Source organism: Qipengyuania sp. (assembly GCF_964227205.1).
GTDB lineage: Bacteria > Pseudomonadota > Alphaproteobacteria > Sphingomonadales > Sphingomonadaceae > Qipengyuania.
In genome coordinates this window covers 724,294-770,190 of record NZ_CAXQVB010000003.1, presented here as the reverse complement: position 1 = coordinate 770,190, position 45,897 = coordinate 724,294, and the positions used below count along the sequence as shown (strand labels likewise).

Annotated in this window: 40 protein-coding genes (1 of these 40 only partly in view); 28 read left to right on the top strand and 12 right to left on the bottom strand. The window is 63.4% G+C overall.

All coding sequences use genetic code 11. From position 1 onward, the window contains the following. Positions 1–292 precede the first annotated feature (292 nt). Positions 293–757 (bottom strand): DUF411 domain-containing protein, encoded by a 465-nt coding sequence (locus tag ACEQZ0_RS11310; RefSeq protein ID WP_370190878.1) that lies wholly within the window; start codon positions 755–757, stop codon positions 293–295. Further along, complete coding sequence (locus ACEQZ0_RS11305) at positions 754–1,440, bottom strand: class I SAM-dependent methyltransferase (protein WP_370190877.1); 687 nt, start codon at positions 1,438–1,440, stop codon at positions 754–756. The genes ACEQZ0_RS11310 and ACEQZ0_RS11305 overlap by 4 nt, the downstream gene beginning before the upstream one ends. Before the next feature lie 151 nt (positions 1,441–1,591). Between ACEQZ0_RS11305 and ACEQZ0_RS11300 the strand changes: the two genes are divergently transcribed. The 9 genes from ACEQZ0_RS11300 to ACEQZ0_RS11260 all read left to right on the top strand — a co-directional run bounded on the left by ACEQZ0_RS11300 (position 1,592) and on the right by ACEQZ0_RS11260 (position 9,334). Beyond that, the gene (locus ACEQZ0_RS11300; protein WP_221543388.1) at positions 1,592–1,888 is read left to right on the top strand and encodes a hypothetical protein; all 297 of its coding nucleotides are present in this window, start codon (positions 1,592–1,594) and stop codon (positions 1,886–1,888) included. Between the two features lie 3 nt (positions 1,889–1,891). After that, positions 1,892–2,326: a Spy/CpxP family protein refolding chaperone gene (locus ACEQZ0_RS11295; protein ID WP_370190876.1), complete on the top strand. Its 435-nt coding sequence runs from the start codon at positions 1,892–1,894 to the stop codon at positions 2,324–2,326. A 6-nt stretch (positions 2,327–2,332) separates the two neighbouring features. Further along, positions 2,333–2,893, top strand: a complete 561-nt coding sequence (locus ACEQZ0_RS11290; protein WP_370190875.1) for an RNA polymerase sigma factor — start codon at positions 2,333–2,335, stop codon at positions 2,891–2,893. 55 nt (positions 2,894–2,948) lie between these two features. Beyond that, on the top strand, positions 2,949–4,757 hold the full coding sequence (locus ACEQZ0_RS11285) for a copper resistance system multicopper oxidase (RefSeq protein WP_370190874.1): 1,809 nt from the start codon (positions 2,949–2,951) through the stop codon (positions 4,755–4,757). Continuing rightward, positions 4,754–6,070, top strand: a complete 1,317-nt coding sequence (locus tag ACEQZ0_RS11280) for a copper resistance protein B (protein ID WP_370190873.1) — start codon at positions 4,754–4,756, stop codon at positions 6,068–6,070. The genes ACEQZ0_RS11285 and ACEQZ0_RS11280 overlap by 4 nt, the downstream gene beginning before the upstream one ends. A 24-nt stretch (positions 6,071–6,094) precedes the next feature. Continuing rightward, entirely contained in the window at positions 6,095–6,613 is a 519-nt protein-coding gene (locus tag ACEQZ0_RS11275; RefSeq protein WP_009823989.1) for a nuclear transport factor 2 family protein, read from the top strand. A gap of 27 nt (positions 6,614–6,640) precedes the next feature. Continuing rightward, on the top strand, positions 6,641–7,372 hold the full coding sequence (locus tag ACEQZ0_RS11270; RefSeq protein ID WP_009823988.1) for a PepSY domain-containing protein: 732 nt from the start codon (positions 6,641–6,643) through the stop codon (positions 7,370–7,372). A 230-nt stretch (positions 7,373–7,602) separates the two neighbouring features. Then, positions 7,603–8,274: a DUF2231 domain-containing protein gene (locus tag ACEQZ0_RS11265; RefSeq protein WP_370190872.1), complete on the top strand. Its 672-nt coding sequence runs from the start codon at positions 7,603–7,605 to the stop codon at positions 8,272–8,274. Between the two features lie 706 nt (positions 8,275–8,980). Then, entirely contained in the window at positions 8,981–9,334 is a 354-nt protein-coding gene (locus ACEQZ0_RS11260; protein WP_370190871.1) for a hypothetical protein, read from the top strand. A 584-nt stretch (positions 9,335–9,918) separates the two neighbouring features. Here ACEQZ0_RS11260 and ACEQZ0_RS11255 read toward each other — a convergent pair. After that, positions 9,919–10,659: a substrate-binding domain-containing protein gene (locus ACEQZ0_RS11255; protein ID WP_370190905.1), complete on the bottom strand. Its 741-nt coding sequence runs from the start codon at positions 10,657–10,659 to the stop codon at positions 9,919–9,921. A gap of 94 nt (positions 10,660–10,753) precedes the next feature. Then, the gene (locus ACEQZ0_RS11250) at positions 10,754–12,187 is read right to left on the bottom strand and encodes an alginate export family protein (RefSeq protein ID WP_370190870.1); all 1,434 of its coding nucleotides are present in this window, start codon (positions 12,185–12,187) and stop codon (positions 10,754–10,756) included. A 623-nt stretch (positions 12,188–12,810) separates the two neighbouring features. Here ACEQZ0_RS11250 and ACEQZ0_RS11245 point away from each other — a divergent pair. Genes ACEQZ0_RS11245 through ACEQZ0_RS11225 form a run of 5 tightly spaced genes read left to right on the top strand, consistent with a single transcriptional unit; the run spans position 12,811 to position 19,363 of the window. Further along, the gene (locus ACEQZ0_RS11245; protein ID WP_370190869.1) at positions 12,811–14,406 is read left to right on the top strand and encodes a cbb3-type cytochrome c oxidase subunit I; all 1,596 of its coding nucleotides are present in this window, start codon (positions 12,811–12,813) and stop codon (positions 14,404–14,406) included. After that, the gene (locus tag ACEQZ0_RS11240; RefSeq protein ID WP_370190868.1) at positions 14,403–15,023 is read left to right on the top strand and encodes a cbb3-type cytochrome c oxidase subunit II; all 621 of its coding nucleotides are present in this window, start codon (positions 14,403–14,405) and stop codon (positions 15,021–15,023) included. Before ACEQZ0_RS11245 ends, ACEQZ0_RS11240 begins: the two co-directional genes overlap by 4 nt. A 53-nt stretch (positions 15,024–15,076) precedes the next feature. Then, the gene (locus ACEQZ0_RS11235) at positions 15,077–16,246 is read left to right on the top strand and encodes a c-type cytochrome (RefSeq protein WP_370190867.1); all 1,170 of its coding nucleotides are present in this window, start codon (positions 15,077–15,079) and stop codon (positions 16,244–16,246) included. Then, the gene (locus ACEQZ0_RS11230) at positions 16,243–17,265 is read left to right on the top strand and encodes a c-type cytochrome (RefSeq protein ID WP_370190866.1); all 1,023 of its coding nucleotides are present in this window, start codon (positions 16,243–16,245) and stop codon (positions 17,263–17,265) included. Before ACEQZ0_RS11235 ends, ACEQZ0_RS11230 begins: the two co-directional genes overlap by 4 nt. A 4-nt stretch (positions 17,266–17,269) precedes the next feature. After that, the gene (locus tag ACEQZ0_RS11225; protein WP_370190904.1) at positions 17,270–19,363 is read left to right on the top strand and encodes a heavy metal translocating P-type ATPase; all 2,094 of its coding nucleotides are present in this window, start codon (positions 17,270–17,272) and stop codon (positions 19,361–19,363) included. Positions 19,364–19,465: 102 nt separating this feature from the next. On the opposite strand, the gene ACEQZ0_RS11220 is transcribed toward ACEQZ0_RS11225, so the two are convergent. Then, complete coding sequence (locus tag ACEQZ0_RS11220; protein WP_370190865.1) at positions 19,466–21,064, bottom strand: bifunctional UDP-sugar hydrolase/5'-nucleotidase; 1,599 nt, start codon at positions 21,062–21,064, stop codon at positions 19,466–19,468. 286 nt (positions 21,065–21,350) lie between these two features. Between ACEQZ0_RS11220 and ACEQZ0_RS11215 the strand changes: the two genes are divergently transcribed. Continuing rightward, on the top strand, positions 21,351–22,703 hold the full coding sequence (locus ACEQZ0_RS11215; RefSeq protein WP_370190864.1) for a rhodanese-like domain-containing protein: 1,353 nt from the start codon (positions 21,351–21,353) through the stop codon (positions 22,701–22,703). Continuing rightward, positions 22,696–23,319: a class I SAM-dependent methyltransferase gene (locus ACEQZ0_RS11210; protein ID WP_372520063.1), complete on the top strand. Its 624-nt coding sequence runs from the start codon at positions 22,696–22,698 to the stop codon at positions 23,317–23,319. Before ACEQZ0_RS11215 ends, ACEQZ0_RS11210 begins: the two co-directional genes overlap by 8 nt. A gap of 110 nt (positions 23,320–23,429) precedes the next feature. Here ACEQZ0_RS11210 and ACEQZ0_RS11205 read toward each other — a convergent pair whose 3' ends face one another. Together ACEQZ0_RS11205 and ACEQZ0_RS11200 are read right to left on the bottom strand one after the other, a co-directional pair. Further along, on the bottom strand, positions 23,430–23,768 hold the full coding sequence (locus tag ACEQZ0_RS11205) for an ArsR/SmtB family transcription factor (protein ID WP_370190862.1): 339 nt from the start codon (positions 23,766–23,768) through the stop codon (positions 23,430–23,432). Then, positions 23,765–24,436 carry a peroxiredoxin gene (locus tag ACEQZ0_RS11200; RefSeq protein ID WP_370190860.1) on the bottom strand — a complete coding sequence of 224 codons (672 nt, stop codon included), beginning with the start codon at positions 24,434–24,436 and terminating at the stop codon, positions 23,765–23,767. The genes ACEQZ0_RS11205 and ACEQZ0_RS11200 overlap by 4 nt, the downstream gene beginning before the upstream one ends. A gap of 74 nt (positions 24,437–24,510) precedes the next feature. Between ACEQZ0_RS11200 and ACEQZ0_RS11195 the strand changes: the two genes are divergently transcribed. The 7 genes from ACEQZ0_RS11195 to ACEQZ0_RS11165 all read left to right on the top strand — a co-directional run bounded on the left by ACEQZ0_RS11195 (position 24,511) and on the right by ACEQZ0_RS11165 (position 29,822). Beyond that, complete coding sequence (locus ACEQZ0_RS11195) at positions 24,511–25,440, top strand: MBL fold metallo-hydrolase (RefSeq protein ID WP_370190859.1); 930 nt, start codon at positions 24,511–24,513, stop codon at positions 25,438–25,440. Next, entirely contained in the window at positions 25,437–25,886 is a 450-nt protein-coding gene (locus ACEQZ0_RS11190; protein WP_370190858.1) for a YeeE/YedE family protein, read from the top strand. Before ACEQZ0_RS11195 ends, ACEQZ0_RS11190 begins: the two co-directional genes overlap by 4 nt. Then, positions 25,883–26,302, top strand: coding sequence for a DUF6691 family protein (locus ACEQZ0_RS11185; protein ID WP_370190857.1), 420 nt, complete (start codon positions 25,883–25,885; stop codon positions 26,300–26,302). Before ACEQZ0_RS11190 ends, ACEQZ0_RS11185 begins: the two co-directional genes overlap by 4 nt. Continuing rightward, positions 26,299–26,712, top strand: coding sequence for a TIGR01244 family sulfur transferase (locus ACEQZ0_RS11180; RefSeq protein WP_370190856.1), 414 nt, complete (start codon positions 26,299–26,301; stop codon positions 26,710–26,712). Before ACEQZ0_RS11185 ends, ACEQZ0_RS11180 begins: the two co-directional genes overlap by 4 nt. 28 nt (positions 26,713–26,740) lie before the next feature. Continuing rightward, the gene (locus ACEQZ0_RS11175; RefSeq protein ID WP_370190855.1) at positions 26,741–27,973 is read left to right on the top strand and encodes an FAD/NAD(P)-binding oxidoreductase; all 1,233 of its coding nucleotides are present in this window, start codon (positions 26,741–26,743) and stop codon (positions 27,971–27,973) included. A gap of 9 nt (positions 27,974–27,982) precedes the next feature. Next, positions 27,983–28,759, top strand: a complete 777-nt coding sequence (locus tag ACEQZ0_RS11170; protein WP_370190854.1) for a sulfite exporter TauE/SafE family protein — start codon at positions 27,983–27,985, stop codon at positions 28,757–28,759. Between the two features lie 229 nt (positions 28,760–28,988). After that, on the top strand, positions 28,989–29,822 hold the full coding sequence (locus ACEQZ0_RS11165; protein ID WP_370190853.1) for a response regulator transcription factor: 834 nt from the start codon (positions 28,989–28,991) through the stop codon (positions 29,820–29,822). Here ACEQZ0_RS11165 and ACEQZ0_RS11160 read toward each other — a convergent pair. Then, entirely contained in the window at positions 29,740–30,345 is a 606-nt protein-coding gene (locus ACEQZ0_RS11160) for a serine hydrolase domain-containing protein (protein ID WP_370190852.1), read from the bottom strand. The genes ACEQZ0_RS11165 and ACEQZ0_RS11160 overlap by 83 nt on opposite strands. Before the next feature lie 179 nt (positions 30,346–30,524). Here ACEQZ0_RS11160 and ACEQZ0_RS11155 point away from each other — a divergent pair, with 179 nt between their 5' ends. After that, positions 30,525–34,097: a hydantoinase B/oxoprolinase family protein gene (locus ACEQZ0_RS11155; protein ID WP_370190851.1), complete on the top strand. Its 3,573-nt coding sequence runs from the start codon at positions 30,525–30,527 to the stop codon at positions 34,095–34,097. A 3-nt stretch (positions 34,098–34,100) separates the two neighbouring features. Here ACEQZ0_RS11155 and ACEQZ0_RS11150 read toward each other — a convergent pair whose 3' ends face one another. Continuing rightward, a complete protein-coding gene (locus tag ACEQZ0_RS11150; RefSeq protein WP_370190850.1) occupies positions 34,101–35,522 on the bottom strand; it encodes an aldehyde dehydrogenase family protein in 1,422 nt (473 codons plus the stop codon). Between the two features lie 120 nt (positions 35,523–35,642). Between ACEQZ0_RS11150 and ACEQZ0_RS11145 the strand changes: the two genes are divergently transcribed. Both ACEQZ0_RS11145 and ACEQZ0_RS11140 read left to right on the top strand, forming a co-directional pair. After that, positions 35,643–36,779: an acyl-CoA dehydrogenase family protein gene (locus ACEQZ0_RS11145; protein ID WP_370190849.1), complete on the top strand. Its 1,137-nt coding sequence runs from the start codon at positions 35,643–35,645 to the stop codon at positions 36,777–36,779. Continuing rightward, the gene (locus ACEQZ0_RS11140; protein ID WP_370190848.1) at positions 36,776–37,498 is read left to right on the top strand and encodes an acyl-CoA dehydrogenase family protein; all 723 of its coding nucleotides are present in this window, start codon (positions 36,776–36,778) and stop codon (positions 37,496–37,498) included. Before ACEQZ0_RS11145 ends, ACEQZ0_RS11140 begins: the two co-directional genes overlap by 4 nt. Positions 37,499–37,613: 115 nt before the next feature. On the opposite strand, the gene ACEQZ0_RS11135 is transcribed toward ACEQZ0_RS11140, so the two are convergent. Further along, positions 37,614–38,612: a helix-turn-helix transcriptional regulator gene (locus ACEQZ0_RS11135; protein ID WP_370190847.1), complete on the bottom strand. Its 999-nt coding sequence runs from the start codon at positions 38,610–38,612 to the stop codon at positions 37,614–37,616. An 85-nt stretch (positions 38,613–38,697) separates the two neighbouring features. On the opposite strand from ACEQZ0_RS11135, the gene cysD reads away from it, so the two are divergent. Together cysD and cysN are read left to right on the top strand one after the other, a co-directional pair. Continuing rightward, positions 38,698–39,618, top strand: a complete 921-nt coding sequence (gene cysD / locus ACEQZ0_RS11130; RefSeq protein ID WP_370190845.1) for a sulfate adenylyltransferase subunit CysD — start codon at positions 38,698–38,700, stop codon at positions 39,616–39,618. A gap of 122 nt (positions 39,619–39,740) precedes the next feature. Next, the gene (gene cysN / locus ACEQZ0_RS11125; protein WP_370190843.1) at positions 39,741–41,681 is read left to right on the top strand and encodes a sulfate adenylyltransferase subunit CysN; all 1,941 of its coding nucleotides are present in this window, start codon (positions 39,741–39,743) and stop codon (positions 41,679–41,681) included. A 57-nt stretch (positions 41,682–41,738) separates the two neighbouring features. Here cysN and ACEQZ0_RS11120 read toward each other — a convergent pair whose 3' ends face one another. Continuing rightward, positions 41,739–44,762 (bottom strand): CHAT domain-containing protein, encoded by a 3,024-nt coding sequence (locus ACEQZ0_RS11120; RefSeq protein ID WP_370190842.1) that lies wholly within the window; start codon positions 44,760–44,762, stop codon positions 41,739–41,741. Further along, on the bottom strand, positions 44,762–45,897 hold the 3' end of the coding sequence (locus tag ACEQZ0_RS11115) for a beta strand repeat-containing protein (protein ID WP_370190841.1). Its footprint extends 3,991 nt past the window's final position; only the last 1,136 of its 5,127 coding nucleotides appear in the window; its start codon lies off the right edge, out of view; it ends in the stop codon at positions 44,762–44,764. Before ACEQZ0_RS11115 ends, ACEQZ0_RS11120 begins: the two co-directional genes overlap by 1 nt.

Here is a 45,897-nt window from a genome sequence, read left to right as displayed (position 1 = left end):
CTGCAAGTCTTTCCCCTGTCTATGTCATCCCGTCCGAGAAGCATCACGACAAGCAGTACGTTGGGCAGAGGTTCACCCCTTAAAAAGATCCAGCATTTCTGACCGAGCTTTTGACTATCGCATTTCTCCTATTTCGTGCGTGCTGCAATCATACAAATTGGAAGGGTCCGGGACTGTGGGGGCAGCCAGCCCGGACCCGGCGAGAAGTTCGACAGGCTTCTGTGTCGCTTCCCGCAATTAGTCCTCATCGCCTGCAACCTTTCATGCCGACGCATGGAGTGGCTTCACCCCCTTACGGAAAGGACGCGAAGACGCTCTGTCCGGTTGGGCCAAAGGCGATGACGTCGTAAGGCTGGATCCGGTTTCCGGCCTCCATGCCGGGCGATCCCAGAGGCATTCCCGGAACCGCGAGGCCGGCAACGCCGGCGGGCCGTTCGCGCAAAAGCTTGGCGACGGCTTCTGCAGGCACGTGACCTTCGATGATGTATCCATCGACCTCCATCGTATGGCATGACCATAACTCTTGGGGTACGCCCCGCGCGGTCTTGATCGCCGCCATGTCGTTGCTGTCGACCGATGCCACCTTCGTGTTCATCCCGTCTTCGACATGGCCTGCCCAGCTGAGACAGCACCCACATCCTGGATCCCGGAACATCGTGTAAGTCGCTGCCTGCGCCACGTTTGAACAGGCTGCCAGCACGAGCAGGGCCGCGCCGCTAATCGATCGCCGGAGCAGCGAAGGCTTTTTCAAATTCATTGTGCAATTCCTTTCTTGTATCCGCGCCATAGCGAGATCGTCCCGGTTACCGTCGGGAACCGGTGGAGCAGGCATGGCTCGGTGAAGATTTCGGCGAACAGTTTTTCGACTTCGCCGTCGGCGCTGGGCTGCGTGTCGCTTATGCCGTCAAGCGACTGGACGGTCGCCCGGAAGAGGCTCCGCATGAGTGGGCTATCCTGCTTCATATAATCGGAGATCAACACGGTTCCGCCTGGCACGAGCAAGCTTTCGATGGTTTCCAGGATTGCCTGCTTCTTGCGCAAGGGAACTTGGTGAAGGACGAGGCTGCTGACGATCTTGTTCGGCTGCCACCCTGCGGGCAGCTCGAGGCTTTCGAGAAAGCCTTTATGCCACCTGATCAAATTTGCGATCGCTCCCAGTTTGCGTCGAGAGATCCGCAGGGCTGAAGCATCGGGGTCGACGCCGACGAAATGAGCCTGTGGGCAGTCGCTGAACATGGCTTGCAATAGGCTGCCGGTTCCGCAGCCGACGTCTATGACCCGGTCGCCAGGCGCGAGATGCAAATGCTCGACAATTTGTCGACGCCAGCGCTTTTCGCGTGTTACAAGAGTGATGATCGGGTCGTAGATCGGCGTAAGAAAGCTTTTGCCGAGCAAAGGCGTGAACTCGCTGCTATCCTCTGGCTTAGTGGCGTTGTTCACGACAGATGCCCTTTTTCCTCGTCGTATGTCCCGTTTCTGATTTCCTCACTCTCGATTACGTTCGACTGCTGCCAATCCCTCAAAAAAGAAGTTTAAGGGATTGTGCAGGTGAGCGCGTATAGAACACGTGCAACCCACAGGAGTTTTTCGGATGCGTGACAATCACTCTCTTGATGCGGTGCTCGGAACCCTTTCCGCCACCACCACCAGCGAGGTCCCCGCCGACTTCATGGATGGCGTCTGGCAGCGCGCCGGACAGCTTGGCGAAATCGCCGACCGACGCCGCAGGACGGCTCTGTTCGTCGGTCTGTTCGTCGTCGGGCTTGGAGCTGGCGCCGGAACGAACGGTTGGCCCGGCGGCTATGGCACGTCTTCCGCGTCATTTGGCGAGAGTCTTATCCTCGGCGAACAGCTGTCCCCATCGGCGCTCCTCCATGTGGAGCAATAAGGTTTGAAGACGACGCATATCGTTCTCGCGGTGCTTCTCGCAGCACTTGCAGGATGCCTCGGCGCGATTGCCGCGGATCGCTGGGCCAATCACGAGGCTGGCTCCGGCCTCCACGATTTCGTGCACGACGAGCTCACCCTGACGGCCGACCAGGAGCAGCGTCTCGATGCGCTCGAGGCCCGTTTCGCGGTCGAAAGGGCACGGCTCGAAGGATCGGCGCGCGCAGCCAATGCCCGGCTCGCCCAGGCGATGGAAAGCGAGCACGAATACGGCCCCGAGGTCTCGGTCGCGATCGACGAGGTGCATGCACGCATGGGCGATCTGCAGAAGGCAACGGTGCGCCATGTCTTCGACATGCGCGAAATTCTCGAACCCGAGCAGCAACGCCAGTTCGACCGCAAGGTCTCCGACGCCCTGACCCGCGACCCGCGCGACTGAAGCGCCATGTCGGGGGCGGGCGACAATCCAGATGAGGCCCTTGTTTCGCAGGCGAGGGCTGGAAACAAGCGGGCTTTCAGCCAACTCGTCGAGCATGAAACGGGTCGGCTTCTCGCGCTCGCGACACGCATGCTTTCCTCTCCTTCTCAGGCAGAGGACGTTGTTCAGGACAGCCTCGCTTCGGTGTGGCTGACGCGCCATCGGCTCGATCCGAACAAGCCGATCGGACCCTATCTGACAACCGTCGTCCTCAACCGCTGCCGGGACCGTTTGCGCAGGCGCAAGGTCGCGGGCTTTTTCGGACTGTCGGGTGATGACGAACTCCATTCCATCGCCGACGGTTTGCCGGGTCCTGAAGCGTTGGCCGTTTCCAGGGAAGAGCTCAATCTCGTTCAGGCCGAGATCGCGCGAATGCCTGTAAGGCTGCGCGAAGCGCTTGTGCTCGTGACCATCGAGGGGCGTAGCCAGGCCGAGGCGGCCGATCTTCTCGGAACGACCGAAAAGGCGATCGAAACCCGCGTATACCGCGCGCGCAACAGACTAAAGGAGCGCTTCGAAAAACTTTGAGGGGTTGGATGGGCGCGCGCGTAAGTAACGGTGAACGCCAAGTCAGGAGCCCTTTATGATCGCCGTCAATCGACGCAAGTTTCTCGGAGCCGGAGCAGGAGGAATGGGTCTGCTCGGCCTTGCCGGGGCGATGCCTGCCTGGGCACGCGGCGCGGACATCCTCGCAGGTAACGCCCGCAAGGGGCTGGACGAGATATCCGGCCCCAATATCGACCTCACCGTTGCCCGATCGGCCTTCGCGACCGGCAACAGGCGCGGCGGCGCGATCGCCGTCAATGGCACTATTCCTGGTCCGCTGTTGCGATTGCAGGAAGGCACGACCGTCCGGCTCAATGTCCATAACCAGCTCGAGGAAGATACCTCGATCCACTGGCACGGTCTGCTCGTGCCGTTTCAGCTCGATGGAGTGCCCGGCGTGAGCTTTCCCGGCGTCAAACCGGGAGAGACCTTCACCGCCGAATTTCCGGTTCGCCAGTCGGGTACCTACTGGTGGCACTCGCATAGCGGCCTGCAGGAACAGGCCGGGCATTACGGCGCGATCGTGGTCGACCCCGCCGGACCCGATCCGGTCCAGGCCGACCGCGAATATATCGTGGTGCTGAGCGAATTCAGCGAAATGTCGCCCCACACGATTTTCGACAAGCTCAAGAAGGGCGAAGGCTACTTCAACTACAACCAGAACACCTGGACCGACGATTACCCGCTTTCGGGCGAGGATCGCCGGATGTGGGCGAAAATGCGCATGATGCCGACGGACATCCTCGACGTGTCGAGCGCGGCTTATACCTATCTTCTGAACGGCCATGGCCCGCTCGACAATCTGGAATACCTCTTCCGCCCGGGCGAGCGCGTGCGGCTGCGCTTCATCAATGCCGGCGCCATGACCTTCTTCAATATTCGCATTCCCGGCCTGCCGATGACCATCGTTCAAGCGGACGGGCAGAACGTCGAGCCAGTTGAAGTCGACGAGTTCCAGATCGGTGTGGCCGAGACCTATGACGTCGTCGTGACGCCGGGCGCGCAACAAGCCTACACGCTGGTCGCGGAGTCGATGGACCGCTCGGGCATGGGTATTGCCACACTCGCGAGCGCACCCGGCGCTCGCGCCGCCATTCCGCCGCTGCGCGATCCGCCGCTTCTGACCATGGCGGACATGGGCATGAGCGGCATGGACCACGGCGCGTCTGGCGATGCCGGCATGTCGGGCATGGATCACGGAAGTGGCGGCGACATGGCGGGGATGGATCATGGTTCGTCCGGCCAATCCGAGATGGCAGGCATGGCCGGCATGTCGGGCATGCAGATGCGCGACACCTCGCTTCTGCCGCCCGATGTGAAGGTCGGGCCCGGTCTCGACATGGTCTCGATGAACCCGGTCGACCGCATGGGCGATCCAGGCATCGGTCTCGCCGATGTGCCGCATCGTACGCTCGACTATCGCAAGCTGCGCGCTCTGACGCCGCACCGCGAGGGCCGCACGCCGTCCCGGCGAATGGAAATCCATCTGACCGGCAATATGGAGCGCTACATGTGGTCGTTCGACGGCAACAAGTTCTCCGCCGTCTCAGACGAGCCGATCCGTTTCGCCTATAACGAGCGCGTGCGCGTGAAGCTCGTCAACGACACGATGATGGCGCACCCCATTCACTTGCACGGTCATTTCTTCGAGCTGGTCAATGGCGCGCCGGCCGATCGTCAACCGCTCAAGCACACGGTCATCCTGCAGCCGGGTGGCAGCGCGCAGTTCGACCTGACGGCGGACGAGCCGGGCGACTGGGCCTTCCACTGTCACCTTCTCTACCACATGCATGCCGGGATGTTTCAGATCGTCACGGTCGCCAATCCCGACGGGAGCGAAGCATGAAAATTCGTATTGTCAGCCTGCTCGCATCGGTCGCAGCCGGCTCAGTTCTCGCCTCCTCCGCGGCGGCGCAGCATGCCGGTCATTCGCCGGCGGAGCCGCAGCAAAGCGTCGAGGCGCAGGCTGACGCGAAGACGAAGTGCGAGGAAGAAGCCGAGCGCCATCGCGCGATGGGGCATCCGGTTGCAGATGGAGCATGCGAACCGGCTGCTCAACCTGAAGCCGCCATGGACCGCTCGCAGATGGATCACTCAACCATGGATCATGGTGCGATGACCGCTCAGGATGGCCATTCTGGCATGACAATGCCTGTGGACGCTGCCCGTCCACAGGTATCGCCCGAAAGTCATGACGGAATGGATCACGGCTCTATGCCGCAGGGCAAGCCTGCCGAAGGCGGGATGGATCATTCGCAGATGAATCACGGCGAGATGGGACAGGCGGAAGCCGTCAGTTCCCCGTTGGACCATGGGCAGATGGATCACAGCCGGATGAACCATGGGCAGACGCCTTCGCAGGACATGGAGGGCATGGACCATTCGGCGATGCAGATGGGCTCCGACGCCGATATCCCGCTGTTGCCGCCTCCTCCCGAAGCCGGAAGCGGCCCAGCGCGCGCGGCGGTCGCCATCTGGGGCGAGGAAGCCATGAACGAAGCGCGGCGCGAGCTTGTCCGCGAGACCGACGGAGGAATGCGCTTCTGGTTTCAGGGCGACCGGCTCGAGTACCGCGCCCGCGAGGGGAAGGATGGATATCTGTGGGACATCCAGGGATATTATGGCGGCGACATCGACAAATTCTGGTTCAAGTCCGAGGGTGAGGGCAGCTTCGGCGAACCCATAGAAGGCGCCGAGGTCCAGGCGCTCTGGAGCCGCGCCATTGCGCCCTTCTTCGATTTCCAGGCGGGTGTTCGCCAGGACCTGACCGGTCCGGAACGCACGCACGCGGTTATCGGTATCCAAGGGATCGCGCCTTACCAGTTCGAGGTCGATGCCGCGGCCTTCGTCTCCACCAAGGGCGATGTGACGGCGCGTTTTGAGGGCGAACTTGATCAGCGCATCACGCAGCGGCTGATCCTTCAACCGCGTGCCGAAATCGCACTTTCCGCTCAGGATATTCCCGAACTCGGCATTGGCGCTGGCCTCGACCGGATCGAGGCAGGTCTGCGTCTTCGCTACGAGTTCGCACGCGAATTCGCGCCCTATGTCGGCGTTTCCCAGGAATGGCGCATCGGCGACAGCGCGGATTTTGCGCGGGCCGCCGGAGAGGATCCGAGCGTCACCAATTATGTCGTCGGTGTGCGATTCTGGTTCTGAAATCTCAAAAAGGATAGAACTTCCATGACCAAGACTTTGACACGCATCGCGGCGACTGCGCTTGTTGCCACGCTGATACCGCTGCCAGCCTTCGCGCAGCAGATGGACCACTCTTCCCATGCGAACCATCAGATGCACGCGATGGACGCTTCGGCGGACGATGTCGCGGGCGCTGAAGAAACCCTCAAGGCCTATCGCACCGCTCTTGAAGCGCGCGACGCGCAGGCAATGCGCGCGCTCTTCGCCGAGGACTCGGCGATCTTCGAGAATGGCAAGGCCGAAGGAAGCTTTGCCAATTACATGGAGCACCATTTGGGCCCCGAGCTCGACGCGATTGTGAGCTTCACCTTTACCGACCCCACGCTGACCGTCACCCGGATGGGGCACATGGCCCATGCCTATGAGACGTATGGCTATCGCATCGAACTTAGCGATGGCCGGGTGATCGAGCGCGACGGCGTGGCGACATCGGTGCTTGCTCACGATGCGGACGGGTGGAGAATCGTCCAGTACCATTCCTCGTCGCGCGCGCCGCGCAACTGATTACAGCTTTCGAAGAGGTAGCACCGGTTGGCAACGCCGTCGCTGAAGCTGCGCCTGCATGTGCTCGGCAGCAAGATCCACAAATGGCTGGCGATTTTCGTCGGTGTCCAGGTTCTCTTGTGGATGGGAACCGGCGCCCTCATGTCGTTTCTCGACCTGGAAGAAGTTCGCTCCGAACATGTCGTTTCGCGTGAACAAGAGGCGCTGCCCGCCGATGCCCCGCTCCCGGCCTGGGTCGCAAACGACGGTACTCTTGCAGCGGTAACGACACGTTCGCTCGACGGCGATGCCGTGACCGAGGTCCGCAAGGTTGACGGTAGCGTGAGCCTCCACGATCCGGTGACTGGGCGTAAACTCTCCCCCATCTCGGCGGCAACGGCAAAATCCATCGCCTTGCGCGCATGGACCGGGCCGCGCACGACCATCGAGGCCGCACGGATCGTCGATGACCCCATCGGAACCGAGTTTCGCGGCCCTTTTCCGGCCTGGCAGGTCACCTATGCTGACGAGGCTTCGACGCGCATCTACATCGATGCCGCCAGCGGCACGCTCGGGGCGGCGCGCAGCGATACATGGCGCCTGTTCGATTTCATCTGGGGCCTCCACATCATGGACTGGACCGAGCGCGACCGCATCAACAGTTGGTGGCTGCTGCTGTTCGGCATTGGCGGCACGATCATAGCCCTGTCGGGTTTCGTCCTGCTGGCGAACCGGATGCCGAGGCTGCGCCGCCGCGCAAAGAAGAGCAAGCTCGCCTGAGCCCATGGGGCTTATTCGCGTGGGCGAACGCCTTACCCTCGTTCGCCAGGCCGAACGCGGCCAGGAGCCGAATGCGTTCGACGATCGCGATGATGCCGCCAGCAAGCGTGACCACCCGGGCGCACTTCAGTCGCGCTGAACTATCAAATTAATGCGAGGGGCACGCGGCTGCCGTGCGTATCAGGCACATAGGTCGCACTTTAACTGCAGGGTCGGGAGACATACGAGACATGAAAGCCCCCTCATTTCTGGCGCTGCTCGCCGCAAGCCTGCTCTTCGTCGGACCCGTTCAGGCTCATGGCGACGAAAAGCACGGCGAAGAGGCGAGCGCCGCGCCTGCTGCCACCAATGGCGATGTGCACGACCAGGCGGCCATGGCGCAGATGGGCGAGACTGCGGATGCTGGCGAGTCCTCCGGCGCGCACGATGAAGCGGGCGCAGCCCATGACGAGGCCGGTGGCCATGCGGATGAGAGCGAAACCGGCGTCATGGCCGTACTGAAAAAGCTGCATCCGGCAACGATCCACTTCCCGATCGCCTTGTTTTTCATGGCTGCGGCCACCGAATTGTTCGTGATGCGCCGGAAAGGAGCGGGCCTGGAAAGTGCGGTGCGCGTACTCGTCTACGGCGGAGCAATCGGCGCAGTCGTCGCAGTTCTGTTCGGATGGATTCACACCGGTCTGTGGTTCGGCGGCGATACTGTCATGCAAGTCCATCGATGGACCGGTATGCTGATCGCGGTTCTCGGTATTGCGATGGCATACCTCGCGAGCAGGCCGAGCCAGAGCCGCGCATGGTTGCGCGCGTCGATCTTCTCCATGGCGGCACTCGTTCTCATCCAGGGTTTTCTTGGCGGCGAGCTCGCGCATGGACCAAGCCACCTCGGTATTTCCTGGCTCTGAAGGAGTTGAAGAGCATGCGTACTTCTAGATTGAGTGCAGCGTTCGGGTTTCTCGCGATCGCGCCCTTGATGTCCGTTCTTGCTGCCTGCGACGAGGCGCAAGAGAGCACATCGATAACCGAGGTTTCACCTATGGGCGAAGCTGCGGTGGTGGCTGGTACGGCACCCGAAGCGGGTCTTGCAAACCCGGCAACTTCCCCCTCCGTAGGTGAGGCCGCTACTGCGCGGCAGGACGCTACTTCGGCAGATGATGCCGCCACGCCCGCCTCACGGCGCGCCGCCTCTCCCTCATCACGCCCAACTGCCACACCCGCAGCGCCAGCAATGCGCACGCAAGCCGCGAGCGAAGCGACCCAGCCGGCCGATCCCCATTCGGGCCATGACATGTCCTCCATGGGCGATCACGACATGGAGGGCATGTGATCGGGCGCGTTTCCCGGTGACACGGCTGTTCAGGAAATATCCTCGACAAGAAACCGCAACGAACATCGCAAGCTCAGGAAAGGACGGCCCCGCCTCCCCCCGAAGCCCTGCGGGTCGCAGGTGCCCCCGAGGGACCGATCAGGAACCCCGCGTCAAGACCAACCCGACGCGGGGTTCCGTCTGCCCGGCTTCGCTGTCGCCGTGCCAGGCGCTTCCCGGCATGGCTTTGTGCTATGTGAGCAGCGCGCAGACGATCGCCTCAAGGGTTATGAAAGGAACCGCATATGTCGGACAAGGGAAAAGCCGGAGCGCTGTCGCGCTGGGAAGACGAAGGCGGGGCATTGCCCTGCGGACCGCAGGAAGCGCTCGCTGCCGATTGCGAAAAATGGGATATTTCGCCGCTCTCTGATGCCGAGATCATCCAGTTGCGCATCAGGGTGACCGCCCTTGAGAACATGGTGCTCGGCCTCTTGTCGAAGGCCAGCGCCGATCAGCTGGCAGCAATCGAAGAAATCGCGGAATTCATATCCCCGCGGGTCGATGCGAAGCCGCATCCGCTTACCTTGCATGCTGCCACCCAGATGGAGCACTTTGTCGAGCGCGCCCGGCGGTATCGCGAGCAACCCGCCGCCGATTGAGCGACGCATGACCGGCCCATGAATGCTGGCCTTCCTCCCTGAGGCTCGGTCGACGATATGAAGAGACCGCGACGGAGCTCGATACGCTTCTCATCCGCTATTTGCATGGTTATCTTTGTGACGCGCGCGTTCGGCTGCCAGCTACGCCGCATTGCTGCTGTATACGCCAATTGCGCTGGGCGTCTTGGCGATGCTGGGCCTAGGCATGGCGCTACCTTTCCTCGCCATCGCGTTCATCCCCGCGGTTCAGCGACGCCTGATTAGACCGGGCGAATGGATGGACACGCTCCGCAAAGTTGGGGGTATATAAGGGGGTATATGTTCGTAACACCGCGGGATACATTGTTATATAGTATATACTTTAGGGATTGGTTCGAATCCCTCCGTCTCCGCCACTTTCGCACTCAGGCGGCCGATCCGGGCCGATCCTGTCGCGACGAAAGCGTTGACGCAGCCTCCGCAACGACAGACGCTGGCCCGAGATTGGTTCAATCACGGCACCGCACGCCCCTCGCGTCATCACCTATCGCACAGCCAATTCGCTCGCCAAAGGTGATAGGGATCGGAAAGTGCGACTCGAATGGTTAGCGCTTCCACCCCTGCGCCTCGAAGATCCCGCGGGCCTCGTCGGACTTCAGAAACCGAACAAAGGAGACCGCTTCGGAGCGGCTCCGTCCCTGCTGGGTCAAAGCAACATCCATCGGTCGCCAGATCACAAGGTCGGGCTCGACAAATACCTGGTCAGCGATCTCAGGATTGGCCGCTTGCCAATGATTCCAGATCAGCCAGGCATCGATACTCGGATCACTCTTCCATCGCTCCAGAGCCAGGCCGCTGTTGCTTGCATATGCGGCGATGTTTGAGCGGAAACCGGCGAGAAGTTCCCGATCGCCGCTACGCGCAGCGACATCCTCCCACATGCCGACCTGACCGGCCCCCGCAACCACCATGATACGATGATTTCCGGCGGCAAGGCTCCGGATCCCTGCGATGTTCTTCGGATTGCCAGGCCGCACGAGAATGGTCGAGGGTCGAATGTAGAGGGGTTCGATTGTCGAGGGGTCGAGTTGCCCTGCGAACGAATGCGAGAATTCGGTCATCATGTTCTCGCTGCCCGAAAAGATGATGTCCGCGTTGACCCGGGCCGCGCCCATCCATCGTGGCGCAGGCCCGGCAGTGACGGCGACGCGTGTTCCGGTTTTCCGCTCGAAGGCCAATGCCGCAGCCTTCATGGCCGGGGCCGGTCCTCCAGGTCCGTAAACCTGAATTGAAGCAGGCGTCGTTGCTGCCGCAAGCGTGGTACATGCGCCGGTTAAAGCGAGCATGCCAAGGGCTGCGCCGCTGCCCAGAAGTTTACGTCTGTTCAATTTATTACCCCTTCCATGCTACCCGAGAGCGACGCCCGGTGTCCGCCTTTGCTCAAAAGGTGAGAGTAAGATCGGAATAGAGATAGCGCGTATCTTCGATACTGACGACGCCGGGCGATTTGGTGAGAAAATCGCCTTTGAACAAATATGCTCCACCGAGCTCGACCATGAGACCTGGGGCGAGCGGGCGCCGTGCACGTATGAAGAATTGATCGCCCACATCGCCATTGGGTCCGCCGCGAACCCTGCTCCGCCCGAAAACATCATCGGGCTCGGGCGCTCGAAGCCGCCTATAGGTGCCCCACACCTTCCAGCGTCCCGGTGTGAGGCTGACATCGGCACCGATCGAAAACACGTTTGAGAGGGTAGTGGGGCCGAAGAGACCCGGCGGCGCATAGTCGGGAAAGATCGCGCCGAACAATTGATCGAAACGCGTGATATCTTCGCTGCCATGTTGGCCGGAGCCATAGGTTGCAACCGCGGCGAACCGCGGATTGAGCGCGGAGGGCAAGGTGTAGCCCATTTCACCATGCAGGTAATGGGCCCTGACGGACCGGTCGACGGTGTCGGTCGGAGAGGCTGTCTTCCGCGCCGTCCCGCGCTGGAGGATGCCCTCGACCTCGAAATCAAGCCCCCCTCGCGACGGCGTCCGATACAAACGCATGCCCTGCGTCCAAAGGCGCCGATCACGCGTTTCCGAGCCGGGAGCATCCCGTTCCGCTAGCCTTAAGACATAGGCTTCCGCGACCACGCCGGGAAATTCCCGGTCATATATCGCGCCGAAGAACTGGCGGTCGAAACCGTTGCGATCGATTTCCACCTTGTTCTTGTAATAGCTCTCGACATCATCCGGCCGGATGCCGGTGGGCAGCACATAAAACGCGGTCAGCTTACCACCCTCACCGCGATCATGGTCCATCCGCAGCCCGAGATAGGCGTTCGTTGTGTTACGGTGGTTGGGGCTGTTGACGAGCCGGTTCGAGCCGAGCCGCATACGCTGTTGACCGAGCTTTACCTCGGTCGTCGTGCCTTGGCCGAGCAAGTCGAAAAACCGATATTGCATCCAATACTGCACCGGCTCGAGCGCATTTACCTCGCCTTGCCGCAGGGTACTGTTCTCAGCGGTACTGTAGGCCCGCGCATCCATGATCTCCGCTCCGACGGTCAAATCGGCGGATCGGAACTGTGCGCTCAAACGCGTCTGGAACAACAACAACCCTTCGCTACGCGGCCCAAACGAGCGGTACTGGCCGTCCATTACTTCGCCGCGAATGCGAACATGCCCATCAAGGGAAAGGATTTCCTCCTTTCGCTCGGTTTGTCCCATACTGGGTTGTTCGCCGCCCCCCTGCTCCACAGGTCGGGCATTGGCTGACGTTTGTGCGATGGAGGGACTTGCCAGGAGTGCCGTGGCGAGGAAAGCGAGCTTCAGCATGGTCGCGCCGATGCGGATCCGCGAAGGCGCAGCAGAGGGTGTCAAAAGCAAATCAATTCCAATCCCTAATCAGGCAGGCTGCTGGTTCCACAGCCAAAAGATGTCTAAAAAGGGCTCCCTGGCGAGACACCGCCTTGCCAGGGAGCCGAACCGACCGCCGCCCTATTGGAGAGGAGGAATGGAGCGGTCAGAATTGGAAGAACACCCGCAGGTTAGACGGCTGGTTCCAGTATAGATTTCTGTCTGCCGATGCCGCAGTCTGCGACGTCGGTTGACGAAGCGTCGCCTGCGTTTCTTAAGGCACGCTTAGCTTTGCGGATCTGTCGACGGACAAATCGATAGCCGCTTCTTCACGGCAGGCGCGGCAACCTTGGGCTTAAGACTGCCTTAAGCTTGCGCGAGAATGGCCAACACTTGTATTTGTCGTGTAACAGGGATCGGCATTAGGGACTCGTGGCGAACGTTTTTCGAGGGGTGGCGCCGGACGATATGCTTTCAAGCAGCCGTCTGAACTCGCAGAATATATCTGGCTGTTGGCCAAGAACGCTCCCGATTTGGGTGTCACACTTTGTTCGCCGGCTGACCGATCGCCCGATGTCCAATTCATATAGAAGTCTGATAGCTCAAATGGCGTTCGAGCTCCCCAGTTCGGCTCATCGCGCGGAGGGTTCCTCATGCCGCTGACGGTCGGTCTGCTCTTGGCTCTCAGCTTTGCCGTTTCGTTGCTGGCACTGGCGGGCTTGATTTGGGCCATCAACAATCGGCAACTGAAAATCGAACAGGCGCACGCCTATACCATCTTCGCCGAGGGCGAGGCGGGCGAGCCCGATGTCGACACCCCTGAAAGCCCATTGGAGATCGATCGGAATCAGTACGATGTCCGCAGGGCCGGGCTCGATGTCGTATCACGTGCGCCCGTGCTCTTGCTTGTCGGCAGCGGGGTTTTCTGGCTCGTCCTAGGCTCGTTCTTCGGGTTGCTGGCGTCCCTCAAGCTGCACTTGCCCGACCTGCTGACAGATCAGGCATTCTTTACCTTCGGGCGCGCCCGCACGGTGCATCTCAATCTTGTGGCCTATGGCTGGCTTTCGATGACGGGAATTGCGGTCGCCATGTGGGTCACGCCGCGGATTTTTCATACCCCGCTGCGCTTTGCGCGGCTTCCCGTGATCGGTGCTGTGCTGTGGAACATTGGCGTGGCGAGCGGCGCCCTCGCGATCGCCAACGGCTGGACCGACGGCGAGGAATGGTTGGAGATACCCTGGCAGATAGACATCCTGCTGGCTGTAGCAGGGGCCTTTTTCGTTCTGCCGCTGCTGGCGACTGCGGCCCGGCGCGAAGTAGATCACATCTATGTCACGGGTTGGTATTATCTGGCCGCGCTGTGCTGGTTTCCGATCCTGTTTACGATCGCTAATATACCCTACATCCATTCGGGCGCCCAAGAGGCAACCGTCAACTGGTGGTTCGCCCACAATGTTCTGGGCTTGTGGTTGACGCCTCTCGGGGTGGGCGCCGCCTACTACTTCATCCCCAAAATCATCGGCAAACCGATCTATTCCTACAGCCTGTCCCTGCTGGGCTTCTGGGGCCTTGCGCTATTTTATAGCCAGGTCGGGATTCACCATCTGATCGGCGGACCGGTTCCGACCTGGGTCGTCACGCTGTCGATCGTTCATTCGGTGATGATGTTTATTCCGGTAATCGCGGTTGCCATTAATCAGCACGTGTTGGTCGCCCGCAATATGTGGGCAGTCAGAGAGTCGGTGCCCCTGCGCTTTGTCGCCACCGGTGCCCTGATGTACACGCTGGCATCCTTTCAAGGCTCGATCGAGGCGCTGCGCAGTGTCAACTCGGTTACACATTTCACGCACTACACCGTGGGGCACGCACATCTCGGAGCCTACGGATTCGTATCGCTCGTTATGTTTGGTGCGATCTACTACATGTTGCCGCGTACAACCGGACGGGCATGGCCCTGGCCGCGCGCGATAGCCTGGCATTTCTGGCTCGTGATCGGCGGTTTCGCGATCTATTTCGTTTCGCTCACGATCGGCGGGTTGCTGCAAGGCTTCGCCATGCTGGACGCAACGCGTCCCTTTGCCGACAGCGTCCGCGTCACGATCGCATATCTCGAATGGCGTTCGATTGGGGGAGCGTTGATGACTGCGGGCCACCTGCTGCTTGGAGCCCACGTGGTCGCCCTGCTGGCACGCGGGCCCGCCTGGACTCCGGACACCGGCTATAATCCCGAACCGGCGGTGAGTGAATGAACCGTATCGTCCCCCTCGCCACTCTTGCCCTCGGCATATTGGCTTTCGCCACCTTGCTCCTGGTGATCGCCCCTGCGGCGCAGATCAGGCAGCTAAAAGCGACACCCGGCCTACAACCCTATACGGCTCAGGAGCAGCGCGGGCGCGACATCTATGTCGCGCAGGGATGCCTCTATTGCCATAGCCAGCAACCGCGCGCACCGGAACAAGCCCCCGATGCCCAACGGGGCTGGGGCAGGGCAGCGGTAGCATCGGACTATGTCCACGATCGCCCGCACCAGCTCGGCACCATGCGCACGGGACCGGATCTCAAGAACGTGGGTGCACGGCTGCCCAGCCGGGACTGGCATCTGACCCACCTCTATCAACCGCGCGCAATCTTCGACTGGAGCATCATGCCCGCCTATCGCTACCTTTTCGAGGTGAAGGCGCGTGCGGAACCGGGCGATATCGTGGTGGCGCTGCCCGATGAATTTCGGCCCGATACCGGGGTGGTAGTGGCGTCCGAAGACGCGCTCGACCTGGTTGCCTACCTCCTCGCGCTCGATCGGACCATGCCCGCGCCAGACGGCGCCGTGCGCGATCATGGCTACGAGAGCCGGGAGCCGAGCGAGTGAGCAATCCCGTTACCCCCCAGCGCCCCAGCGAGAATTTCGAACCCTACGAAGAAATGCGCCGGATACCGATCGCTGTCGTGATGGTGGCGGTTGCCCTCGCCCTGTGGGGCGTTGCACTCCTGTTCCAGAGTTCGCACGCGGTGGCCGTTGGGCAGGCAGAGGAAACGGTCCAGTCACCCGAAAGCGAAGAAGGCCTCGGGCTGACCGGAGCACGACTTTTCGCTTCCAATTGTGCAACGTGCCACCAGCCCGGCGGCGAAGGCGTTGAATTCGCCATTCCGCCGCTCCGCGACTCTCCTTTTCTTGCTGCCGGTCCGGAGGTTGCCGTCAGCATCCTCCTCCGCGGAATCGACGGTCCTATCAGGGTCGGCGACAAGACCTTCGACGGCCACATGCCCAGCTTCGCATCAGCGCTCGACGACGTCGAGATCGCTCGGTTGGTGACGCATCTGCGCAAACGCTTCGCCGGTAGGGATCAAGAGGTGTCGCATGCCCAAGTTACCTGGCTAAGGCAGGAATTTGCGGAGGCCGGCCCATTCGCAGGTGGCGAGGCGCTCGCCGCGCGTTTCGGTTCCGGACTGGCACCCCAGCCGCCAGCCAAGCCCTCACCCGGTGGCGCAGCCATTGCGCCCGAGATTCTGAAACTGGTCGACAAGGGGCGCGGAGAGGTCTGGTCCTGTTCCTCGTGTCATGGCGATCGTGGAGAAGGAGCGGACACGGTTCCGCGCCTGGCGGGCCTTCCTGCCAAGTATATAGCCAAGCAGCTGCGCAATTATGCCGACGGATCGCGTCAGAACGAGAACATGCAGCTTGTGGCCCGGTCGCTGTCCGAAAAGGAGAGGCAGGAGCTCGGGCACTACTATTCGGCAATCCGAACCCCTTCGACCGCCCGGCCTTCCCTTGGCGGCAACCTCGAGCGAGGACGGCAGCTCGTGCTTCAGGGCGATTGGACGATCGGCGTGCCCGGCTGCACCGCCTGCCATGGCCCATCCGCATTCGGCGTGGCGCCAAGCTTCCCTGGCCTGGCGGCGCAGCATCCTGCCTACACTGCAGCGCAGCTTGCGGCATGGGTGTCGGGCAGGCGTGACAATTCACCGCAGAAGATGATGAACGTCATCGCCAAAGCCCTGAACGATGATGACCGCGCCGCCGTGTCGGATTATCTTGCCACATTGCCGCCTGTACCGGCGACCGCATCCGCCACCGGGGAGAACTCCAGATGAACCAAGAGGAACGCCGCGTCGTGGAGGGAAGCGATAGCCCCCAACAGCGGAAGGCTGGCGAAGGCGCAAAGCGAGTCATTTTCGCCCTCGCGGGAGGGGCGGCACTCTTCGTCCTGGGGTCGATCGCCTTCGATTTCGGCATATTCGGTGACACGGGAAGCCGCCCTACACCGAACTCCGAAGATGAGAGAGTAGCGGCGGCAACCTATTTCAAGCCCCCCGATGAATCATCCATTCCCGATGGGCCCGATGGCGATGCCATCCGGCGCGGGATGGCGCTTTTCGTCAATACCAAGACAAATGCATCCGAGTTTGTCGGAAACGAATTGGCCTGTGCCAACTGTCATCTCGACAAGGGGCGTGAACCCAATTCGGCTCCCATGTGGGCGGCCTATCTGATCTATCCGAAGTACCGGTCGAAGAACAAACAGATCAACACGATGGAAGATCGGCTGCGTGGCTGCTTCACCTACTCGATGAATGGCCAGGGATCCCCCTCCGGCGGACCGCCCCCCCCAGGACATCCGATCTACAAGGATCTGCAGATGTACTTCCATTGGCTGGCGAGCGGGGCGCCGGTGGGCGAAACCCTGCCGGGCCAGGGCTATCCGGATCTTGCGAAGACCGATCTCGGTTACGATCGGGAGCGCGGGGCGCAAGTCTTCGAACAACACTGCGCAGCTTGCCACGGTAGCGACGGTCAGGGGCAAAGCGACTTGAATGGCAAGATCGTGTTTCCGCCCTTATGGGGCCCCGATAGTTATAACTGGGGCGCCGGGATGGCGCGCGTCAATACCGCAGCTGCCTTCATCAAGGCCAACATGCCGATGGGTCAGGGAGGTACGCTGACCGACCAGCAAGCATGGGATGCCGCAGCCTTCATCGACAGCCAAGAACGCCCCAAAGATCCCCGCCAGACCGGCAGCGTGGCGGAGAACGCTGCGGCCAACCACGGCAAGGATACCTACTACGGCAAAACGGTTGACGGCAGGCTTCTGGGAACGGGAACGGGAAGCTGACGCCGTGGCCAACACGCGGCAGCTTCTCGCGATCGAGGGTCTGTTCTGTGGAGGCTGCGCGCGCGGGCTCGAAAACCGGCTCCGTTCGCTCGACGGCGTCCGCGATGCCGGAGTGCATTACCTAACCGCCTCGGCCTATATTGATTGGGATCCCAGCGTCTGTACGCTGGCAAGGATCAATGGCTGCATTGCCGCGGCCGGGTATCGAATGATCGAGCGCTTCCACCTGCCGGATGTGCTCGGCAGAATGCATACGGTGGCCGAGCGACTGACCAACCGGCTGGCCATCGCCGCGTTCTTCGCGATGTGGTCCATGGGGGCAGCTTCCGTCCTCTATTTCGGAAGCGGCGTTTCGTCCGATGCAGCGTGGTGGCTGGCGGTGGCGTCGGGAGCATCCGCCGGCCCGGCGCTTTGGGCAGGGCATGCAATCATCAGGATGGGTTGGCGTTCGCTGCGGCTTCGGACCTACAACATCGATACGCTGATTGCGGCCGGCGTTCTCGGTGCCGTGCTGATCTCCGGCTTTCAGCTCCTTCGCGGCTCGGCAACCGTCTATTTCGATGCTGCCGCGATGCTTCTCGTCCTGCGGCTCGTCGGGCAATGGATCGAGGCGCGCACAAGGGCGAATTCGATCGCCGCGCTGATCGAAATGGAAGCGGCGGCACCGGAAACTGCCTGGCGCGCCTCGGGTGGCGACGCCGTACCGATCTCGCAGATCAGCGTGGGCGATCGCATCCGCATTCCGGCAGGTGCGCCTGTGACCATCGACGGGCTGGTCCTCGAAGGGACGAGTCGATTGAATACGGCATTTCTGAGCGGCGAGTCCGCACCGCGATCGGTGCAGGTGGGCGACTATGTCGAAGCCGGATCGCTCAATCTCGATCGCCAGCTCATTATCCGCGTTGCCCGCTCTCCCGATGATCGCCTGATCGACCGGATGGGCGGTCGGGTTGCGCTGGAGCTGGCCGCCAAGGGCGAACCGAGCTCGGTGGACGACACCGTAATGACCTTGCTCGCCAAGGCGACGCCCGTTCTCGCCATGCTCGCGTTCGCGCTCGGTCTTGTGCAGGGAACGGGTATTGTCGAGGCCTTGGCGCGCGCCTTGACAATCCTGATCGTGATTTGTCCCTGCGCTCTGGCAATTGCCCGCCCCCTGGCTTCGTTGGTGGTGGTAGGATTCGGAAGGAAAGCAGGCCTTCGTATTGCAGATCCCGCTTCGCTCGATTCGCTCGCCCGCCCCGGGTCGGTGGTCTTCGACAAGACCGGGACACTGACATCGGGCGAGCTGGAAGTGGCGCAAGTGTTCAGCTGTTCCGAATTTTCGAAAAACGAAATCCTGGCGCTCGCGGCGCGCGCAGAAACCGGCATCGAGCATCCGATTGCGCGAGCCATTGTCTCGCGGGCGGGCGAGAGCGGTCCGGGAGGGCTGCGTCTAGCACGCAAGGCCATAGGCGAGGACGGCAGCGGGAGACGTGTCGAGGTTACCGGCATGCCCTCCCCGGTATCCCCTCAATCAAAAGGCACTTTCGTCGAGGTTCGCTTGGACGATGTTGCCGTGGGAGAGATCTGCCTGGTCGACCGGCCCGATAGAGATGTCATACCGTTGATAAATGCCTTGCGAAGCGAGGGAATCGAATTGCGCATGGCGACCGGAGACAGTCGCTCGTCGGCACAAGACATCGGTGAGGCGGTGGGTCTGGGACGAGCGGAAATCGAAGCAGGCCAATCGCCGCTCGACAAGGCGGATCTGGTGCGCAACCTGCCGAAACCGGTGCTGTTCGTGGGTGACGGGATCAACGATGCGCCCGCCATGGCCGCTGCTGATTGTTCGATTTCGGTCTCACGCGCCCATGCTGCAGCGGCTGCCAGTGCCTCGATAGCGATCGTCGAGGGTGGGCTCGGGAAAATCTCGGATGCGATGAGCTTGGCGCGACGATTCCGGACTACTGGCCGACGGAATGCCGCATTGGCGCTGGGCTACAACGGGGTGGTCATTCCGCTCGCGCTTGGGGGGGCAATGAGCCCTCTGCTGGCTGCACTCACCATGACGGCAAGCTCCTTGCTCGCCATTGCGAATTCGATCCGCCTTGGCAGGTAAACCGCCGGCGGGGAGGCTTTCCCGCCTCTGCCCTACCGACATCGTTTCGACTCATTGCAACCGGGCCTGGCGCAATTCGTAAGTCGCGCCAGGCCCTGAACATCAATTCTTCGGATCGAAAACCTTCACCAGGCGGGTCGAACCGCTCGCCGGGCGGGAAAGCACGCGCTTTCGCTTCATCACATCCTCGACAAGCTGCGTGACACTGCGGTCATGCACCTGCTTGTTTCGAACGCCGGTGAAATCGTAGCGATGCAAGCCGTTGGACATGCCGGCATTGGTCGCGACCTTGTACCAGCGATCAGCCTCGATCGGCTGGTTGCCGACAGTCACTTCACTGACCCGGTCACCTATGGGGCGGTTGAGGTCAACCGTCCAGCCGAGGTTGGCCGGCTGGATAAGGCCTCCGACAATCTGCATCGGATCCCCCGGGTTCTGATTGGTCGCACTTTGTTCGAGAACCGCGAGAAGGTCGCGTCCGCTCATCTCGAAGGTCACCAGTTTTGCGGGGTGCGGGATGAGCGTATACAGACGATCGCGCGTGACCTCGCCGGGATAGATCGATATCCCGTAGCCCACACCGGGCATCAAGGCCACGTCCGCTCCCGTCTCTTCGATCATGAATTCGCCGACCATCTTGTCGAACGCACTTTCCGACCTGTAATCGCGGGGAATTCGGTCGATGGAGTAGGCCAGGACTTCGTTGAGCTCATCGACGAAAGGGCCGTCGATCCGCGCGACGAGTTCCGCAATCTCCGGGTCCGGCTCAATCTGGTAGTTCCATAGCTGGTGGGCGGCTCCGGTTACCCGACGCAGCTTCTTGTCGGGTCCGACATCGAGCCGCAGTTCACCAAGCACCGCTGCGTCCGCCATAGCCTGGACGATCCAAGTGCCGCCGACACGTTCGGGCTGCCTGAAAAGATCGTGCGAATGGCCTCCGACGATCACGTCGACCCCATCGAGTTCACGAGCCAACTTTCGGTCGGTTGCCGTACCCTGGTGGGAGAGGAGCATGACGATGTCCGCCGCCCGCCGCATCTCAGGAAGATAGCGCTGCGTCGCCTCGATACCGCTCGAATAGGTGAGCCCCCGGATGTTCTGCGCACTCGCCGTCTTGTCGGTCGAATGATAGGTCAGGGCGAGGACTGCGATCTTGACCCCGTCGACTTCGAAGATCCGCCAGGGTTGGCCGAACACCGGCTCGCCATTCTCGGTAACATTGGCACCCCTGATCGGAAAATTGGCGAGTTCCTGCAGCTCACGCGTGCGTTCGACGCCGTAGTCGAAGTCATGATTGCCAAGTGCCATCATGTCGTATCCGAGCGCGTTCATCAACGAGATGACCGCCTCCCCGCGAGTCTTGTTTCCGACAAAATCGTCGCTGAAGGTATCCCCCGCGTCGAGCAGCAGAACATTGTCCTTGCCCTCGCGCTTACGAATTTCGCCGACCTTTCCAGCAAGGTACTGGAAGCCGCCGACCTTCCCGGCATGGTCGAACTGTGCCGGACTGCGACCAGGGTCACCGGTTTGCGAGGTCGCGTCCCCCGGCGCTGCCTGGAAGGGGGCGTGGCGCCCGTGGATGTCATTGGTGTGCAGGATCGTGATCGTTGTCGTGGATGACGAGCGTGACGCTCCATCGTCCTCGGCGATGGCGGGAGTGGTCGCAGCTATCGCCAAGACGCAAGCGCGGAGAATGTTCATGCGAAATGCCTTTCAGATTATGTGCGAAGCTGACGACAATACCTGGCTTAAGGGATCCTTACGAACCGCGACGCGGCGCATCGCCGAATTGCCCCGCCGCAACGACGCCGGCCCTCGGTCCAATTGCCGCTTGTCCAGACGGCACACCCTTATCCGCTATATCCTGATTTTCCGCGGCTCGCGGGCTACCATTGCTCCGTCTGAGAGCGCGCCAGCTACCTAGAGCGTCGCAGCAATTCGGGATCGCTTCGCTCCGGCTCCGATTTGTGAAGCAAAGGAGAGAAGAATGCTGCTCGAGAAAATCAAGACGCCCGGCCTATCTCACTTGTCCTATCTCGTGGGATCCGGCGGGAAGGCTGCCGTGATCGACCCGCGCCGCGACTGTGAGTGCTACGTCGATTTGGCACGCAGCCATGGCCTCGAAATCACCCATATTTTCGAAACGCACCGCAATGAAGACCTGGTATCGGGATCGGCAATCCTCAAGGCGATGACCGGGGCGCGGGTTCTGCACGGCCCGAACGCTGCGGGTGACGTTGCTTATGCCGACACCGCACGAGAGGGCGACGAATTCGAGATTGGCCAGTTGATGATACGTGTCCTGGAAACGCCGGGTCACACCGACGATCATCTTGCCTTTGTCTTGCACGACACCGAATATCCCGACGGTCCGGTGGGGGTCTTTACGGGAGATGCGCTGTTTGTCGGAGACGTCGGCCGAACCGATTTCTATCCCGACAGAAGGCGCGAAGTGGCGGGACTCCTGTACGATTCGCTCCAAAAGATCCTAGCTCTCGGCGACCAGGCCATTCTCTACCCGGCCCACGGCGCCGGCTCGGTTTGCGGATCCGGAATGGCGGAACGGGAATTCTCCACGCTTGGGCATGAACGCGCCAACAATCCGCGGCTGCAGATCGAGAGCCGCGAGGCCTTCATCGACTTCAAGCTTGCCGAGAACCATTACCAACCGCCCTATTTCGAATTGATGGAACGGTTAAATCTCGAAGGAGGTGCGCCCGCCCCTCGGGTGGCGCGTCCCCGGCGCCTTTCCCTGCCCGAACTCGAAGGACTGGAATACGACCATCTCGTGGATGTGCGAGAGCCGCTGGCGTTTGCCGCAGGTCACCTGCCGGGCTCGATGAATCTTCCGGTGGGAATGATTTCCGCCTTTGCAGGCTGGTTCATCCGGGAAGGAGAAACTGTGGCTCTGGTCGCGTCTGCTGAAGATCAGCTCGAAGCCGCAACGACGCACCTGATGCGTATCGCGCTCGACCGGATTGTCGGCGGCTATACAGGCGTGGTTCCCGCTGCTGCGCAAGGCAAGGACATGAATACGATCCCCACGATCGGCACTTCCGAGGTTGAGAACCGCCTCCGCAGCCGTGAACAGAACTGGACTTTGCTGGACGTGCGCGATGCCGACGAGCGCTCACAAAACTCGATCGCCGGCTCGAAGCACATCTATGTCGGCGAACTGAACGAGCGCTATCGCGATCTCGACCCTGCCAGACACTATACTCTCATGTGCGCCAGCGGCATGCGGGCAACCGTCGCCGCGGGTTGGCTTGCCAGTCGCGGCTTCGATCGACTGGATGTGTACCTCGGTTCGATGGGCGCGTGGGAGGCTTCGCATGACTGAACCTGACCAGGCGACATTCTGGAACGAGCGGTACAGGATCGACGAATACCTTTACGGCACCCAACCCAATGCCTTCCTTGCTCGCGAAGCGCATCGGCTGGCGCCGGGATCGACAATTCTGGCGATTGCCGATGGCGAGGGGCGCAACAGCGTCTTTCTCGCCGAGCAGGGCCATAGGGTTGTCGCTACCGATGTCTCGAAGCAGGCAATCGCAAAGGCGCGTCGCCTGGCCAAAGAGCGGCGTGTCGATGTCGAGCATCGTTTGGTCGACCTTGCGGGCTGGGACTGGCCAGAGGAAGAGTTCGACGCAGTGGTCGGCATATTCATCCAGTTTGCAGGTCCTGAGTTGCGCACGGAAATGTTCGATGCATTCCATCGCACTCTCAAACCCGGCGGACTTTTACTCCTCGAAGGCTATCGCGATAAACAGCTGGAATTCGGGACTGGCGGCCCGCGCAATATCGAGAACCTTTATACCGAGGGCCTGCTACGAGAGGCGTTCGGGGATTGGCACATCGACCTCCTTACATCCTACGATGCCGTAATCGAGGAAGGCGCCGGTCATTCGGGGATGTCGGCCTTGATCGATCTCGTCGCGCGCAAAACGGCGCGATGATCCTATTCGTCCATGGCGATGCGCAAATCGGCCTGCGGCAGCGTCGCGAAGAATAGGGGGCAGGCGTTCATCGCGCACGACAAGCAAACGCCGGGGCTTCGGCGCGTGGATCAGCCCAGTCGCGCGAAGCTGGCGACACCGGGGGATGTACGACGAGGCGGGCGCGCCGGCTCCGCCGCTACGCCGGCGATTTCGCCCAGCACGGAGGACATCGCCGCGAGCTTCGCGGCATCGATCCGGTAGAACACCAGCTTGGCCTGCTTGCGCGTGGTTACGAGGCCCGCATTGCGCAACACGGCGAGCTGCTGCGACAGGGCGGGCTGCCCAATCCGCGCGGCCTCGTCGATTTCACCGACATTGCGTTCGGAACCGGCCAGTGTCCGGAGGATGCGCAGTCGAAGCGGATGTGCGACCGCCTTGAGGCCATCGACCAGATCTTCCTCGGTCACCGGGACGACTCCTGCTCTGCATGCTGCAGGAACCAGTCAGCCTGCCCGTCCGCCGCGAAGACATCCTCCAATGTGGCCCGGGGGTGGCGCAAAAGGCTCTCGCCGGGTTCCCAATTGGCCGGAGCGAGGCCCGTCCCTTCGTCAACGGCCTGGAGCGCATCAAGCGTGCGGATCATTTCCTGGGTCGAGCGCCCCACATTCGCCGGATAGCAGCTCATCGCGCGGATCACGCCCTCAGGATCGATGAAGAAGGTCGCCCGCACAGTCGCGCTGTCGCTATCCTGCGGGGCGACCATGCCATAGGCGCGGGCGATCACGAGTGTCGGATCCTCGATGATCGGGAAGCGGACTTCGATCCCGAAGCGGTCGCGGATCATCCTCAGCCAGGCGAAGTGGGAAAACAGGCTGTCGACCGACAGCGCCATGAGCGCACAGTCGCGGCGCTCGAACTCTTCCGCCGCGCGCGCGAGCGCCACGAATTCGGTCGTGCACACCGGAGTGAAATCAGCCGGGTGGGATACGAGTACGAGCCAGCGCCCCCGATAGTCAGAGAGCCGGACATCGCCGGTCGTGCTGCGCGCCGAAAAATCGGGCGCCAAATCGCCTATGCGCAGGCCCGCGCAAGGTGCGGCGCGCTCACTTCCAGCCGGAAACTCGTGGTTCGTCATGCATTCTACATACCACTTGACATCCGGATTGCAATACATATACACACTTTATGTAATTTAATGGAGTTTGCGCCATGGCGAATGATGAATCGCTTCAACTGGCTGCCGAACAGATTTCCCGCGCACACGAAGACAAGGCCCTGCGCCCTTCGATTGCCGGGTTTTTCGACGAGGCGACCAATACCGTTTCCTATGTGGTCCATGACCCCGAGACCAGTGAGGCGGCCATTATCGACTCGGTTCTCGATTTCGAGGCGGCATCGGGAAGGACCTCCTATGGCTCGGCCGACCTGATTATCGAGTATGTCACTTCGAACAATTTGAAAGTGACTTGGTTGATCGAAACGCACGCCCACGCCGACCACATTTCGGCGGCGCCCTATCTGCAGGAAAAGCTCGGCGGCAAGCTGGCCATCGGTCGCGAAATCGTGCGAGTGCAGGAAGTCTTCGGAAAGCTGTTCAACGCCGGTACCGATTTCGAACGCGACGGATCGCAGTTCGACAAGCTGTTCGATGATGGCGAGACGTTCAATCTCGGCGCGATCGAAGGCATCGCCCTCCACGTGCCCGGCCACACTCCCGCGGACATGGCCTTCATCATCGGCGATGCAGCATTCGTCGGCGACACCATCTTCATGCCCGATTTCGGGACCGCAAGGGCCGACTTCCCGGGCGGCGATGCGCGCCAGCTGTTCCGCTCGATCCGTCGGCTGCTGTCGCTCCCCGACGACACGCGCCTGTTCCTGTGCCACGACTACAAGGCACCCGGGCGTGAAGATTACGCCTGGGAGACGACGGTCCGACAGCAGCGCGAAGGCAATGTCCATGTCAAGGACGGGGTGACCGAAGACGAGTTCGTCGAAATGCGTACCGCACGCGACAAGACGCTGGCGATGCCCAACCTCATCATGCCCTCGGTCCAGGTCAACATTCGTGGCGGGCGCCTGCCCGCTCCCGAGGACAACGGGGTCAGCTACATCAAGATACCGGTGAACGCCGTATGATGCTCCCCGGTTTCCCCGACGCCGCACCGCTCGCCGGCCTGGCGGGCGGCGCGCTCATCGGACTGGCTGCCGCCGTCATGCTGCTCGGTCTCGGGCGGATCGCGGGCGTCTCGGGCTTGGCTGCCAGGGCGGTCGGCATCGGCGGTAGCGGCATCGCGCGCAATGGCGCATGGATGTTTGTGCTCGGGCTTCCGCTGGGTGCACTGCTCGTGGTTCTCCTGTCGGGCGGGATCGAGGCGCATTTCGCCGATCCGCTTACGCTCGGCGTGGCCGGCTTGCTTGTCGGCATCGGCACGCGGCTCGGTAGCGGCTGCACGAGCGGCCACGGCGTCTGCGGCGTCAGCCGCCTGTCTCCCCGGTCGCTCGTCGCAACGATCACCTTCATGGCTGCGGGCATCGCCACTGTCGCGATCATGAATGCCATGGGTCTGGAGGTACTGAAATGAGGATCGCTTTGCCAAGCCTCGTCGCCGGCACGCTCTTCGGCGCGGGTCTCGCGCTCGGCGGCATGACCAACCCTGCACGGGTGCGCGGGTTTCTCGATCTCTTCGGCGATTGGGATCCGACCTTGGCCTTTGTCATGGGCGGCGCCGTCATCGTCATGGCCATCGTTTGGCGGATCGTGCCTCGCATGGCCGCGCCGCTGTTCGAAGAGAAGTTCCATTTCCCGACGCGCGACGACCTCGATAGCCGCCTTATCGGCGGAGCGGCGCTGTTCGGCATCGGCTGGGGCATCGCCGGCCTATGCCCCGGCCCGGGCATCGCCGCGCTGGTCATCGCGCCGTGGTCGGCGGCAGTGTTCGTCCTGGCATTGCTTGCGGGGATGACGATCATACGCCTGTTCGAAGGAGAAGGCCGATGAAGATCACTCCTGTGACCGACGATTTCGCAGTCGGTCCGCAACCCCGGCCCGAGGATCTCCCCGCGCTGGCGAAGGCCGGCTTCCGCACGCTGATCTGCAACCGGCCCGATGGGGAGGAAAGCGATCAGCCGGGAGTCGCGGATATGCAGGCGGCGGCCGAAAGCTCAGGCATGGCGTTCCACCATATTCCCGTCTCGGGCGGCGAGTTTCCCGATTCCGCAATCGATGCCTTCGGCCGCGTCCGCAGCGATGCCGATGGCAAGGTGCTCGCCTATTGTCGCACTGGCACCCGAGCGATCACGCTCGATGCACTGGCGAACTGCGACCGGCTGTGCAGCGATGCACTGATCGAAAGGGCCCGCGAGGCCGGGTACGACCTGTCCGCGCTCCGCCCCCGGCTCGGCGACTAACGCCGCGTTCACACCGGAAGGAATTGCCGTGGCCCAGAAGCTTGTTCACGAGGTCGTCATCGTCGGCGGAGGTACGGGCGGGATCGCCACCGCCGCCTCGATGCTGAAACGGCGCCCTGCGCTCGACCTTGCGATCATCGAGCCCGCCGAAACGCATTCCTATCAGCCCGGTTGGACGATGGTCGGCGGAGGCATTTTCGACGCATCGGTCACGCGTCGGCCGATGGCCAGCGTGATGCCTCGACGAGCCCACTGGATTCGTCAGGCCGCCGCCAGCTTTCAGCCAGACGAAAACCAGGTCACGCTGAGCGATGGCACGACGGTGGCCTATGGGCTGTTGATCGTTGCCTCGGGTATCAGGCTGGCGTGGGAAAAGATCGCTGGGCTCGAGCAAACGCTGGGCAGCAACGGCGTAACCTCCAACTATCGCTACGATCTGGCGCCCTACACGTGGCAACTGGTGCGGAATCTCCGGTCCGGACGGGCCATCTTCAGCCAACCGCCCATGCCGATCAAATGCGCCGGTGCACCGCAGAAGGCGATGTATCTTTCGTGCGACGCCTGGCGCGAGCGGGGCGTGCTCGATGCGATCGATGTCGAGTTCCGCACGGCAGGAAACGCTCTGTTCGGGGTCAAGGAATATGTCCCCGCGCTCGAGGAATATGTCGAGCGATACGGCATTGCCCTCAAACTCGAACAGAATCTGGTCGCAGTCGACGGCCCCGGGCGAACCGCCACATTCAGCACCGCGAGCGGTGAGGAAACCGTCGACTTCGACTTGCTCCATGTCGTGCCCCCGCAGGTCGCCCCGCAATTCGTCGCCGATAGCCCGCTGGCCAACCCTGAAAGCGGTTTCGTCGATGTGGACAAGTTCACGCTCCGCCACGTCCGCTACCCCAACGTCTTCGCGATCGGCGATGCAGGATCGACACCCAATGCCAAAACCGCGGCGGCGGCGCGCAAGCAGGCGCCGATCGTGGCGGTCAATGCGCTCGCCGCGCTCGACGGCGCTGCACCCGTGGCCAATTACGATGGCTACGGCTCCTGTCCGCTGACCGTCGAACGCGGCAAGATCGTGCTGGCCGAATTCGGTTATGACGGGAAGCTGCTGCCCAGCTTTCCCAAATGGCTGATCGACGGCACGCGTCCCCGCAAGCTGAGTTGGCTCCTCAAATCCGAAGTGCTGCCGTGGGTCTATTGGAACGGCATGCTCAAGGGTCACGAGTGGCTCGTCAAACCCGAAATCAAGGCCAACGCCTGAGGTCCCCGAATGATCGACACACTTCACCTCCTTCTCGGCGCGCTCTCCGGCGGACTCGTCGGCTTCTCGCTCGGCCTCGTGGGCGGCGGGGGCTCGATCCTCGCAGTTCCGCTGATGGTCTATCTCGTAGGCGTGCCAAATCCCCACGTGGCAATCGGGACCAGCGCCTTTGCCGTCGCTGCCAATGCCGCGACCGGCTTGATCCAGCACGCACGGGATCACAATGTCCGTTGGCGCTGCGGCCTGATGTATGCCGGTGCAGGGGTGATCGGTGCCTTCGGCGGCTCGACGCTGGGCAAGAATTTCGACGGCCAGAAACTGCTTTTCCTTTTCGCCATACTGATGCTGGTTGTGGGCGCGCTGATGCTCCGGTCACGCAAGGCAGCCGGTACTCCCGGCGCGGCGTGCAACCGCACCAATGCCCCGAAGGTGTTGGGCTATGGGCTCGGGACGGGGGCCTTCAGCGGGTTCTTCGGCATCGGCGGCGGCTTCCTGATCGTCCCCGGCCTGATCGCCTCGACCGACATGCTGATGATCAATGCGGTCGGGACCAGCCTCGTCGCGGTGACCGCATTCGGCCTCACGACCGCTGCAAACTATGCCGTCTCGGGCCTTGTCGACTGGGTGCTCGCGGCGGTCTTCATCCTTGGCGGCGTGGCCGGCGGGTTCTTCGGCACGCAATTGGCCAAGCGCCTGTCTGGCGGCGGACAGCTGAAAACAGTTTTTGCCGGACTGATTTTCGTCGTCGCGCTGTACATGCTGTGGAAGAGCTGGATGGCCTTGTGACCCGCACACCCGCGAGTGATCGGGTTCAGAAATCCTGGCCGAGCATAGTGATCGACCTGAATTGAATCCACTTCCCGGCGCAAAGCACATTTATCGCGGCAGTTTCTTTTGTAGCGAAGTGAAAACCCGCCACAATGAAAGCCGCCATGACCTTGCAGAATTTATAGAAGAGCCACACCGTAGTTTTCGAGACGACAAGACTTGATCTCTTTTCAGTACCCGGGCAAGTTTGCCAATCGAAAGGTTTGGTGATAGCGGTATTGGTCCCACTTGCGGGAGCCAACATGGGTCAATTTCCTCTAACGAAACCCTTTCTGTTGAAGCAGGGCGGCGAACTGATCCTACCGTCCGGATACAGTTTCCTTTCGTCGTTGCGTCTGACAGAGCCAGGGTGGAGAGGTCATTGACTACGGATCCCGCGCAGCCTTCCACTCTCGATCAGACGGAATTCCGGGTTGCAATCGTCGATGACGAATCTGGCGTAAGGCAGACCCTGGTTCGCGGGCTGGAACAGCACGGCTTCCTGTGCCGCCCCTTCCGCAGCGGCGTGGATTTTCTGGAAAGCCTCGAGTTCGAGCAACCCGATTGCATAGTACTGGATTTGCGGATGCCCGAGATGGACGGTCTGACCGTCCTCGAAAAGCTGCCGAGCGAAACGCTGGCAATCCCGGTCATCATATTGACCTCGCACGGCGACGTAAGCCTCGCCGTCAAGGCGATGAAGGGCGGGGCAGCCGACTTTGTCGAGAAGCCTGTCTCGATCAAGCAGTTTGCTGAGACGATACGCGAGCATATCGCCCAGTCCGGCGAGTTGCGACGGCACTTGAGCGAGATCGAACAGAGCAAATCGCTGCTGGCTCGGCTGACGTCGCGCGAAAGCGAAATCGCCGCGCTGATCGTGGGTGGTAGCAGCAACAAGGAAATCGCGCGCGACCTGAACATCAGCCCGCGAACGGTCGAAGTCCATCGCGCCAATATTTTCAAGAAGCTCGACGTCCGCAATGCGGTCGAATTCGCACTGATTTTCGAAAAGGCGCAGCTCTCCGCCCGATCACTCGCCTGATCGCTCGCGGATCGCCTACCGGACCTGCCCTCGGCTGCTCGGCGATAGCGGTGCAGATCGCATCCTCGTCGGCTAGGTTCTCCAACGTCAATTCGAAATCGATGGCGGCGAGCCCCGCCTGTTCGGAAAGAGCTTCGCCCACGGTCACCGCGCCCTTTCCACGCGCGGCGAATTCGGGCCAGATTTCAGCGACCGGCTGGTCATAGGCGAACAACCCGCGCGAAACCGCCACGGCTGCGGCCATGCCGGTAAGACCCTTGGTCAGCGAATAAGCCAGCACAATATCGTCGCCCTGCCACTCGCGGGTGCGGGCCTTGTCCTGCCAGCCGCCCTGAAGGTCGACCACGATTTCGTCGCGATGGATGATCGTGCACGCTGCGCCCAGCGCGGTCCGGGCCGCGATAGCGGCGGCAAAGGCATGGGCGACGGGCTCGAATCCGGGCGCCACATACCCTCGCCAATGTTCGGCATGGTCACCATTCTGCGCAAACTGGTTTATTCCTGCGCGGTTCTCTGCCCGCATGCGTGCCCCCCCCCCGAATTGTCTTGGCAATCCGCCGAATGACCCGGGGACGGAGCGCAACCGAAGAATGGTTAAGATCGGATGGGGAATTCTACCGAAGCCGGTCCTCGCCCTTCCCGCATGGCCCGCGCGGCTGAGCGCTATTTGCTCTTCGCTGCCGCACGTGCGAAGCGCCACCCATGAGCGGAGCAAGAACCCCGGGCGCATGGCGCTTCGCCGTCGATCGCGGCGGCACATTTACCGATGTGGTTGCTGTCACCCCCGCCGGGCAGCTGGTCACCGACAAGCTATTGTCAGAAAATCCCGAGCATTATTCCGACGCCGCCAGCGAGGCGGTGCGGCGCCTGTTGGCTCGCCACGGCGAAGGACCGGTGGCCGAGATGCGGATCGGTACGACAGTCGCCACAAACGCCCTGCTCGAGCGCAAGGGCGAACGAATCGCGCTCGCAATCACGCGTGGTTTCGGCGATGCCCTGCGGATCGGAAATCAGGCGCGGCCGGAAATCTTCGCGCGCCACATCGTCCTGCCCGAGCAGCTCCCCTCGCGGATTATCGAGATCGAGGAGCGGGTCTCGGCCGATGGTGAAGTCTTGCTCCGGCTCGACGAAGCTTCGGCGCGCGCCGCATTCTCCACTCTCCGCGACGAGGGCTTCGACGCACTCGCCATCGTGCTGATGCACGGGTGGAAGTATCGCGAGCATGAGGCGCGGCTCGCAGAGATTGCCCGCGAGATCGGTTTCGCGCAGGTGAGCGTCAGCCACGAGGTCGCGCCGCTCATCCGGCTCGTCCCGCGCGGCGATACGACCGTGGTGGATGCCTATCTCTCGCCCGTGCTGCGGCGCTACACCGATGGGCTGCAGGCGGGTCTTCCCGAGGTCGACACGCTGCGCTTCATGCAGTCGAACGGCGGGCTGGCCGAGGTCGGCGCTTTCCGCGGCAAGGACGCGATCCTGTCGGGCCCCGCGGGCGGCGTAGTCGGCATGGTCGCGGCGAGCGAGCCGCTGGGCCACACCAAACTCATCGGTTTCGACATGGGCGGGACCAGCACCGACGTCGCGCATTATGCGGGTGAGTACGAGCTCACCGGCGACAGCGTGGTGGCAGGCGTGCGCGTTGCTGCGCCGATGATGCAGATCCACACGGTGGCGGCGGGTGGCGGGTCGATCTGCCAGTACGAAGGCGGGCGCTTTCGCGTCGGGCCGGAAAGCGCGGGCGCCGATCCGGGGCCTGCCTGCTACCGCAAGGGCGGGCCGCTGACGGTGACCGACTGCAACCTCGTCCTCGGCCGGATCGACCCGGCCTTCTTCCCGAACGTGTTCGGCCCCGGCGGCGCCCAGCCGCTCGACCCTGACGCTTCGCGGGCGCGGCTGGACGAGATCGCCCGCGCGCTGGAAGAGCCGAATTCGCCTGAGGAAATCGCCGAGGGATTCCTCGCCATCGCGGTCGATTCCATGGCCAATGCCATCCGCAAGATCAGCGTCGCACGCGGGCACGATGTGACCGCCTACGCGCTGGCCTGCTTCGGCGGGGCGGGCGGCCAGCACGCCTGCCGCGTCGCCGATGCGCTGGGGATGGAGACCGTGCTCGTCCACCCGCTCGCAGGCATTCTCTCGGCCTACGGGATCGGGCTCGCGCCGGTGAAGGCGATCCGCGAGGTAAGCGTGGTGCGAGGGCTTCAGGACGGGCTCGCCGAGGAACTATCCGCCCTCGAAGCTGAAGCGCGCGAAGCCTTGCTCGAACAGGGCATTGCCGAAAGCGCCATCAGCCTCGAGGCCCGTGCGCGACTGCGCTTCGAGGGGAGCGACAGCCTGCTCGCCATTCCCTGCGGCAACATGGCCGACATGGACCGCCAGTTCCGCGCGCAGCATCGCCAGCGTTACGGCTATTCCGACGCGAAGGCGCCGATCGTCGTCGAGGCGCTGAGCGTCGAGGCCAGCGGCACTTCGGGCGGGCTGGGCGTGATCGAGGCCGAACCCGTAGCCGCCAGCGGCGCGGCATCGGGGAGCTGGCCCACGCTCGAACGCGCGGCGATGACCGCAGGAGATACCCGCGCCGGGCCCCTGCTGATCATCGACCCCTCCTCCACCACCGTGGTCGAGGAAGGCTGGCAGGCGCGCCTCGCGGAAGAAGGCAGCCTCGTCTTGACCCGCGCTGAGCCCCTCACCCGCGAGCGCGCGGCGGGCACCGCGGTCGATCCGGTGCGGCTCGAAATTTTCAATAACCTCTTCATGGCGATTGCGGAGGAGATGGGCGTCGTCCTCCAGTCGACCGCGACTTCGGTCAATATCAAGGAGCGGCTCGATTTCTCCTGCGCGCTATTCGATAGCGAAGGCGCGCTGATCGCCAATGCGCCGCATATCCCGGTGCACCTCGGCAGCATGGGCGACAGCATCGCGCGAGTGATCGAAGCCCGCGGTGCAAAGCGCGACGGGCGCGGTTTCCGCCGGGGCGACGCCTATGTCCTTAACGATCCATTCCGCGGCGGCACGCATCTGCCCGACATCACGGTCATCGTGCCGGTGTTCTTCGGTGACGACGACGCCGAGCCCGACGCTTTCGTCGCCGCGCGCGGGCATCATTCGGACATCGGCGGAATCGCGCCCGGCTCGATGCCGCCCGAAAGCCGCACGATCGAGGAGGAGGGCGTCCTCCTCGACAATGTCCTGCTGGTGGACGAGGGCCGTTTCCGCGAGGCGGAAATGCGTGAGCTGCTCGCCTCGGCCACCCACCCTGCCCGCAATCCCTCGCGCAATATCTCCGACCTGCGCGCGCAGCTCGCCGCCTGCACGCGCGGGCAGGAACTGCTCCACGCCGCCGCGCGCGATCAGGGGGCCGAGGTAGTCTCGGCCTATATGGACCATGTCCTCGCCAATGCTGAGGAAAGCGTGCGCCGCCTGCTGGGCAAGCTCGACGACGGCAGCTTCGCCTATCCGATGGACAATGGCGCGGTCGTCAAGGTCGCCATCCGCATCGACCGGTCATCACGCTCGGCTGTGTTCGACTTCACCGGAACCAGCGACCAGCTGCCCGGAAATTTCAACGCGCCCAAATCGATCACCCGCGCTGCTGCGCTCTATGTGGTGCGCACGCTGATCGACGATGCAATCCCGATGAACGACGGCTGCCTGCGCCCGGTCGAGCTGGTGGTGCCCGAGGGCTCGATGCTCAACCCCAACCCCGGCGCGGCCGTGGTCGCGGGCAATGTCGAGACCAGCCAGGTGGTGACCGATGCGCTGTTCGCTGCGACCGGCCGCCTCGCGCCTGCGCAGGGGACTATGAACAACTTCACCTTCGGCAACGCAGCGCATCAGTATTACGAGACGATCTGCGGCGGTTCGGGTGCGGGGATCGACCATCCCGGGACCAGCGCGGTGCAGACTCACATGACCAATTCGCGGCTGACCGATCCCGAAATCCTCGAGACGCGGCTACCGGTCCGGCTCGACTATTTCCGCATCAGGCAGGGTTCGGGCGGCGACGGCACATACGCAGGCGGCGACGGGGTAGAGCGGCGGATCACCTTCCTCGAAGAGATGCGCGCCAACATGCTCGCCAACCGGCGCCGGGTTGCGCCGCGCGGCATCTGCGGTGGAGGCGATGCGGCACCGGGCCGCAACTGGGTCGAGCGTGCCGATGGCACGCGCGAGGACATCGGCGCGACTGGCTCTGCCGAAATGCAGGCAGACGATGCTTTCGTGATCCTGACCCCGGGCGGAGGAGGCTTCGGCCCGCCCCGCCCGGATCGGGAGTAGCTATCAGACGGCCGCGTCGCGCTTGACCGTGATCACCTGCGGATAGGTGAATTCCTTCAGGCCATCCAAGCCGTATTCGGCGCCGAAGCCCGACTGCTTGTGCCCGCCGAAGGGCGTGAAGGGCGACAGCTGCATGAATTCGTTGATCCACACCGTGCCGGTTTCGAGCTGTTCGGCAATCTCGACACCCTTGTCGGTGTCCTTTGTCCAGACCGCTCCGGCAAGGCCGTATTCCGAGTTGTTTGCCCGCTCGATAACCTCATCGATGCTGTCGAACTTCAGCAGCGGCATGACCGGGCCGAACTGCTCTTCCGCCACGATGCGCGCATCCTCGGGCGGATTGTCGAGGATCGTGATCGGCACGTAATAGCCCGTGCCCGAGGGATCCTTGTCGCCGCCGGTCAGGAACTTGTAGCCATTGTCCTTCGCATCCTGGATCAGTTCCAGCACACGCTCGTACTGCTTCTTGTTCTGGATCGGGCCGACGCCGGTACCCTGCTGCGAGCCGTCGCCCACCACAACGGTCTTGGCATAGTCGGCGATCGCCTTCGACAGGTCGTCGTAGATGTCCTTGTGGATGTAAACCCGCTTGGCCGCGATGCAGACCTGCCCGGCGTTGGAAAAGCTCGACCAGAACAGCTGTTCGGCGACCTTCTCGACATCGGCATCGGGCAGCACGATCGAGGCATCGTTTCCGCCCAGTTCGAGCGTAATGCGCTTCAAGTCGCCGCTGGCGCCCTCCATGATCTTCTTGCCCGTCGCGGTCGAGCCGGTGAAGGTGATCTTGTCGATGTCCGGATGTTCGGTGATCATCGGGCCGAGGAGGTCCTCGCCGGTGATGATGTTGACCGTGCCCGCGGGTACCACGTCCTTGATCAGCTCGGCGATGCGCAGCGTGGTCAGCGGGGTGAAGGGCGAGGGTTTGAGCACGATGGTGCAGCCTGCGACCAGCGCGGGGACGATCTTCTGGATCGCCATCATCACGGGGAAGTTCCACGGCACGATACCGCCGACCACGCCCACCGGCACGCGGCGGGTGCGCGACAGGCGCGTGTCGTCGTCCTGATTGATCACGTCGTCGAGCGTCAGCGTCGATTGCGCCGCGGCGAGGCCAGCTGCGCCGTAGATTTCCTGCTGCGCCTGGGCATGCGGTTTGCCCTGCTCGGTCGTGAGCAGGCGGAACAGTTCGTCGGCATTGCCCTTGATTGCGGCGGCGATGTCCTGGACGACCTTCTGGCGCTCTTCGGCCGAGGTCTTCTTCCAGTCCTTGAACGCACGCCGCGCGGCGGCGACGGCGCGGTCGAGCTCGTCCTTGCCGCAGGCAGGCACGCGGCCGACGACCTGCTCGTTGGCCGGGTTCAGCACCTCGAGCCACTCGCCATTGTCGACCATCTCGCCGTCGATCAGGTTCTTGTAGTCGGTCATCGTTTCTCTCCTCCGGGGGGATTCGTCTCTCCCGCACACAGTGTCGAGATTCGTTGCTCGATGCAACGGGCCTTGCGGTACGGCGGTAAATTGGTGAGAGAGGCGGCGAGAGGAGAGTGCGTGCAGACTTTCGTCACCGAAGCGGTCGACTGGCCCGACAGCGCGCCCGACTTACGCGAGCAGGTGCGCGCGCTGGTGGCCGAGCATGGCGAGAGCGATCCCGTCCGCCGCGCCAACAGCTGGACCAAGGCCGATCCCGATTTCAGCCGCAAGCTCGGGGAAGCAGGCCTGCTCGGCATGACCTGGCCGAAGGAATATGGCGGGCACGAGCGCAGCCAGCTCGAACGCTACGTGGTGATCGAAGAGCTGCTGGCGGCGGGTGCTCCGGTCGGTGCGCACTGGATTGCCGACCGGCAGAGCGCGCCGCTGCTCCTGCGGCTCGGCAATGAGGAGCTGAAGCGCCGCTGGGTGCCCGCGATCGCGCGGGGCGAGGCTTTCGCCTGTATCGGCCTCAGCGAACCGGGATCGGGATCGGACCTCGCCTCGGTGCGCACATCGGCGTGGCGCGAGGGCGAGGAATGGATCATCGAGGGCCAGAAGGTCTGGACCACCGGCGCGCATGTCAGCCACTTCATGATCGCGCTGGTCCGCAGCGAAGCGGGAAGCGAGCGGCAGTCGGGGCTGTCGCAATTCGTCATCCCGATGGATGCGCCCGGCGTAAGCGTAAAGCCGATCATCGACCTCACCGGCGCGCATGAATTCAACGAGGTGTTCTTCGAGGACGTCCGCCTGCCCGCGTCCGCGCTGCTCGGCGTAGAGGGAGAAGGCTGGAAGCAGGCGACCGCCGAACTCTCGCTCGAACGCTCGGGGCCCGAACGGTACCTCTCCTCCATGGTGCTCTTCCTCGAACTGGTGCGTTATGCCGGGGCGAAGGACGATCCGGCGCTCACGCAGCTGGTCGGGCGTCTGGCGGCGGAAGCATGGACCCTGCGCCTGATGAGCGCCTCGGTCGCGGCCAAGCTGGCGCGCGGCGAGGACCCCGCCCTCGAGGCCACTATCGTCAAGGATCTGGGCAATTCCTATGAGCAGGCGATCCCACAATTGGTTCAATCGGCGGTCGATTTCGACGAGGCCGATACCGAGGTGCTGCGCGCGGTCTGTTTCTACCTGCTGCAGGTCAGCCCGAGCTTTTCGCTGCGCGGCGGGACGCGCGAGATCATCAAGGGGATCATCGCGAGGGGGTTGGGGCTGAGATGAGCGATACCCGCCGCATGCTGGCCGAAATGGCCGATCCGCTGTTTGCCGAACTGGGTCCGGGCGCGACCGAGGAGCGCGACCTTGCGCGGCTGGAGGAATTCGGCTTGCCGTTGCTACTGGTGCCCGAGGCCGAGGGCGGCTTCGGCGGCGACTGGATCGATGCGCTCACCGTGTTCCGGCTCGCGGGCTACCACGCGCTGGGAATCGACCTGCCCGCGATTGTGGTGGAGCGAGGCGCGAGGGTGGACCGCGACCTGGCGATGACGTTTGCGCGCACCTGCCAGATCGCCGGGGCGCTCGACGCGGCGCTTGCGCTGTCGGTCGCCTATGTGAACGAGCGCCAGCAGTTCGGCCGCCCGCTCGGCAAGTTCCAGGCGGTGCAGCAAAGCCTCGCGACCTTCGCCTGCGAGGCGGCGGCCGCCAATTGCGCGGCCATGGGCGCGGCGCAGGCGCTGGATCGGGGCGAGGCAGGGTTCGAGATCGCCGCCGCAAAACTGCGCGCCAACCGAGCGGTCGAAGTGGGCACCACCGTCGCCCATCAGGTCCACGGCGCCATCGGTTTCACGCGGGAATACGCCCTCCAGCACCTCACTCGCCGCCTGTGGCAATGGCGCTCCGAATACGGGAATGACTCCTATTGGAGCGCCAAACTGGGCAGCGACGTCGTCGCGCGCGGCGCAGTCAATTTCTGGTCCGACCTGACCGCCCGCACCGACTAGAATGAAGTCATTGCGAGCGGCGTAGCCGCGCGGCAATCCACCTTCAGCGCCAGCCGCCCGCTTGGCGCCATGGATGGCTGCGTCGGCCGCGGCTCCTCGCAACGACTGGTAAGGGTCAGGCCAGCGCCAGCACGCCGGTGAGGATATTGCGCACCAGATCGACCTGCCCGCGCGCGCCGGTCTTCGCGTAGATCTTCTTCGAGTAATAGCGCGCGGTCTCGACCGTAAGGCCATGCTCCACCGCCGCCTCGGCGATCGAGAGCCCCTGCGCCAGCGACCATGCGAGCCGCGCCTCGGCCGGGGTCAGGTCGAACAGGTCGACGAGCTGCTCGTGCCGGTCGGCGGAGGAGGAGCGGTCGCCGCGCAGATAGATCACCGCCACCGCCTTGCCGTCGCCGGCGAGTGCCTCGATCCGCATCGGCGCAACGAGGATGTCGATCCACGGATCATGGCTGAGATTGATCGCGCGCGGGCGGTGTCGGCGGTCGCCGGCCATGGCCTTGACGATACCGGTCAACTGCCGGTCGATCGCCGGGGCGGAGGGGACGAGGCGATCGTAGGGACCGCGTCTTAGCGCGCCCGATCGCTCCAGGAAGCGCTCGGCCTGCGCATCGAGATCGACGATCCGGCAGCGTTCGTCCACCGCGATCCAGCCAAAGTTCATCCGTCTTGCGGCCTCGGCGCTGACCGATGCGCGGCCGCGCTCGCGTTCGATCGCCGCGAGCACCTGCAATGCCACCCGCAGATGCGGCACCAACGCCGAGAGCAGGCTGGCGATCTCCGCCCCCGCGGCATCCGGCGCCAGCACCGCCACGGTGAGGTGCAGCCCGTCCCCGCCGAGCCGCGCGGCACGCAAACCATCCGTGGTCCCGCCGAGCTCCTCGCCGGCATAGACGCGCCCCTCGCGCATCCGGGCTTCAGGCAGGGCCACCTGTACGCCCTCGCCGAGCGAAATCCGGCCACCCTGGTCCGCGCTGTCGATCACGAGCGCGACACCCTGCGCCTCGCACACGCGCAGCAGCTGGCGCAGGAAGGTCCGCCACATCGGCTGCTCGAACATGCCCGAATGGAGCGGCACGAGCAGCTCGGCCTCGCCGAGATTGGGAATGCGCATGCAAGCTTTTCTATCACCTCCCATTTGGGAGGTCCATCCCCGCCGTGCGGACCTATGTCTCGGCAATGACTTGCGGAGCCCATCGATGACCGACGCCAAGACCCTCACCCATCTCCAGCGCCTCGAGGCCGAGAGCATCCACATCATGCGCGAAGTCGCCGCCGAGGCGGACAAGCCGGTAATGCTCTATTCGATCGGCAAGGACAGCGCCGTGATGCTGCACCTTGCCAAGAAGGCGTTCTACCCTTCGCCCCCGCCCTTCCCGCTGATGCATGTCGACACGACCTGGAAATTCAAAGACATGTACGCGCTGCGCGAGAAGGCGGCGAAGGACGCCGGGATGGAGCTGCTGGTCTACCAGAACCCCGAGGCGGCCGAACGCGGGATCAACCCGTTCGATCATGGCCCGCTCCACACCGACATGTGGAAGACCGAGGGCCTCAAGCAGGCCCTCGACAAATACGGCTTCGATGCCGCCTTCGGTGGTGCCCGGCGCGACGAGGAGAAGAGCCGCGCGAAGGAGCGCATCTTCTCTTTCCGCACCGCCACGCACGGCTGGGACCCGAAGAACCAGCGCCCCGAGCTGTGGAACCTCTACAACGCCCGCAAGAAAAAGGGCGAGAGCATCCGCGTCTTCCCGCTCTCCAACTGGACCGAGCTCGACATCTGGCAATACATCATGGCCGAGAACATCGAGATCGTGCCGCTCTATTTCAGTGCCAAGCGCCCGACCTACGAATATGAGGGCGGGCTGTTCATGGCCGACGATATCGAGCGGCTCGAGAAAGTCATGGGCTATCGCCCCGAAATCACCGAACGTTCGATCCGCTTCCGCACGCTGGGCTGCTTCCCGCTGACCGGCGCGGTCGAGAGCGAGGCGGCGACCTTGCAGGAAGTGGTGCAGGAAATGCTGCTCACCACCACCAGCGAGCGGCAGGGCCGCGTGATCGACAAGGACGCGGGCGACGCGTCGATGGAGAAGAAGAAGCAGGAGGGTTATTTTTGACGCGACACGGAATGCGCAGCGTTCCGAAGCGTCAACCCCGGACCTGATCCGGGGCCGCCCTCCAACCGACCGACTTCACCGACAACGATCCCAGCTTTCGCTGGGATGACGGGATGAGAAAAATGACCGACCCTATCTACAAGACCGACGCGCTCATCGCCGAGGACATCGAGGCCTATCTCGACCAGCACCAGAACAAGTCGATGCTGCGCTTCATCACTTGCGGCAGCGTGGACGATGGCAAGTCGACCCTGATCGGCCGCCTGCTCTACGATTCGAAGATGATCTTCGAGGATCAGCTCGCCGCGCTCGAGAACGACAGCAAGAAGGTCGGCACACAGGGGCAGGAGATCGACTTCGCCCTCCTCGTCGACGGTCTTGCCGCCGAACGCGAACAGGGCATCACGATCGATGTCGCCTACCGCTTTTTCGCGACCGAGAAGCGCAAGTTCATCGTCGCCGACTGCCCGGGGCACGAGCAGTACACACGCAATATGGTGACCGGCGCCTCCACCGCCGATTGCGCGGTGATCCTGATCGATGCGCGCAAGGGCGTGCTGGTGCAGACCAAGCGTCACAGCTTCCTGTGCCACCAGCTCGGCATCAGGAACCTGGTGCTCGCGGTCAACAAGATGGACCTGATCGATTACGACCAGGCAAAGTTCGATGCGATCGTCGCCGACTACGCGCATTTTGCCGAAAGCATCGGCATCGAAAGCTTCACCGCGATCCCGATGTCGGGCCTCGCCGGCGACAACATCACCACCCGTTCGGACAACACCCCCTGGTTCGACGGGCCGGTGCTGATCGACCATCTCGAGCAGCTCGAGGTGAACAATATCGCCAACCAGGCGAAGGCCTTCCGCATGCCGGTGCAATGGGTCAACCGTCCCAATCTCGACTTCCGCGGCTTCTCGGGCCTGATCGCCACCGGCAGCGTCAAGCCGGGCGACGAGCTGCGCTCGCTGCCTTCGGGCAAGACCAGCAGGGTCAAGTCGGTCGTCGTGATGCCAAGTGCCGGTTCGGCAAGCGGAACCGCTGCGGACGGCCTCCTCGACGAGGCAGTCGCCGGGCAGTCGGTCACCATTACGCTCGAGGACGAGATCGATTGCTCGCGCGGCGATGTTCTGGCCACCGCCGACGCGCCGCCAGAAGTCGCCGACCAGTTCGAGAGCACGATCGTGTGGATGGACGACGAGCCGCTGGTCGTCGGGCGCGCCTACTGGCTCAAGCTGGGCACTCAGACGGTCAGCGTGACGATCGCCCATCCGAAGTTCGAGATCGACGTCAACACGATGGAACATCTCGCCTCGCAGACGCTCCACCTCAACCAGATCGGCGTGTGCGAGATCACCACCGACAAGCGTGTAGTGTTCGATCCCTATACCGAAAACCGCGCGCTGGGCGGCTTCATCCTGATCGACAAGATCACCAACCACACCGTCGGTGCGGGCATGCTGCATTTCAGCCTCCGCCGCAGTCAGAACGTCCACTGGCAGCCGACCGACATCACCCGTGATCATCACGCGGCGATGAAGAACCAGACGCCGCGCGTGTTGTGGTTCACCGGCCTTTCGGGCTCGGGCAAGTCGACGATCGCCAACGAGGTAGAGAAGAAGCTGGCGATCATGAACCGCCACACCTTCCTGCTCGACGGCGACAATGTCCGCCACGGGCTCAACAAGGACCTCGGCTTCACCGAGAGCGACCGGATCGAGAATATCCGCCGGATCGGCGAGGTCTGCAAGCTGATGACCGACGCAGGACTGATCGTGCTGACTGCCTTCATCAGCCCCTTCCGCGCCGACCGCCAGCTGGTGCGCGAGATGATCGATGCGGGCGAGTTCATCGAGATACATGTCGACACCCCGCTCGAGGTGGCCGAGGCGCGCGACGTCAAGGGGCTCTACAAGAAAGCCCGCGAGGGCAAGCTGAAGAACTTCACCGGGATCGACAGCCCCTATGAAGCACCCGAAAACCCGGAAATTCGCGTCAACACCGTCGAGATGACCCCGCAGGAGGCGGCCGACTACATCATCGGCCAGATTCTCCCGCTGAAATAGGCGAGAACAGGGGCGCGCCCGTGCGCGCCCCTGCCATTCCGCCCCCGGCGTCCAGGATCACTTGCGCAGCGGCGCGCCGCCATCGCCGACGATGGCGAAGGCCGACCAGTAGAACGGATGCGAGGTTTCCTTGCTGTCCATCAGCCGCGCCTGCGACAGCCGCATCGCCTCGGCCAGTTCTACGCCCTCGCCCGCAGCGAAGAAGCCGTCGATCAGCCGGTTGGTGGCGTCGTAATCGTCGGGCACCGGCCAGTGGCTCGCCACCACGGTCCTTCCGCCCGCCCCGACGAAGGCGCGGACCAACCCGTCGAGCGCGAAGCCGCCGCCCGTGACGCCCGCCTCGCGCGTGGCGCCGAGCGTGGCCGCGCCGGCGGTATCGCAGGCCGACAGGATAACCAGGTCGGCATCGATCTTGAGGTCGAAGATTTCGGCGAAGGACAGCAGTCCGTCGGACTGGTCGCCCCCGAAGGAGGTCAGCAGCGCCGGGCGCGGCGGGCATTCGGGTTGTGGCGCGGTGACCAGGCCGTGGGTCGCGAAATGGAGGATGCGGTACTGATCTAGGTCCTTCATCCCCAGCACCGCCGTGTCGGTGAAGGTATCGCCGGTGACGATCCGCTCGTCCGTGGCCGTCGCCCCGAGGCTGCGCGCGGCTGTATAGAGCTCGTCGGCCTTGATCGGATAGTCCCACACTGCCGGAGCCCAGAGGCAGTCCTCGCCCCCGGCAAGCGCCGAGCGCGTGCCGAGCGTCCCCCGGTCCGCTCGCAGCGGCGTGTTCTCGCCGAAACCGATATATTCACGCGCGGCTTCGGAACCAGGCGCGCGCCGTACGTCGCGGAACGCCGAAGGCGAGACGGTGGTGGTGACGTTGACCGTCCGACCGAGCCAGCTGGTTCCGGTGAAGTCGTACTCGTCGCCATTGCGCGCGATGCGCTCGACATAGCGCTCGACGCTGTCGTCGTCGGTCACGAGCAGGTTCGCCGGCAGGCGCAGCATGGCGCCGTCGGGTTCGAACACCAGGTGCCGCAGCGCCTTCACCTCGGCATCCACCGGGTCGAGCAGCGCCTTGTAGAGCGCGCGCGATTTCTCGATGTCGAAGGGGAAGGTCAGCGTCTCGCCATTCTCGACATAGGCGATCGTCGCCCGCAGCGCATCGACCTCGGCCTCGAGCGCGTTCGGATCGATCCCCACACGATAGGCGCGCGCCATGTCGGGCGTAGCGAAGATGGCAAAGGTGGCCCCGTCGAGCGTCGCCAGCTTGAGATAGCCTTCGCCCGGCTTGAGGATTTCCTGCAGCTCGCCGAGCGTCACTCGTCCGTCGGACACGGCGCGGAAGCGGGGATACTCGCCGAGCCTGTTCTGGATCGACAATTGCTCCGCTTCGAGCTTTTCGAGCGTCGCCCGTTGCGCGGCGAGGCGTTCGGCCGCCAGCGAATCACCCGCGGACTGGCCCTCGAGCAGGGCGATGCGATTGCGGACCTGCTCTACCGAACGACCAATGTTGACTGCCTTGCGGAACAGCTGCGAGGCCTCGTCGCTGCCGCCCGACAGCTCGCGGGCGAGCACTGCCTGAGTCTGCGCGAGCCCCGGGCGCTGGAGCAGCTGGCTGGCGAGGAACATGTCGCCGGCAGCCTCGTCCTCGGCCAGTCCGGCTTCGCCGAGAAGGTCGAAATAGGGCACGAGCAGGCGGCGCAAGGCGGGGGCGGGCTTGCCCTCCGCCTTCTCGACCAGGTCGCGATAGGTCGCAAGCGCCTCGCCCTTGCGACCGTTGCGTGCGAGGAAACCGGCCAGTTGCGCCTTGCTGCTGAGCAGCGCGGGCGAATCCGGGTAGTTTGCCGCGAGCAGGCCGATCGCCTGCGCGTGATAGGCTTCGGCGGTCGCCACATCGCGCTTGCGCTCGGCAAGGTCGGCGAGTTCGCCGAGTACCTGCGCGCGCAGCCACAGGATCGACCGGACAGTCCCGTTGCGGACTCCCGCGAGCGTGCTGTCGGCCGCGGCGAGATGGCTCTCCGCCTCGGTTCTGCGCCCGAGCAGCCGCAAAGCCGTCGCCTTCAGATATTCGGTCTGGCCGTCGAGCAGGTCGGCCCGCTCGAGCGGGGTCAGCCCGCCGATGCTGTCGAGCGCGCTCGCTTGCTCGGCCGAGAGCCGCGCCGCCAGTGCATCGGTGATTTCGAGCCCGGCCAGCGCATCGCGCGAACCCGCGCCCGCGGGCAGCGGCCGCTCGAGAATGTCGAGCGTCGTCTGCGGGGCGCCCGCATTGAGCGCGTCTATCGCTTCGTAATTGCGCAACATGCGCGCCAGCACCGGATCTCCGGCGACCTGCCCGCGCACGCTCGAAAAGCCCCGCGCGGCCTCGGCGTAATTGCCCAGGTTGGACTGGAGCAACGCGGCATTGAGGCGCGCCTCGATCGCATTGGCGCCCTCCCCGGACGCGGCCGTCTCGGCGAAGAATTCGGCCGCCTCGGCGAAATCGCCGCTGTTGCTGCGCCGATAGGCCTCGGCGATGACCGCATCTGTGGCGAGCGCCCGCGCCTGCGCCCGGGCGAAGGCGGCGGCATCGCCGGTCTCGGTAAGCGGTATCGCGACATCGCCCTGGACCGGGTGGTCGGCCACCAGCGTGGCAAGCCCCAGCCGCACGGCATCGGCATAAGCGGCAATCGCCTCGCCGGCATAGAGCTTGCCGCCGAGCTCGCCCGCGACCAGCACGCGGCGCGTTCCGACATCCTCGTCGGTGCAGGAAAAGTTCGCACTCCCCGCAAGGGCGTCGGGTACCGCGGCACCGCCGCCCTGGGCACAGGCGGCCGTGGGAAGGAAGCGCGCGGCGGCCTCGCTTGGCTCGGCATTGCGCAAGACCCACAGCGTCCCGACCGGCGCCGCTGCGTCGCGGCAGACTATCGTGTATCCGCGGTCGAACAGCCCCGCCCCGGGCTGCGGCGGCAGGATCTGTGCCTCGCACAGCCCGTTGGCCCCGATCGCAAAGGTGTCGCTGTAACTGACCGGTCGATCCCTGCCCTGCGCCGACACGGTCGGGGCCGGCAACGCGAGGGTTGCCGCTGCAATCGCGGCCAGAACCTTGCTGCGCATCACTGGTCTTCCCCTTCTTCGTCCTCGCCGGGATCTTCCTCGCCCGAACCATAGAGCGCGATGTCCCCGCCGCTGGTCACCGGGTCGTCGATCGCATCATCCTGCGAGACCAGCGTCGCGCTGAGCAAGGCGGGGAAGTCCGCCCCGAATTCGACATTGCTGTCCGATTCGCTCTGTTCGACGGGAGCGGCAGCGACGGGTTCGGTGGTCGTCACCGCGGCGGCTGGCGCTTGCTCCTCGACTTCATCGAGCACTTCCTCGCGCTCGTCGGGCGGCTCGTTCCCCGCACACGCGCCGCTGTTGATGTCGCAATTGTTGAACTGCGAACCCTCGACATAGGTAGTGACGAAATTGTCGCCCTGGTCTTCGGTGTTGAACTCGATCAGCTTGAAGAAGGCCTCGCCGGTGACGAAGCTGCCGTCCCCGTTCAGCTTGCGTCCGTAGGCAACGACATCGAGCGGAGCGTCCGATGGGCTTTGCGTGCTTTCGTCGTGATAGCCCCCGCCGATTGTCAGCCCGCCGGTAACGGTGATTCCGGCCGGAGTGTCGGCCGTGCCGGTGTTGCGCACCAGCAGACTGTCGCCGAGGGTGAGGAAGATATCTCCCGCCCGCAGATAGCCGAGCGGATCGGCGCTGCCAGCAGCCACGGTAGACAGCAGCTCGTTACGCCCGTCGAAAGCCGGGTCATCGCGCAGGCGGGCGATGGTCGACGCATCGGCCATCCACAAATCGCGCCCCTGGAAGAAGAACATGCCGGTCGGATTGCCCTGCGGATCGACCATGCCGATCCCGCCCGGCGTGACGATCTCCAGCCGCTGTGCTCGAATGCCCAGAGCATCGCTCGCCGCGGCATCGAGATAGGCCAGCACGCCTTCGACCCGGACCACGCCCCCTGCCTCGATGAAGACACTGGATACGCCGTCGTTATCGAGCGATCCGGCGATAGTCATGTCGCGAATGAGGATGTCGTCCGAGGCCAGCCCGTCGAAGGAGGATGAGAAATAGGCTTCGCCGACGTCGATCCGTTCGAGCTCTGCCTGGGTCAGCGTATAGCCCTGCCCTTCTGAGTTGCCGCCGAGAATGGTCGTGCCCGCATTGCCGATCACACCGAGGCCGAGGAACTGTGCCCCGATGC

What these genes read in the sequence shown, in the direction of transcription:
- ACEQZ0_RS11310 (WP_370190878.1), bottom strand. Translation starts at nt 757, where the DNA reads ATGAATTTGAAAAAGCCTTCGCTGCTCCGGCGATCGATTAGCGGCGCG.
- ACEQZ0_RS11300 (WP_221543388.1), top strand. Translation starts at nt 1,592, where the DNA reads ATGCGTGACAATCACTCTCTTGATGCGGTGCTCGGAACCCTTTCCGCC.
- ACEQZ0_RS11290 (WP_370190875.1), top strand. Translation starts at nt 2,333, where the DNA reads ATGTCGGGGGCGGGCGACAATCCAGATGAGGCCCTTGTTTCGCAGGCG.
- ACEQZ0_RS11285 (WP_370190874.1), top strand. Translation starts at nt 2,949, where the DNA reads ATGATCGCCGTCAATCGACGCAAGTTTCTCGGAGCCGGAGCAGGAGGA.
- ACEQZ0_RS11280 (WP_370190873.1), top strand. Translation starts at nt 4,754, where the DNA reads ATGAAAATTCGTATTGTCAGCCTGCTCGCATCGGTCGCAGCCGGCTCA.
- ACEQZ0_RS11275 (WP_009823989.1), top strand. Translation starts at nt 6,095, where the DNA reads ATGACCAAGACTTTGACACGCATCGCGGCGACTGCGCTTGTTGCCACG.
- ACEQZ0_RS11265 (WP_370190872.1), top strand. Translation starts at nt 7,603, where the DNA reads ATGAAAGCCCCCTCATTTCTGGCGCTGCTCGCCGCAAGCCTGCTCTTC.
- ACEQZ0_RS11260 (WP_370190871.1), top strand. Translation starts at nt 8,981, where the DNA reads ATGTCGGACAAGGGAAAAGCCGGAGCGCTGTCGCGCTGGGAAGACGAA.
- ACEQZ0_RS11255 (WP_370190905.1), bottom strand. Translation starts at nt 10,659, where the DNA reads ATGCTCGCTTTAACCGGCGCATGTACCACGCTTGCGGCAGCAACGACG.
- ACEQZ0_RS11245 (WP_370190869.1), top strand. Translation starts at nt 12,811, where the DNA reads ATGCCGCTGACGGTCGGTCTGCTCTTGGCTCTCAGCTTTGCCGTTTCG.
- ACEQZ0_RS11240 (WP_370190868.1), top strand. Translation starts at nt 14,403, where the DNA reads ATGAACCGTATCGTCCCCCTCGCCACTCTTGCCCTCGGCATATTGGCT.
- ACEQZ0_RS11235 (WP_370190867.1), top strand. Translation starts at nt 15,077, where the DNA reads ATGCGCCGGATACCGATCGCTGTCGTGATGGTGGCGGTTGCCCTCGCC.
- ACEQZ0_RS11230 (WP_370190866.1), top strand. Translation starts at nt 16,243, where the DNA reads ATGAACCAAGAGGAACGCCGCGTCGTGGAGGGAAGCGATAGCCCCCAA.
- ACEQZ0_RS11220 (WP_370190865.1), bottom strand. Translation starts at nt 21,064, where the DNA reads ATGAACATTCTCCGCGCTTGCGTCTTGGCGATAGCTGCGACCACTCCC.
- ACEQZ0_RS11215 (WP_370190864.1), top strand. Translation starts at nt 21,351, where the DNA reads ATGCTGCTCGAGAAAATCAAGACGCCCGGCCTATCTCACTTGTCCTAT.
- ACEQZ0_RS11210 (WP_372520063.1), top strand. Translation starts at nt 22,696, where the DNA reads ATGACTGAACCTGACCAGGCGACATTCTGGAACGAGCGGTACAGGATC.
- ACEQZ0_RS11200 (WP_370190860.1), bottom strand. Translation starts at nt 24,436, where the DNA reads ATGACGAACCACGAGTTTCCGGCTGGAAGTGAGCGCGCCGCACCTTGC.
- ACEQZ0_RS11195 (WP_370190859.1), top strand. Translation starts at nt 24,511, where the DNA reads ATGGCGAATGATGAATCGCTTCAACTGGCTGCCGAACAGATTTCCCGC.
- ACEQZ0_RS11190 (WP_370190858.1), top strand. Translation starts at nt 25,437, where the DNA reads ATGATGCTCCCCGGTTTCCCCGACGCCGCACCGCTCGCCGGCCTGGCG.
- ACEQZ0_RS11185 (WP_370190857.1), top strand. Translation starts at nt 25,883, where the DNA reads ATGAGGATCGCTTTGCCAAGCCTCGTCGCCGGCACGCTCTTCGGCGCG.
- ACEQZ0_RS11180 (WP_370190856.1), top strand. Translation starts at nt 26,299, where the DNA reads ATGAAGATCACTCCTGTGACCGACGATTTCGCAGTCGGTCCGCAACCC.
- ACEQZ0_RS11170 (WP_370190854.1), top strand. Translation starts at nt 27,983, where the DNA reads ATGATCGACACACTTCACCTCCTTCTCGGCGCGCTCTCCGGCGGACTC.
- ACEQZ0_RS11160 (WP_370190852.1), bottom strand. Translation starts at nt 30,345, where the DNA reads ATGCGGGCAGAGAACCGCGCAGGAATAAACCAGTTTGCGCAGAATGGT.
- ACEQZ0_RS11155 (WP_370190851.1), top strand. Translation starts at nt 30,525, where the DNA reads ATGAGCGGAGCAAGAACCCCGGGCGCATGGCGCTTCGCCGTCGATCGC.
- ACEQZ0_RS11150 (WP_370190850.1), bottom strand. Translation starts at nt 35,522, where the DNA reads ATGACCGACTACAAGAACCTGATCGACGGCGAGATGGTCGACAATGGC.
- ACEQZ0_RS11140 (WP_370190848.1), top strand. Translation starts at nt 36,776, where the DNA reads ATGAGCGATACCCGCCGCATGCTGGCCGAAATGGCCGATCCGCTGTTT.
- ACEQZ0_RS11135 (WP_370190847.1), bottom strand. Translation starts at nt 38,612, where the DNA reads ATGCGCATTCCCAATCTCGGCGAGGCCGAGCTGCTCGTGCCGCTCCAT.
- cysD (WP_370190845.1), top strand. Translation starts at nt 38,698, where the DNA reads ATGACCGACGCCAAGACCCTCACCCATCTCCAGCGCCTCGAGGCCGAG.
- cysN (WP_370190843.1), top strand. Translation starts at nt 39,741, where the DNA reads ATGACCGACCCTATCTACAAGACCGACGCGCTCATCGCCGAGGACATC.
- ACEQZ0_RS11120 (WP_370190842.1), bottom strand. Translation starts at nt 44,762, where the DNA reads ATGCGCAGCAAGGTTCTGGCCGCGATTGCAGCGGCAACCCTCGCGTTG.